The organism is Leucothrix pacifica, assembly GCF_003172875.1.
Taxonomy (GTDB): Bacteria; Pseudomonadota; Gammaproteobacteria; order Thiotrichales; family Thiotrichaceae; genus Leucothrix; species Leucothrix pacifica.
Genome location: NZ_QGKM01000013.1, coordinates 1 through 57,671 on the forward strand (window position 1 = coordinate 1; position 57,671 = coordinate 57,671).

Consider the following 57,671-nt stretch of genomic DNA (forward strand, 5'->3'; position numbering starts at 1 on the left):
AATTTATAGTTGGTTACTTACCACCAAAAGCGACTGTTCTGGTAAAAGCGACGCGCCCTCATCAATTGCTAAATTAGTGATCTTATCGATGGATGTATTGATTATGTCTTTCTTCATGTCCTTTGGGCTAACCCATGGGGTATCTCCTCCCCAATACTTGTTGTTCTTTTTACTCGGTGTTCCACCACTTACCCATATTCCAGCATCCCCTAAAGGTACAGAAATATGAAGATTGTCTCGGAAGTGATCATCTAATAAAGAAGAAATAAGTTTATCTGTTTCAAAAACGCACTTCTCCCTTTTTGTTATTAGTTCATTGATTCCCCAGAGAAGTTGAGAGATCTCAGCCTGTTTTTGCTTAGGCGGCAAAAGAAATTCATAACTTCTTAGATCCTTCCATTTAATTCGCCTCGTGATTGACCCAGATGCATTCGATACAACAAACTTCCAAAGCTTAGAACTGTTTAGAACTCCGATCAAAAAACCATCACACAATAAATCAGGATTCTCTTTTATGGTTAAAATATCACCAGAACAAATTCCTGAAAAGTGAGCTCGGGGTGCACGCTCTCTGAAATCACTAGCGTAGAGACTTCTACGAACCAAAAGATAATCATTCGACTCAAAAACTTTCATTGCAGAAGTTACTGAACTTGTCGACTCCCAACGCTTGACTCTAAAGTCCCACTGATCAATATTGCTATTTCCTACAAAACAATCATGATTACTGTCAGCTGGGTTACTTATTCTTTTGCTGTATTCGTGTGATACATCGCCCAGTTGAACTCTGATCCAGTCGCTTTTATCAATATTAAGTTCCATTAATTCCCCAGATCTCTAAAAAATGAATTCATTGTTGTTTTTAGAGAATCCCCTGACTTAACCCAGTGATTATAAACTTCTTCAAAACCGCCTTGCATAACCCCACCGTATTTATTGACATACAAGTTAATATTTAAAGATGATCTATTTTTAATAATTTCATCTAAATCAACAACTTTTGACAAACCATCTTTATCAGAATAGCTACTATATGCATCATAAATAGCGTTGACATGCTCGGGATCCAAGAAACTAATTGTTTTCTCTTTTGTTACCAAGTCATGAGCATTAATAAATAAAACCTTACCTTTTTGATCACTGATTTTGTTAGTCTTTGAAATCACCAGACATGATTCCATACCTGAGTTATAGAAAAGATTTCTACCTAAGCCAATTACTGCTTCTAAACGATCAGACTCAATAAATGATCTCCTCATTTGCTCTTCACTATTCCTATCAAGAAAGCCTTGTGGCCATAGACTTATAGCTCTGCCATTATTGTCATCTAAACTTTTTTGGATGTGTTGCTCAAAAGCATAATCCGCACAACCTTGCGGCGGTGTTCCCCAAAGATTTCTGCCATAAGGGTCACTTTCAAAACTGTTACGATCCCATGATTTAATCGAGTATGGCGGGTTAGCCAGTATGACGTTAAAGCGTTTCAACTCGTCATTTTCCAGCAAACCCGGATTCGCCAGCGTGTCACCTCGCACAATGTCGAACTCTTCAATACCGTGCATAAACATGTTCATGCGCGCGATGGCAGAGGTAATCAGGTTGATCTCTTGCCCGTAGAGTTTCAGCGTGCGGTATTCCTTACCTTCATCCTTTAAATGCAGCGCACAGTTCAGCAGTAAACCACCAGAACCACAGGTCGGGTCATACACTGACTCACCGGGTTGCGGGTTCATGATCATAGTCATCAGTTTGACCACGGTACGGTTGGTATAGAACTCAGCGGCCGTGTGACCACTGTCATCTGCAAACTCTTTTATCAGGTACTCATAAGCGTTACCCAGCTTGTCGTCTGGCACATTGCTGAGGTTGAGTTTGTGTTGTGAGTAATGCTCAACAAGGTTCGTTAGCATCTCATCGGACAGTCGCTCTTTATTGGTCCAACTCGCATCACCAAAAATACCGTGCAAGGTACCTGGGTTCGCCTGTTCGATAGCGCGCATGGCGTTTTGCAGTGCCATACCGACATTGACCGTGACTTCTCGTACATCTTTCCAGTGCGCACCTTCGGGTATCTGAAAGTGGTGATGCTCTGCAAATGCTGCGTATTCAAGATCGCCATCTGAGTCAGCCAGTGCTGCTTCAAACTCTTCTTCGTATACGTCAGAGATGCGCTTGAAGAACAGCAGCGGGAAGATGTACTGTTTGTAGTCTCCCGCGTCGATGGTGCCTCGGAGCGTGGTGGCTGCGCCCCAGAGGTATTTTTCTAGTTCGGCTTGGGTCATCATAAATTAGGAAAACGCTCTTTCACATAATTTGCGACTTCTTCAACCGATAAAGCCTGAGACGAATTACCGCTTCTAACATAGAAAGTACTCGACTTCACGCCATGCTTATTAGCAACCTCTAAGTACTTAGGAACTTTCCCACGTTTAACATCAATTTGACAGAACTCCACTCCCTCAATATTTGGGAAGCTAATAGTCATCTGTGATGTAGCAAAATCAGTTCCAAACCTATCATTCACTAGGTTTCTAATATGGATTTCATAATGATCTGTATTTCGATCAGCTTCTTTAAAAGTTTGGTAATCAAGATCAAGTCCTAATACATTCTTGTCATCATCAACCCCGATCATCAAAGTACCACCATAACGATTATTAAATGCAGCAATGGTCTTGATAATTATATCTTCTAGTTTTGTATTTTTTACATCCTGCTTTACATCCCAACGCAAGGTTGATTTGAACTCTAAAACCTCAGACTCTTCTGATGCTAGTTTATCCAAGACTGACTTTTGGCTTTGCTCTTTTGAGTCATACCCAAATAGCGCGAAATCAGTGGGTGTTTTTTCCTCTTTACCCATCGCGCGATAAATCAAGTTAACAAGCTCGATAGATCTAAGGTTTAAGAATTGAGTAAAGTTGTTCGTTCTGAAGGCCCCTGGATCAATTAGGTGTGAATCAAGAATCTGATCCATTTCAATATCTGTTAAACCAACCTGCTCATCTTTCTGAATTTTCTGTAGATATCCAGATGGAGCATCACCACCAATTTTTCGATTCGCCTTAAAAGAGATTGGAGTTTTATTGATTACAGAATCTGTAATTTTTTTAGAGACTCCTTTAGCAGCACACCATTTTTTAGGGAATAAGTGATGTATCTCAAGCCTTGCTTCCATAAGATCCAATTCTTGCACACCTGCTTTCCAATAGAAGTCTTTAGCGCCATTGCGTAAAGTAAGTATGTTTAAACCTTTATAAGCAGCACTGTTTCTCGTCCTAAGTGTTTCTAATCGACTAGGGTGAAATGATGCGTCAAATACAGTCCTAGGTGCTTTCGTCTCATCGTTGACCCAAATCAAGAAGTCTTCAATATCATTAGCAAACCTATTCTCTACAGCGCTTCCATAAAGCTCACCCATTACCCCACACCAAAACCATTGGCTTAGTCGGTCATATACTTTTGGTTGCAACCAACGCTCACCTAAGTGAGTCATGATAGCTGCTAAAGGCACTAGTTGAGTTCTATACGGGATGTCCTTACTTGAAAAGAAACACTCTTTTTGAAGAAACTTAGCAACCAATTTGAAACCTGACTCTAATTTCTCAGCCCATTTTTGGTAATCAGCAAGTTGGAGATTTAGCATTGCTTTTCTTTTACAGCTGATGCCGGGAAGCTGGTTATCTGCTTTCCCTAATTCTCGCGCCTTCTGATTTAAATCATAGGTATGTAACAGAGTGACTGCTTGAAGAAAGTCGGTGGTCTGTACCCCGCCTAAGATTTTCTCTTCCTTTAATCGTGCCAAACGACCAATGGAAGAATCACCATTGCCGTACCAATCTTCTCGAAGGTTATAGCCGTCAGCCGCAAAAGATGCCGTAATTAATTCAAAAGCGGTCAAAGAAACACCGCCTGTATTAACCTTCTCAAAGACTAAACAGACAGCTTCTTTAGTGGTCGTTTTATTTAGCGCAATGACAGGTATTTGGTAATCCCTGAATGGCTCCAGAACTGCCTTCTTAAATGCTTTGAATTCTTTGAATTTACCAAGTTCATAACAACGGTCTTGCCAATCGTCATAATCTAAAATTTGATTACACGGAAACTGTAGCTCGCTTACTTCTTTATCAATTGTAGAAATATCAAGCTCGACATTTCTTCCAAAGTTGGATGTGACTTTTTTCTCTTTTCCTACAGAATAGAAGGCTTCATCATAATCAGCACCTTCAAGAATTTTCTTGATATCAACGTAGTAATAGCGCTCTATTTTACTTTTTTTATTATCAAACGTATTCACAGGGCCTTCTAGACCTAGTACCTGTGTTAACGATGTAAGTCGCTGTTGCCCATCAAGAATCAATGTATCTGGCTCTTTTTCTGAATCAATTTTTACATTCTCTACAGGACGTACTTGAAATCGGATATCTCCGCCAGTAGCTAAAGTCATGATTGCACCGACAGGGAATGATCGAGCAATACTTACAAGCAAGGACCGCACATGTTCATCATCCCATACCCAGCCACGCTGAAAGTCTGGAAGTTGAAAGTTGCCTTTTTTGATATCATCAATTACTTCGCGTAAAGGTATCTTTGTACTATCGAATGTGCTCATTTAATAAACCCCTGTAAAACTTTCTTAAATTTTTCTTCAGCTTTCTGACTCGCTTGCCAAACCTCTTTCAAATCAGCCAGTGCTTCTTCAACACTCGGCAGGTTGTCTTCTATGATTTTTTCCACGTAGAGCGGTATGTTGAGGTTGAAGTCGTTTTCTTCTAGGTCTTCAAACGAAGCGACTTTGACGTAGTTTTCAACGTCTGCGTAGGCTTCATACCATTCGTGAATTTGCTTTACATGCCCTGACTCTAAGAAGTTCTGTGCTCTTCCTGTTCGTATTTGGTCTGAGGCATCTATGAATAAGACTTTTTGCTTTTTCGCAGGTGTTTTGTCTTTCTTAAACACCATTACGCAAGCAGCGAGTTGTGTGCCGTAAAACACGTTTGGCCCTAGACCAATAACCGCTTCTAGTAGATCTTGTTCGAGTAGTGCTTTACGAATTTTTCCTTCTGCGCCTTTTCTAAACAAAGCACCGTGGGGCAGTACAACTGTCATACGGCCATTCGCATTCATTGAACGAACCATGTGCTGCACCCATGCCATGTCACCGTTTCCTTTGGGGGGAATCCCTGCAATGTTGCGGCCAAAGGGGTCGTTAACCCACGCATCAGCACCCCAGTCTTTTAACGAGAATGGCGGATTAGCGATGACACAATCAAAGGTTTTAATACCGTCTGCTTCAAAAAATGCCGGGTTACGTAAGGTATCGCCACGAACAATTTCGAAATCTTCAATACCGTGCAAAAACATGTTCATTCTGGCTATGGAGCTAGAGGTTAGGTTTTTCTCTTGTCCAAACAGCTTGAGCGTTCTGTAGTCTTCGCTGTTTTCTTTTAGGTGATCAACACATTCAAGCAGCATACCGCCCGTACCACAGGCTGGGTCATAGATGGTTTCGCCTTCGTGTGGATCAAGCATTAGCCCAAGCAGATGTACAACCGAGCGCGGCGTGTAAAACTCCCCTGCCTTCTTGTTGGTAAGGTCAGCAAAATGTTTAATCAGGTACTCGTAGGCCTGCCCCAACATGTCCGGTTGAACGTTGTCGTTTCCTAAGGTGTATTGTGAGAAGTGTTCAACCAGATCAATCAGAAGTCGGTCAGATAATTTGTTTTTATTGCTCCATTGAGCATCACCAAAAATACCGTAGAGACTTTCCTGATTTGCTTGCTCGATCCCACGCAAGGCTTTTTCTATCGCAACTCCAACATTAGTCGTCGTCGACCTTACATCATTCCAATGGCAATCCTGCGGAATTTCGAAGCGATGCATCTCTGGTAAGCTGGCGTACTCTTCATCCCCGTCAGACTCATCGAGTGCCACTTGGTACTCTTCGTCATAAACATCTGAAATGCGTTTGAAGAATAACAGTGGGAAAATGTAGACCTTAAAATCTGAAGCATCAACCGGCCCTTTCAGTATCCAAGCCGCTTTCGATAAGTACTGCTCTAGCTGGGAAAGCGATATCTTTTTATCAATCATTTAGCCTGCTTTAAAGTTGCTCTATAAAGTGTTTGTACTTTAGCGGCATAGTTTAGCAGTACTTGCTCATTCATAGTACATTCAGACACAGGAAAATTAGCATGGACTGCCAACTGAGCAATTTCAATACACGCATTTATACACGCAATTGATTTTGGTATGGATTAATTTATGGGGAATAATTAGCACGTTATAGAGACTAACATGCTGAAATATATAAAATTACTGGTTATGCTTGATAACCAGTAATTTGGAATTGGCGGAGAGAGAGGGATTCGAACCCTCGATAAGCTATTAACCTATACACACTTTCCAGGCGTGCTCCTTAAGCCACTCGGACACCTCTCCGTACTAATCTCACAACATGCGCTGTGCGATTAAGGTGCGGCAGATTAACCCATTTCTAGGGCTTTGACAAGTCAATCTCATCGGGGCTTAGCTCACGCCATTTCCCCGGCTCTAAACTGGTATCCAGCTCAATATGCGCAATCGCTTCACGGTGTAAAGCAATCACTTCATTACCAACCGCTTCCAGCATACGCTTTACCTGATGATAGCGCCCTTCACTAATGCTCAGATTGATCAGGTCAGGCTCTAATACATCCACCATTGCAGGTTTGGTAGGCTTGGTCTCGCCTTCCAACAATATCCCCTCTTCCAGCGCCAGCTTAGCCTTCTCGGTCAGTGCCTCTGCCAGAGTGACCCGATAGCGCTTAAAGTGCTCATGCTTAGGCGAGGTTAAGCGGTGTGACCATTGACCATCGTCTGTGGCAATAATTAACCCTGTGGTATCCCGATCCAAACGTCCGGCAACGTGTAATTGATCGCGTCTCGGTACTAGCAAGTAGTCAAAGACAGTCAGGGAGTTTTTATCACGATTCGCACTCACGCAGTCCAGCGGCTTATTCAGCATGTAGTAGCGAGGCTTTGGCTCAGTAATGAGTGTACCAAGGTAGCGCACTTCATTGTCTTCTGTGACTTTTGAAGCACCCTTTGTGACAGGTTCGCCATCAACCAACACATCGCCTTGCTTGATGGCTTTTACCGCCTGAGAACGCGTCAGATTAGACGCGTTGCTCAGTAGTTTATCTAAGCGCATTCAGACTTAGATATCGTATGGATTACGCATGATCATGGTGTGATCACGGTCTGGACCAGTCGAAATAATATCTACCGGAGTCTCTAAGAGCTCACCCATACGCGCTAAGTATTTCTTAGCATTTTCCGGAAGCTCATCATATTCAGTCACACCGAAGGTGTTGCTCTGCCAACCCGGCAGTGTCTCGAATACTGGCTTACAACGCTCAAACGCGGCACTACCAGAAGGTGGTACATTGACTATTTCACCATCAAGCTCGTAAGCAGTACAGATGCTGATGCTTTCCAACTCATCCAATACATCCAGCTTCGTTACACATAGTCCGGTAATGCTGTTCAGGCGCATTGCGCTGCGTAGCGCGACTGCATCCAACCACCCACAACGACGTGCACGACCAGTTGTTGCACCAAATTCCTGACCTTTCTTAGCGATCTGCGCGCCAACATCATCAAATAATTCTGTTGGGAACGGGCCGGCACCAACGCGTGTTGTGTAGGCTTTAGTGATGCCCAGGATGTAGTCCAGATCACGCGGGCCAACACCACTACCTGTGCTTGCGCCACCAGCCGTTGTGTTTGAAGAAGTCACATAAGGGTAAGTACCGTGGTCAATATCCAGCAAAGAGCCTTGTGCCCCTTCGAACATGACATTATCACCACTCTCACGAAGCTCGTGCAGGCGTGTTGGAATGTCTGCCATCATTGGGCGTAGACGATCAACGTAAGCCAGTGTGTCTGCCAGTACAGTGTCATAGTCCAGTGTTTCTGCTTTGTACAGGTGTTCCAAAGCAAAGTTATGGTATTCCATGACTGTTTTTAGCTTTTCTGCGAAACGCTCAGTGTCCAGTAAGTCACCTAAGCGAATACCGCGACGTGCAGCCTTGTCTTCATACGCAGGGCCGATTCCACGACCTGTTGTACCAATTGCTTTAGAGCCTCGTGCCGCTTCACGTGCCGCGTCCAATGCTGCGTGGTATGGCAGAATTAACTGACAAGAAACTGACAACTGTAAACGCTCAGCAACCGGTACGCCTTCTGCTTCCAGCATATCAATTTCTTTAAGCAATGCTTCCGGAGACAACACAACGCCATTACCGATCATGCACTCTACGCCTTCACGTAAAATACCCGATGGAATCAAATGCAGTACTGTTTTCTCACCCTTGATGACCAAGGTATGACCGGCATTATGACCACCCTGAAAACGCACCACGCCGGTCGCTTTTTCGGTTAACAGATCAACGATCTTTCCCTTGCCTTCGTCACCCCATTGGGTTCCCAGCACTACTACAAACTTACCCATTACTTTTCTCTCTTGAACAAACTAAATGCTTAATTAACCTGCGCTGACAATGTGCCACTCGCCGGATTGCTGCTCCAGTACACGGTCACACCCTTGTGCTTCAGCCGATAACTGAGTCAATGGTACTAACTGTCGTACTACTATTTCACCTTGGGCGCGTAGTGTTTTCACTGTTTGCTCAAGTCCGGCATCATCTATCGCCGGAGCCAGGATGCCCTTAGTTTCAGAAACAACTGAGTCTTCACTAAGACTGATCAGTGTTCTTAAATTCGACGTAAAACCTGTCGCAGGGCGGGCATTACCAAAATATTCGCCGATGCCGTCATAACGACCACCGCGCGCTACTTCACGAGGGCTACCTGCTGCATAAGCCGAGTACACAATACCTGTGTGATAGGTGTAACCGCGCATTTCAGCCAAGTCGATGTTAATGGCAAGCTCCGGATAGTCTTTCTGTAGTCGTGTAATCAGTTGCTGCAAGTAGTCAATCGCAGCAAGTACGTTATCGCCTGCTTTGTTTAGTTGTTGTGTCGCCGTTTCTAAAATTTCGACGCCACCGTGCAGATTTGGCAGGCAACTGAGTAGCTCACTACTGGCTCCGTCAAAATCACTCTGCTTTATCCAGTGGCTGATCTCTGGCAATGATTTACGTGCCAGCATATCCAGATAAACCGCTTGCTCAGCATCCGTCAGTCCGATTTTTGCAATTAAACCGCGCAATACACCGACGTGACCAAGATCCAGCAAAACACTTCTGGCGCCTGCAACCGATAAGGTCTCGAGCATCAACTTAATGACTTCGTAATCGCTCTCTAAGCCTTCGTGCCCAAACAGCTCTGCGCCAATTTGAATCGGTGAGCGCGAACCACCGGCGACTTCGCTATGTGTACGCAGCACAGATCCCATGTAGCACAAGCGGTTTGGTTGGCCTTCAACCATCGACATGCGATGTGAATCAATCCGCGCAACCTGTGGCGTAATGTCAGCTCTGACGCCCATTAAGCGGCCATTAGTTTGGTCAGTAATTTTGAAGGTTTGCAGGTCAAGCTGAGAGCCCATGGCAATGCTTAACGATTCAAGGTATTCAACTAAGGGGGTCATGATGAAGCGGTAGCCCCATCCCCGATACAGGTTCAGCAGCTCGCGGCGCATCGTTTCAAGTGCGTCGGCTTCGGCGGGAAGTGACTCGTTAATTCCGTCCGGAAGTAACCAATATTTCATGTCAAACGATTCTCGTGTGGCATTAAATCAAAAAAAGAAGTATCAACCCCGCAACCATACTGCCTAAACCAAGGCTTCGTAAAGTCTTGTTCGGCATCTGTAGCATAGATTGATAAACTTCTTTTATTTTCGAAGGGGCTGCAAACGGAAGCAACCCTTCTATTATGAGTACCAACGCAAAGGCAGTCAGCAGATCATTCCAATTGATATTCACTGCTCACTGCCTATTTGGTATTTACTGCGATTTGTTCTTGAAGTAGCGGAAGAACTCAGAGTCGGGCTCCATCACCATCACATCGCCAGAGTTACCCATCGACTTGCGGTAAGCTTCCAGACTACGGTGGAATGAATAGAACTCAGCGTTCTTGTTGTAAGCTTCAGCATAAATCTCTGCCGCTTTAGCATCACCCTGACCTCGGATTTTCTCAGCAGCACTGTATGCATCTGCTTCAATAATTTCCGCGTCACGGTCTGCCGCTGCCTGAATACGCTCAGCTTCTTCCGCACCACGTGCACGAAGGTCTTGCGCTACACGCTCACGCTCTGAACGCATCCGCTTAAATACCGACTCACTGTTTTTCTCAGAGAAATCGATCTGACTGACACGAACATCAACGATACCAACACCTAGCTGATTAGCCGCTTCATTCGACTTAGTCTGAAGGCCTTGCATAATCTGATCACGCTCACCAGAAATCGCTTCCTGAATGGTACGCTTTGAGAATTCGTTACGCAGACCATCTTTCATGATGCTCTCCAAACGATTCTTTGCAACTCGTAAGTCACCACCGGTTGAACGGTAGAACTTACCCGGCTCAGAAATGCGCCACTTAACAAAGAAGTCAACCACAACATATTTCTTTTCATTTGTCAGGAATTGCTCAGGCTGAGCATCCATTGACAAAATCTGAGATGAGAACGTTTCGATATTGTTGATCAGCGGGATTTTAAAGTGCAAACCCGGACCAATGTTTTCTTCAACGATTTCACCGAAGCGGAATTTGATCGCTGTCTGGCGCTCATCAACCACATAGGCGCTGCTCATGACCACAACAAAAATAGCCATCAGTGCAATAATAATTGGATTTTTCATTATCGCCCCTCCCTCGTTGCATCACGGACACTGCTAACGCTGCTACTCGCTGTGCTTTTCGTCGTTGAATTATTCATCGTATCAAACGCTGACACGGCTGCAGCTACTGCGCCTTGATCAGCCGATGAAGCCCCCGTGCCTCCGGATAATTTATCTAAAGGCAGATACATCATGTTATTTCCTGAATCAGAGTCAATCAGCACTTTAGAACTACGCTGTAAAACTTCTTCCATCGTTTCCAGATATAGACGCTCGCGTGTAACTTCCGGCGCTTTGGCATAAGCTGTTGCCAACTGTTCGAATCGTGAGGCCTCACCTTGTGCCTTCGATGTTAAACGGCTGCGATAAGCGGTTGCGCTTTCAATGGTTCGTGCTGCCTTACCTCGGGCAACCGGTACCACTTTCTTAGCGTACGTTTCAGCTTGGTTTTTATAACGGTTCTGATCTTCTCGTGCCTGAATGGCATCATCAAATGCGTCTTTTACTTCGTCAGGCGCTTCTGCTTTAGTGACGTTGACCTTGATGACATCCACTCCGGATTCATAATCATCCAGAACCCGCTGCATAATCTGCAGGATCTCCGGAGCGATCTTTTCACGATCCGCACCGATGATTGAGTCCATCGTCTCACGACCCACCACTTCACGTACAGCACTTCGCATGACGTTATAAACGGTTGCAATTCGCTGATCCGGCTCAAAGTCCGGTAGCTCAACGTTGAACAGATAGTCTTCAGGATTCTTAATATTGTACTGAACGTTAACCGCAATAGAGATGATGTTCTCATCTTTAGTCAGCATGTGGGTCACGCTGCGTGCATCTTTAGCCGTACGACTGCGATCCACATCTACTTTTTCTAACGTTTCGATAGGATATGGAAGCTTCCAACGCAAACCTGGCATTGTGGTGCGCTGATACTTACCAAACCGAAGCTCTACGCCACGTTCGGCGGAGTCGACGGTGTAAAAACCGGTTGTCAACCAACCAAGAAATGCGACTGCTGCAATGCCGATCACAACATTTTTATTCAGGCTTGGGCCCTGACCGCTAGGTTGTTCGCCATTTCCGTTACCGCCTGACGAGCGGCCGCCGAACAGCTGCCCTAGCTTTTCATTCATCTTTTGAATAGCATCTTCAATGCCATCTGACGATGAACCGCGTGAGGGCTTATTATTGCTCCACGGATCTTTGTCTTTATTCCCACCTGGTTCATTCCAAGGCATGTATTACTCCATTGTATAAGTTGTGCAGACTCACGCCTGATTTTCCAACTATATGGGCTAAAATCAAAAAGTCAAAGCGGGGAATTGTATTACCCCGCCAGCGTTCAATCAATGGCTGATCACAATTACTTGAGACGTTGCCATTCCGGATGTTCACCCAGTAACGCTAAAGCGACTTGAAGTAAACTAATTCCCGGCTCCGTTCTGTGCCATGTTGAGGCACCTGAAGGATGCGGCAATGGTATCAAAGTACATTGCCCTCCGGCTATTTCCCGTTCAAATTTCAGACCAATTACGTCGGTTAGTTTGTTGACAGGTAAAAACTGAGAAATTGCCAGCTTACCGACCAGGATAATGAGCTTAGGTTGCTGCAATGCGAACTCTTTATCCATCCAACGCCGACAGTTTGTTATCTCATCTTTATTCGGCACCCGGTCACCCCCTTTTGGGTTCTTACCGGGAAAGCAGCGACAAACCGATGCGATGTAAACGGCTTCACGAAATCTTTCCTCATCAACACCTTGGCTCGCAAACCATTTGAAGAGCGTTTTACCCGCAGTCCAGCCAAAGGGGCGACCAATCACGCCCTCTTTATCACCCGGCGCTTGCCCGATCAGCATGATCGGTGACACCACGGTTGTGCCAGTGATGACCGGCCCTATCATTTGTGGACAGGCTTTACACTCCCGCAGCGCTTGCTGGTGCGTGTGGATATCAATATATGAGGTAGATTCATTTTTCACGCCAGCATTATAGAGTAATGCAACCCACAGACCATGATAAATGACAAAGTATTAACAAAAACTCCATTGGTCATCTAACTTCTTGCGCTTAAGCTGTTAGCAAAGGCCAGCGAGTACTCGGATGACATAGACTAATCACCACATCACTTAGAAAAACATTAGACTATGTTCTCTGAAAAACAGATTCATAATGATTCTCACAGGATTGGAGAATCAGGAATCCCAACTGATCACACTCAGACTTTTCAACGAATTAATATTGAATATTACTCGCTCTATCATAAGGTCAGAGGCAGGCCACTACTTGCGACTGTACATGAGGGCGTTTCCAGAAAGTTATTAAACTCCAGCTTAGGTCGTCAGCAGGCGGCTCAATGGCGGAAACAATACCAACTGTCGCTAACAAACCTTTCGAAACAACTCACTGCTGATCTGATTCAACAGAGTAAACAATTACCGGTCATCGGCTTACAAAAGCTTAGTGACGAACCAGCTACATTACTAAAGGCCCTGAGTAAAAACCCCGGTGACTATTTATGCCACTTCCAATTCGCCTGGCTACAAGCTAACTCGGGCAATCTAATGCTGGCCGAGCGTCACTACAATATTGCCGCCCTGCAAAGCCTGGAGGTTAACCCTGTATTTTCTTGCTTTGCGTTTCGCCACCTTTCAGATACGCGCTACCGAGCTGGCAAGTACATGCAGGCGTTGTTAGCCATCGAATCAGCACGTGAGTGCAACAAAGGCTTTAATGCGGAACTTCAGTTTGAATACATCCGTATGTTATCGGTTACTCAAAGAACCTCGCAGGCACTCAAGCAACTGCAACTGCTACTTAGCAAAGCACCACACTATGAAGTATTAATGCAGTACGAACCGGATCTCACCCATAACCCGTCACTACAACGCGTGTTGGTTCAGCTAAACCAGCAGCACCAGCAAAATGTGAGAAACAACTTATTATTAAAGTGGGAGAACGATCCGTTAAGATTGCTGGATCTGGATAAAGAACTCGGCAAGCCAAATAGTCTGGAGGCGTTACGCCACAAACAAGAACATACACTTGGGCAACTTCCCCATCTTCTGATTCAGGATGAGGCACAGGCGGGAACCCTTATTCAACAGCAAAGCCGACGCTTTGTAATGAACACTTTGGATATCCGTAAACAGAATTACATTCAGCAGATTGAGGAGCATCAGGGACGTGCCCGAAGTATTCATCACCTCGGCCAGTGGCTGGTTTACACAATGGTCATCACGTTAATGTCACTGGCGCTCAGTTACGGCATCAGCACCGTTGCCTCACTGTTTTCATATGACTGGCCCATTAACCGAACCGTACAAACTCTGGTGTTGATAATCGCCGGAGTTGTTGGTGTGTGCGGCATGCTACTACTGCACTTCTCACCCAGAAAGCTCAGTCGTCTGTTAAAGCAAAAGCAACAACTAGAACAACTGAGCGCTAAGATTGGTGTATCAGCGTGAGAGCTGCTTTACCCACATCGCCGTCGCGCCAGCAACCGCAACCGGCATTGCGAAGAAATTGACGACCGGGATTATTGTCATGAGTGTAGTTGCAGCACCAAAACCGAGTGCGTGGCTGCGGTTTTTACGAAGTACCACTAACTCTTCTTTAATAAACATTTCATGGTTACCCATCGGATAGTCAGCATACTGTAATGAATACATCCACGCTCCATAGATGATCCATGCAGCAGGAGCAATCAGATTAAGCCCCGGTATAACGGTTATTAATAACAAGACTGGCATCCATTTAAGCATATAAATCATTTTTTTGACTTCACTTCCTAATGCCTTACCTACATTAACAGCCATTGCTTTAAAACCGGATGATTCTGGTAATGGCAAACCATTAAGTTTCTTTTCAACGCGCTCAGCTAATAAAGAATTAAAGGGTGATGCTATAAAATTAGCGATAATACTAAACGTGTAATAAATGATTAATAAAACTAATATCGCAAAGAAAGGCAGGAGCACCCACTCAATCCAAGACAACCAGGAAGGTAACCAAGCCGTCAGACTATCCATTAAGCTCTGAAATTGCCCATAGGCAAGCCACACTGCAGCACTAAAAACGACAATATTGATCAGTAGCGGGATTAGCACGAAACCGCGTATACCTTTCTGCGTGATCAACGTAAAGCCTTGAAAAAAATAGGCTATTCCTTGCATGAAACCTTGAATCATTGACTATATGCTCTCTGGATTTATTGGTATGTCATCTAGGTGGGCATGATAACCCGAACACCAAAAAAAAACGACCTACCCGGTTACAGGAGGTCGCTCAGTATCTTTGATGCTTTGTACCAACATCTTCTTTCGATTGGGGATTATTTTTTGTTATTAAATTGGTTAAACCAAACCTTATTGATTTTGATGATTAGTGTGTATTTCAGGTTGGGCGGTTCAAAAAAAATTTAAAATTTTTCTTATCGCATTCTTATTCTTTTTTTTGTGAAAAATATAAACAATGAAATGAACTAAAGCTGAATAGCATTTCACTTAGTCGGCAGTGAAGCTAAGAACCGCTAATATAAAAACTTTACGGTCTGGCCTCACCCCCCTTTTATTAATTAATAAGAAATGGATTTATCTATGCATTTACACAACAGGCTCTTCGCCGAATTCTTTGGTACTCTATGGTTAGTTCTTGGTGGTGTTGGTAGTGCCAAGTTGGCAGCTGCGTTCCCGGACGTTGGAATTGGTTTAGTCGGTGTTTCACTGGCATTTGGTTTGACTGTTCTAACAATGGCATACGCCGTAGGTCACATTTCTGGCGGACACTTCAACCCTGCTATCTCTATCGGCCTGTGGTTCGGCGGTCGTTTTTCTTTCGGAGAATTAATTCCTTACATTATTGCTCAGGTAGCAGGTGCGTGTGCAGCAGCAGCGATTCTGGCCATTATTATCACCGGGCAAGATGGCGGTGAGATAGGGAATCTGGCCTCCAATGGTTACGGTGAAGCCTCTCCTGGTAAGTACAATCTTCTTGCCGTTATCGTTACTGAAGTTGTTATGACTGCTGCATTCCTGATGGTTATCATGGGAGCAACGGACACAGGTGACGCTAGTGTTGGTGGTACTATTAAAGGCCGTGCTCCAGCTGGTTTCGCACCAATTGCAATTGGTCTTTGCTTAACGCTGATCCACTTGATCTCCATTCCGGTATCAAATACATCAGTAAACCCAGCTCGTAGTACGGGTCCTGCATTGATCTCTATGGATGCAACAGCAATATCTCAGCTTTGGGTATTCTGGGCAGCGCCTATCGTTGGTGCGATTATCGGTGCTTTGGCATACCGCGCATTACTGGGTGCTCCGAAGGAAGACTAACAACGTCTTTACTTCAGACATAAAAAATGCCCGGCTTAGGTCGGGCATTTTTTATGGTGATACAATCAAAAAACCGTTACAACTTACGCCAACGTCTTCCTGATTTTGCCATCATTTCAACAGCAGCAGTCGGACCTTCACTATTACTGTCATACGTTTCAGGTTTAGTACCGGAGTCATCCCAGCTTGCCATGATAGGATCGATCCACTCCCAGGCAGCTTCTACCTCATCCCCTCTCATAAACAGGGTTTGATCGCCACGCACTACGTCCATCAGCAAGCGCTCATAGGCATCTGGCATTCTAAAGTCATCCCCGAGAGACTCGGCAAACGTCACATCCAACGGCGTTGAGTGTAAACGGAAACCACCTGGCCCCGGATCTTTAGTCATCAACTCCAGCTGCAAACCTTCATCAGGCTGTAAGCGAATACTCAAGACATTGGACTCGATAGGCGTAGTCAAGTTACCAAACACTGAGTGCGGTGGCTTCTTGAAGACAATCGCGATTTCAGTTGCCTGATTACGTAATTTTTTACCCGTACGCAAGTAGAACGGAACACCAGCCCAACGCCAGTTTTCGATTTCAGCTTTAATCGCAACATAACACTCTGTGTTGCTGTTTGGATTATTCACTTCTTCCACATAGGATGGCGAGTTCGGCCCTTCCAGATATTGTGCACGAACCGTGTTTTCTAAAGCCTCAAGCCCTTTCATCGGCTTAAGCGCTCTTAATACCTTGAGCTTCTCATCACGCACGGCATTACCATTAAAGGCGTGTGGTGGCTCCATCGCAATCAGACACAGCAGCTGCATTAAATGGTTTTGCACCATGTCACGCATCGCACCGGAGTGATCATAATAACCACCACGGCTACCAACCCCTAAGGATTCTGCTGCAGTAATTTGTACGTGATCAATAGATTGTGCGTTCCAGATCGGCTCAAACAAGGCATTTGAGAAGCGCAATGCCATCAGGTTTTGCACGGTCTCTTTACCTAAGTAGTGATCGATACGGTAAGTACAATCTTCATTGAATACTTCACCAATATCTTTATTTAGCTTCTGGGCACTTTTCAGGTCATGTCCTAGAGGCTTTTCAACGACCAGTCGTGCTTTACCATCTGATAAGCCAGCCGTTGCCAAACCATGAGCGATCACACCAAATAATGATGGACTAACCGCAAGATAGTACACGCGTATCCAGTCTGGCTTTTCGCCCAGCAGGTCAACTAACTCTGTCCAGCCTGACGGATCTGTTACGTCATTTGGGATATAGTGAATGCGGGCCAGAAACGTTTTGACTAAATCAGCATCCAGCTCTTCGGCCGGAATATGCTGTTTAAGCGCATTATCTGCTAATTCACGGTATTTTTTGGTAGTGTGTTTACTGAGAGATAGGCCGATGATACGAGCATCTTCAGGGATCTGAGCAACAGCATGACGACGAAACAAGGCTGGTAGCAATTTTCGCATCGCTAGATCGCCAGTTGCTCCAAAGATCACAAGGTCAAACGGGTTTACAGGAATTACAACGCTAGTCATGAGGACGTCCTAATGATTTGAGGCGGGTAAATAAAGCACATGATTATATCACCCCCGATAGTAGCATCACAGTACTCAGTTAACCCAAAAGTAATACGCAAAAGGATGATAGTAGTGGGTATACCAAGGACAGTGACATGACATCAACAATGGCGTTTATCTACGCTGCGGTGCAACTGCTTGGGCTTATTACAGCCGTATTTGCATTACTCGCTACCCGTACATCACAAGGCACAATTGCATGGGTCGTCACTCTGATTGCTTTTCCGTGGCTGGGTGTACCGGCATACCTTATTTTTGGTCGTACCCGATTTAATGGTTATATTTCAGCAAGAGCTGAAGATGAGAAAGATTTCCGCGATAAATTAGGTATCGCATGGCATGACATCAGTCCATATTTATCGCCACAACCTCAGGAACATCACAATCTCAAAGCATTTGAAACGCTTGCCAAACTTCCTTTCACGCAAGCCAACCATGCAACCTTACTGATTAATGGTCACGATACTTTCGAGGACATATTCACCGGACTACAAAACGCTGACGAATACATCCTTATTCAATTTTATATTATTCGTGATGATGAGCTAGGCATGAAGCTGCAACAGCATTTGATCGATGCTGTACATCGAGGGGTTAGGGTCTACCTCTTGTATGATGAAATCGGTAGCTATTCGCTGAGTGATAATTACCTTGATGATTTGGCTGAAGCCGGAGTTTTGGTGTACTCGTTCCACTCCTCCCGGACCATTCACAATCGTTATCAACTTAACTTCCGAAATCACCGTAAAATCGTGGTTGTGGATGGCCAGATCGCGTGGCTGGGTGGGCACAATGTCGGCAATGAATACCTCGGTAAAGATCCGGACTTCCCATTTTGGCGCGACACTCATATAAAATTGGAAGGCCCTGCAGCACTGGCTGCTCAACTGTCATTTATTGAAGATTGGCACTGGGTAACTGAAGACACACCAACACTGAAATGGACACCCAAGATACCGGAAGACCCGAGAAAAAGAATCCTTATATTACCTTCCGGCCCTTCTGATCCGTTTGAAACAGCCAGTCTAATGATGCAGCATGCGATGCATATCGCACAGAAACGCATATGGATTGCCAGCCCTTATTTCGTGCCTGATGAAGGTGTGCTACAGGCGTTACGCTTAGCTGCTATCCGGGGCGTTGATGTGCGGATTCTGATCCCGGAAAAAGCTGATAATTGGTTGATCTATCTCTCCGCGTTCTCCTTTGTCGCTGGTATCTTACGCGCCGGTGTAAAGGTAATGCGTTACCAGAAGGGCTTCTTGCATCAAAAGGTCTTTCTGGTGGATGACTACTTATCGGCAGTTGGTACGGCTAATATGGACAACCGATCTTTTCGCCTTAACTTTGAAATCACCGCACTCGTTGACGATGAACAATTCGCGAAACAGATAGAAGACATGTTACTGGATGATTTCAGTCATTCTAATGATATGTTTATTGATGAAATCGATGCCAAACCGCTCTGGTTTAAAATCCTGAGTCGGGCAGCCTATCTATCAGCTCCCATTCAATAACGAACAATACAGCCTGACCATTATTAGTAGCTAACCTCACGCGTGATGGATTCATTTAATTTACAAAAAGCCACCTATCCTTCTTAAGCTTATTCTCCAACGGCTAATTTGATCTGATCCAACTGTTTTAGTGTGACATCATAGCCAATCTGTATCACCTCTTCTGCGCGATAAAACTCCATCAAACTAATATGCGCAAGTCGTGGCGACAGCAACACTTCCGGAGGGTCACCAGCCATTCGGCTTCTGGTAATACGATCCTGCATGATATTGATCGACCCTGAAATTGTGTCAAAGAAGCCCGGCACTTCTGGCTCGGCGGAGTCTTGCTGATCAGGAAATATACTGGATGAATAATCGAGGATTGTACTTTTTAAACTGCCAAACAGATCCGTTGAAGCTGACTCCTCATCATCTTCCTGACGGGCTTTTTTGGATAATTGCTTCGGATTAACTTTTGATTGCACGGGTTGCGTATGGATACGACCATGCTTACCCACAATATCGCCATTCAAATCCACTGCGATCACAACGTCCGCCCCTAATGACCGACACATTGATACCGGCACCGGATTAACCAGACCACCATCAACTAACCATTTATCCTCAAACTTCACCGGAGGGAATAAACCGGGTAAAGACATTGATGACCAGATTGCCGTCAGATAATCACCTTTGGTAAACCAGACTTCGCGACCGCTATGAAGATCAGTTGCGACGGCGCCAAAAGCTTTATCCAGAGACTGGATATTGGTGCCCTCAATACTGATGTGCTTTAAAAAACCATCGGTTAATCGCTGCTTATTAATGAGTCCGGAGCGAAAGCTCAACTCCGCATACTTGGCCATCTCCATGCGTGTCAGTGTTCTGATCCAGCCTTCAAAACTGTCCAGACTAGAAGCAGCATAGGCGGCACCAACGACTGCTCCAACAGAACATCCACACACTATATCAGGCTCGATACCGTACTTTTCGAGTGCACGAATCACACCGATGTGTGCCCAACCACGCGAAGCCCCACTACCCAATGCAAGCCCAATTTTAAGTGCCATAAGCGAATTCTCTAGAGTGTTGAAGGTATTAACAGAGTGCTTAATCTAGCATAATAATGAGTGATTCTCATGGATTCAACTCCGTCATGATGCGACTATACGCACCCAATAATCACTGCAACTCTGACGGCCTACCTGACTATTATGTTTCATATGTTATTGCACTTTGTGCTACCGCTAATCATTGCTTTGGCTTTTTTCCGGACTCGCTGGAAAACGGCTTATCTCATCATGATGGCAACGATGCTGGTAGATATCGACCACCTGTTGGCAACGCCTATTTATGATCCACTTCGCTGCAGTATTGGCTTTCATCCGCTGCACCGCTTGGTGCCGATCGGGATTTATATCGTGCTTAGCCTGATACCCAAGACCCGTTTGGTAGGACTTGGCTTGGTGATTCATATGGCGCTGGATAGTGTTGACTGCAAGGTGAATACCGGGGAGTGGATTCATCAATTAGCTATCTGAATACGGCCCTAATAAGAGACAATAAAAAAGCACGGCAACCTGAGCTGACGTGCTTTCTTGAATCTCAATAGCTTTTCAACAATCGAGACATGTTGCAGCGTTACGTTTCGTTATGTTTCTGCCACCACATTAGCCGGTTCATCTTTCTTCGCGACGAAGTTGATCTTATCTTTGAGGAACCAAAGTAGTATCAATGACGGGATAACCATTATAGCGGTGATAATAAAGAATAGTCCCCAGTCTCCGTCTAAACCATCCACTAACGCGCCTGAAGAAGAGGCTAACAAGGTTCGCCCTAAGGTACCAATGGAGGCTAACAGGGCGTACTGTGTGGCTGTATAGGTTCGGTCTACCAACCTCGAAATAAAGGCCACGAAGGCCACCGTTGCAAAGGCAGCAGCGATATCATCCATCACAACGGCCAGCGCAAACAACGCTTCCGATTTACCACTCCATGCCAATACACTGAACATAATATTCGTTGCAGCCATCGCCACACCCGCCCAGAACAATGCCTTTAGCGAGCCCGCTTTCATGGCGAACCAACCACCAACCAGCGTGAAGACAACGGTAGTAATCCAACCCAATGTCTTTGAGTAAATAGCGATTTGTGATTTAGTGAAGCCAAGCTCTTTATAGAAGACGACAGACATCTTACCCATGAACGCTTCACCGATTTTGAACAGGAAGATAAAGGATAAGATCGCAATACCAATAGACAGTCCGTTCTTGCGGAAGAAGCTCGTCATCGGGCTAAGCACGGTACTGACAAACCAGCTAGCAACAGAAGGCAAACTCACTGCACCTGAACTTAAGCGCTGCTGATCTTCCAATTGACGCTGCTGACGCTCAACCGATGATGCTTCAGGGATCATCAGCAAGGCGATATTAAACAGCACAATCAGTCCACACAGGAAGATAAAGGCCATTTGCCAGTAATTATCAAAGCCTTGAGCCTGGAAATAATCAGCGGCAAACAAGGCAATCATTCCACCTAGTTTATAACCACTCCACCAACCAGCAACCGCGACTGCCGCACCGGCCGCCATTGAGGCCGACTCATGTTCATCAATCTGCTCGATTCGCAGTGCATCAATGGTGATGTCTTGCGTGGCTGAGGAGATCGCAATAATCAAACCGATGAAGATAACCATTTTTAGATTATCAACCGGATTGACTACACTCCAGATTATCAGCGACAGCAGAATCAACAACTGCATACTCAGAATCCAGGACTTTCGGTGCCCGATCAGATTCGTTAACACAGGAATTCTAATGCGATCAACTAGTGGCGCCCACATCCAGTTCACGGCATACACACCAAAAATCAAACCTGCCCAACCAATTGTACTTCGGCTTAGTCCATCTTCCTTCAACCAAAGTGTTAAGGCAGTACCAATCAATACCCAAGGAAAACCACTGATGATTCCGAGCATTAATATTCGGAGCATTCTCCGGTCGAAGTACAATGAAAAGTCGCGCTTCCCCTCGCTAGCTGCATTACTCATGTTTTAGGTATCTCATAGTTATAGTCAATTGTCAGCGGAGCATGATCCGAGAATCGCTCGTCGCGATACACTGCGGTCGCTTCCACCGTACCTTTCAAACTGGGTGATAAAATATGGTAGTCGATACGCCAGCCAGTGTTGTTAGCCCAAGCCTGCCCCCGGTTCGACCACCAGGTGTATTCGTGTTCTTCTTGTTCAAGCTCGCGAAATGCATCAACAAAGCCTTCTTCGTAAAATAAGGTGTCAAGCCATGCGCGCTCTTCTGGTAAGAAGCCTGAATTCTTTTTGTTGCCCTTCCAGTTTTTAATATCTTCATTCTTATGAGCGATATTCCAGTCACCACAAATGACGAAATCCCGACCTTCATCCCGTAGTGCTTGCATCTTTGGCAAAAAGAAATCCATCCCACGGTATTTTACTTCCTGACGCTCCTCTTTGGCAGAGCCTGACGGCATGTATAAACTCATGACGCTGAGCTTACCAAAGCGCGCCTCGAGATAACGCCCTTCACTATCCAGCTCTTCAAACCCCATTCCAACAATCACTTCATCAGGCTCGTGTTTGCAGTAGAGCGCAACACCACTGTAGCCTTTCTTTTCAGCATCATTGTAATAGCAGTGATAGCCTTCGGGATGAAATACGGGATCGCTTAATTGATCGATTTGAGCTTTGGTTTCCTGAATGCAAACCACATCAGCTTCTTGTTTAGCCAGCCAGTCAAAAAAGCCTTTTTTTGCGGCGGCACGTATGCCATTTGTATTAACTGTAATAATTCTCATGGTGTAATACTATACTTAAAATGCCCAATTACCTCTACTAATTAGCATTTTGCCAATTAATAAGGTTAGAATGTAAAAAATCAAAATTATCGCCAAAGAGGCTATCACCTTAATTATGGAACTTGCCGTCTTAATCGCCGCCGCTGTCGGTATCCTGCTCTTCGCTATTAGCTATCTGAAATTTGCTTATGAAGGCTTCCGATACCACCTTATTACCGGAGTCCTTGCACTGATACCAGTCATCAATCTGGTTGCATTACCGACACTCTGGGATCGAACCAATCGTATGCTGATGGTGGGTCTGGTCGGCCTGGTTATCGCTATTGGTGCCTGGTTTTTAGGTGCAGGAAAGACGTTTCATGCTTATTGGGGTAATCGTCAGGCTCAGCAAGTCGCTGCTCCGGTTGTTACTAACACAGGCACACCCATTGCTACCGCGCCAGTTGCCGGCTCTTCAGCAGTGCCAGCAGTAACCACCAGTGTAGCTGACAGAAAAGTAAGTTTATTACCCAGCAAAGCGCTGTACCGCTTAGATTTTGAATCAGCCTCTGCCGACCAAATTAAAACATTCACTGGACGTATTGTTAAAATCACTTCAGCAGACCACACCGTCACTGACGGACGGATTCAGTCGGTCACACCAAGCAGCGTCTTTATTGAGCAGTCAGGTGATGGACAGATTGCTTACGAGATGATGCTGAGCAATATCAAATCAATCGAAGTGATGGTGAAAAGAGCAGCCAGATAAATGAGTCTATCAATCGACTGTCATGTTTATCGCAGTAAGGCGAAACAAGGCATGTACATATACCTCTCAGAAAAAGATAACTTTGATGCGATCCCTAAGGATCTTCAAAAGCGCCTAGGTAAGCTTGAGTACTCCTTCGAGTTCACCCTGACTGAAGATCGAAAGCTGGTTCGTTATGACACTAAACAAGTTATTAAGCAGATTCAGGACAGCGGCTTCTTTTTGCAAATGCCACCGCCTGAATCAAACTTTCTGGATTTAGATTTCAGGAACTCAGATGGTTTTTAAGCTATCGATTAATTGCTGCATTTCTTCGTTCGTACCAATTGAAATCCGCAAATAATCCGAGATTCTTGCCACTTTGAAGTAACGCACCAGAATCCCCTTCTCTCTCAGTGCCAGATAGATAGCTTCGGCCGATTGTCCTTGCGGTGGTTTGGCAAAGATAAAGTTAGCTTTAGAGGGCAAGACGTCGAAACCTAATGCTTCCAACGCTTTAGTACTTGATTCCCGCGTAGCAATGATCTGATTGCAGCAGGACTCAAAGTATTCACGATCCTGCATCGCATAGCTTGCACCCAACTGCTCTACCCGACCCAAGGGGTAAGAGTTGAATGAATTCTTCACTCGCTCAAGCCCTTCAATCAGCTCAGCATTTCCAATAGCAAAACCAACCCGTATTCCCGCCAAAGACCGTGACTTTGAAAGTGTTTGCACAACCAACAAATTAGGATAACGATCAATTAAACTGACCGCTGTGTCGCCACCAAAGTCAACGTAAGCCTCATCGACCAACACTACTGAGGTAGGATTGCTTTGCAAAATTTGTTCAACCGCATCTAAAGGCAGCACCATTCCCGTCGGTGCATTGGGATTAGGGAAGATAATCGCGCCATTGTCTTGCTGATAGCCCCTTGGGTCTATCTCAAATGAGTCATTAAGAGGGACCTGGATTGAATCAATGCCAAACAGCTTGCAATAGACCGGATAGAAACTGTAACTGATATCAGGATACAAAAGAGGCTTATCTTGCTTAAGTAATGCTACAAAGGCATGAGCTAAAACCTCATCAGAACCGTTACCCACAAACACACAAGCTTTGTCGATATCATAAAAATCAGCTATTGATTGCTTCAGCTGGTCTGCATTTGGGTCCGGATATAAACGAAGTGATCCGCTAACGGCCTGCTGCATCGCTTCCAATGCTTTGGGAGAAGCAGGATAGGGGTTTTCGTTGGTGTTTAGTTTTATAAACTGCTGATTCTTGGGCTGTTCGCCAGGCACGTAAGGGTCTAACTCCTGTACGCGCTGGCTCCAAAACTGACTCATACGACTCTCCACATTAAGGATTGAGCCGTACTTACTTGCTAGGCACGGCATTCCCAAACTAATAATTTGTGCCCTGCTCTCAAGGTAGACTTTGAGGTTAGGTGATTCATGCGTTTTATCGCATTAATATGCACACCTGTTTTGTTCATGACATGCGCCAGATTCTCATGTTGGCGCAGCTGATAATATCTACGCCAGATTCTGCCACCACGACCACTTCGCTTCAAGCCTGTTAGTGAGCGTAAATGCGTTGGCACCGCTTCAACACAACGACGCTCATTTAGCGGGCGTGCCTGTTGACTTGCTCGCAACTGCTTTGCGCGTTGCTGTTGCCAGATTCTATGGTAATCAGCACGTGTTTTTTGAAGCGCTCCACCGGGTTTCTCATTGAAGTGACTGGTATCTTTGGTATGCAAGGTCTTATAGACCCCCATTACTCTTTTCACGTACTCACGCGTCTCTTTATAAGGAGGAATTCCACCATAACGGTCGACTTTACCCTCACCTGCATTATAACCCGCCAAGGCAAAGCGAACATTTCCCTTATAACGATCCAGCAACCAACGCAGATATTCCGCACCGGCCCGAATATTCTGGTGACTACTGTAGCTGTTCTTCACACCGAAACGTCGTGCTGTGGCTGGCATTAACTGCATCAAACCACGTGCGCCCTTGTGAGAGCGGGCACGAACTTTGAAACAACTCTCCGCGGTGATCACAGACTTGATCAGATTCTCATTAACACCATGAAGGCGACTTGCCTCGGTGATTGATTGCTGATAACGCTTGGAGCGGTTCTGCAATTCCTGATACCCATACTTGTAACAGGGCCGATAAGAGCGACGTTTTTTAGACATTACCGTACGGTACGTCTTGCTGCTGACCTTGGTTGCTTTTTTGCTCTTTTTAGCAGGTTTTGTGAATACACTCAGATCCAGACCCTCAAGGTCTTTAAGGTCAATCACATCACTACCCTCAGCAGAGCGATTAGCAACTAACTTAACCTTGGAATCAGTTTTTACTGATGGAGCCTTGAGCACTCCTTGTGATGCAGCGCCGCCTTGATTAAGCAGAGAAACAACTTTTAGCAAGTCTTTCTCTATATTACCAACGAGATTATCTGATCTCTCAGCTGTATACCCTGTATTTAAAACCCCGATTACAGGCAGCAAGATCATTGCCCGAAGCAAGCTATGCTTATTTATCACCATATGATGGCTTCTCTTTAACTCTAAATTCTGGAAATGGGTCAGTCCATTTAGCTGAACCAACAGACCGTCAAACTAGCATAGGAGTGTGATGCCCATGACTAACGATCCGAATCAACGGTACAAAATCACTCAATGAACTGTATAGACCACCACATAAACGAAAGAAGTGATGTTGTGACAGCCATAATGAATTGAATGATTGAAGTGTGCCCGTTTTCCCCCTACTGGCTCATTTCGAGCGTGAATTTTCTTTATATAACAGCAATAAAGCTGTGAGTCGTAACATAATACACGAAGTGATCTTTGTCAAAATCCAGAACATTAAATCGGCACACGTATTGGTTCGTCTGGTTGAGACCGATAAGTCAAAGCACTTTCACCTGCTACCTAATAAGCCTACTGCGCATTAGCATAAAAATCCCCTATACTAGGATCTCGACAATCTCTCAAAGGTTAGGCAGATACATGCAACACGATGTCTTGATTATTGGTAGTGGCGCAGCAGGACTGAGCCTGGCACTAAGTTTACCATCAGAAACCAAAGTTGCGATTCTTAGTAAAGAGACCCTAACCGAGGGCAGCACTTATTATGCTCAGGGGGGGATATCTGCCGTTGTCGATGCCTCTGACTCCGTCGATTCCCATGTTTCAGATACACTCATCGCCGGTGCAGGTTTATGCGATGAAAAAGTTGTTGAGCATGTCGTTAGCAATGGTGGCGAAGCCATTCAGTGGCTTTTAGATAATGGCGTACCTTTTACCCGAAACAGCGGTACACCAGACTCAACGCTGGCTAAAGACCTACACCTTACACGAGAAGGCGGACATTCAAATCGTCGGGTCGCCCACGCAGATGATGCCAGCGGTAAAGCAATAGAAACCACCCTGCTCTCGCAAGTTCAAAATCAGGATAATATCGAATTATTCGAACATCACATTGCCATCGACCTAATAACCACTCGCCGCTTGGGCAAGACACGTGAAAACCGCTGTCTCGGTGCCTACGTACTGAATCGCAAAAAGAAAAAAGTGCATACCTTCTCTGCTCGCTTTACGGTGCTAGCAACCGGCGGAGCAAGCAAAGTTTATCTTTATACCAGTAACCCTGATGGCGCAAGTGGTGATGGTATCGCTATGGCTTGGCGTGCAGGTTGTCGCATTGCCAATATGGAGTTTATGCAATTCCACCCGACTTGCCTCTACCACCCTCATGCAAAATCGAATCTAATTACTGAAGCTGTGCGCGGTGAAGGTGGCCGCTTACTATTACCCGATGGCACGCGCTTCATGCAAAACTATGATGAGCGTGGTGAGCTTGCTCCACGTGATATCGTTGCGCGTACTATAGATCACGAGATGAAACGCCTGGGTATCGACTCAGTATTTTTAGATATCAGTCATAAACCTAAGGACTTTATCCTTAAACACTTCCCGAACGTGTATGGCACGTGTGAAAGTTTTGGTTACGACATGAGCAAAGAGCCGGTACCAGTTGTCCCGGCCGCCCATTACACCTGCGGTGGTGTTATGGTGGACAATGATGGTCATACAGACGTTCACAGATTATATGCCATTGGTGAAACCAGCTTCACAGGCTTACATGGTGCTAATCGCCTCGCCAGCAACTCGTTACTAGAATGCATTGTTTATGGTAAGTCCTGTGCTGAAGACATCATTCGGGATTTGGAGAATTTTCATCCTGAAGTTGATATTCCAAAGTGGGACGATAGTCGCGTGACGGACTCAGACGAACGTGTTGTTATTAACCACAACTGGGATGAAGTACGCCGATTTATGTGGGACTACGTGGGTATTGTTCGCACCTCAAAACGACTGGCTCGTGCCCGCAACCGCATTGAGTTGCTCCTCAAAGAAATTGATGAGTACTACGTCAACTTTCATATTACCGCGGACCTGATCGAACTGCGTAACCTCGCAGAGGTTGCTCGCTTAATTATTCGCTCGGCACAAAGTCGCCAGGAAAGCCGTGGCTTACATTACACGCTGGACTTTCCCGATAGCAATCCTGAACTTGAGCAGATTAACAGCATTCTGGACCCTATCCGCCGTTCTTTTTAGAGGCACCAAGATACTTTGTCAGGGCTGGACGATTCAGCGTATACTACGCCCCTATTTTTTTGCCAGACATACACGGAATACCTATGAATCTCTCCAGCCTTACTGCACTTTCACCGGTTGACGGACGTTATGGTCGTCAAACTGCAGATCTTCGCCCTTACTTCAGTGAATACGGCTTAATCAGACATCGTGTATTGGTTGAGGTTCGCTGGTTACAAGCACTGTCCGCTCATGCACAAATCGCCGAAGTACCAGCGTTTTCCGCTGAGGCAACAGATTTACTTAACGCCATTGTGGCTGACTTCAGTGAATCAGATGCTGAGCGTGTTAAAGAGATTGAGCGCACCACCAACCATGACGTGAAGGCAGTCGAGTATTTCTTAAAAGAAAAAATTGCTGACAACGCTGAGATTAATGCTGTCAGTGAATTCATTCACTTCGCCTGCACATCTGAAGACATCAATAACCTCTCTTATGGATTGATGCTCAAAGGCGGCCGCGACGAGGTATTACTACCGAAACTAAAAGAAGTCACTGCTGCGATTACCAAGTTAGCGCACCACTATGCAGACAAGTCCTTGCTAAGCCGCACCCACGGACAAGCAGCTTCACCTAGTACCATTGGTAAAGAAATGGCGAATGTTGTTCAACGCCTGCGTCGTCAAATAGATCAGGTAGAGTCTGTTGAAATTCTGGGTAAGATCAACGGTGCAGTGGGTAACTACAACGCTCACTACTGCGCATACCCAGAGATTGATTGGCCTGCTTTTGCAAAAGATTTTGTTGAATCACTGGGCTTGCAGTGGAACCCGTACACGACGCAAATTGAGCCACATGACTACATCGCTGAATTATTCGATGCAAACAGCCGCTACAACACTGTGATGATTGACTTTTGCCGCGACCTTTGGAGTTACATCTCTCTGGGACACTTTAAGCAGAAAGTGATTGCCGGTGAAGTCGGCTCATCCACAATGCCTCACAAAGTTAACCCTATCGATTTTGAAAATGCGGAAGGAAATCTGGGTATAGCCAATGCCCTGATGACGCATTTAGCACAGAAACTTCCGGTATCACGCTTGCAGCGTGACCTGACTGATTCAACGGTACTGCGAGCACTGGGGCTTGGCATGGGTCACGGCATGATTGCTTATCAATCAGCGCTGAAAGGGATCAACAAACTTGAACTAAACGAAGAAAGCATTGCTGCCGAACTTGATGCAAACTGGGAAGTATTGGGTGAAGCGGTACAGACTGTAATGCGTCGACATGGCATCGAGAAGCCTTACGAAAAACTCAAAGAATTGACTCGTGGCCGTCGCATCAATGCTGCAGACATGGCCGAGTTTATTAATAAGCTTGAGCTACCTGAAGAAGTGAAGGCGCAACTGCTAACACTGACACCGGCTAACTACATCGGTAATGCGACTGCACAAGCAGAACAAATTTAGGAACCACTATGTCACAGGCTTTGTTTGGTGAACTATCCACCCAAGACTTTCTGAACAAACATTGGCAACAAAAGCCATTACTGGTCAGACATGCATTCGAGCTTCCGGAACTGAGCTTTGATGCCGGAGAGCTAGCCGGACTTGCCTGTGACACAGAAGCCCCCGCGCGGATCGTAATAGAGCATGGTGAAAAGCCATGGCAACTTAAACAAGGCCCCTTTCAGGAAACCGATTTCACATCACTTCCTGCGACCCATTGGTCACTACTTATCAATGATATCGAGACCTACTTTCCAGAGCTGAATGTATTTATCGAACCGTTTCGGTTTATTCCGGATTGGCGCATTGATGACTTAATGATTAGTTATGCTGCTGATCAAGGCTCAGTTGGTCCTCATGTTGATGATTATGATGTATTTCTTATTCAGCTGGACGGTATACGTCGCTGGTCAATTGACGAAAACCCTGAGTTTGATAGCACTGCGTTAGAAGGACCAGAGCTAAAGATTCTGAAAAATCCAGCCACCACTCAGAGCTGGGAGCTACATCCCGGCGATATGTTATATCTGCCACCGAACATGCCGCATCACGGGGTTGCCCAAGGAGAATGCATGACTCTATCAGTGGGGTTTCGCGCACCATCCAGTGGTGAGCTGGTGCAAGCATGGCTTGATGACATCGGTGACACCGCAGCCTTTAAAGTACGCTTCAGTGATCAACAAAGAGAACTGCAAAACAACCCCGGTGAGATTACACAGCACGACCTGAAGCGACTGCGCGAAATACTAATCGAAGGCATTGAAAAATCTTCTGGTGGGCTCGATATTTGGTTAGGCAAATACCTAACTGAAAATAAACGGCCTGATCCAAACATACTAGAAGCAATGAGCGAGCAGTTTGCCGAAGCATTCGAAGAAGGCGAAAGCTATCAACGATTCCCCGGCACCAGAGCTGCATACACACTGAACAAAAATCAAATTCAGCTGTTCGTCGGAGGATTAGAGTATTCACTAGACGAAAAGCACATCAGAGCAGTAGAGTATCTGTGTCGGGAGCTTGAATATGAAGCCTCGGCAATAGCCACGTTCTGTCACGATACAGAGATTCGTGAGCTAATTAATACACTAATAAATAATAATAACATAGTATTAATGGAGCACTCCCCATGCGATTACTCAAAGGAGCCCTATTCCTAGGCGTTAGCCTATTCTGTAGTCTTGCCACTAGCACGACCGCCAGTGCCTATAGCATACAACAGCTGGTTGCAGCTGCAGATGAAAGAACTCGTCACCCTGTCGTCTACGACGGCAGTTATAAGAAAATCGGCTTTCCGTGGGGTGATTTATCGAATAATATCGGGGTTTGTAGTGACGTTATCATCCGCGCCTATCGCCGGCTTGGGATTGATTTACAGCACTTAGTCAATCATGACATGTCATTAAACTTTTACGCCTATCCTAGCTATAAGCATTGGCGGCTGACTCAACCAGACCCAAATATTGATCATAGACGCGTCCTGAATCTGCAAGTATTTTTCTCAAGAGCAGGACAAAACTTACCTATTACCCATCGCGCTCAAGATTATAAACCTGGTGATATTGTCACCTGGGATATTAGACCCGGAATGCCACACATTGGTATAGTTTCAGACAAACTTTCTGCTGACGGCATCACTCCATTAATCATTCATAACATCGGAAATGGCCCTGAGTACGAAAATACTTTGTTCTCAATGAGAATAACAGGCCATTTTAGATATTTACCAAGAACTAGTTGATGCTATTTATCTTAACAATAATTAAGGTAACCCCTAATACATTCAGCTTATATTCAGAATAAAAAACAGATAATCACGCTCAAGAGATGAACACGCTCTTAATGGCGCGTGTTTATCTATTACTCAGGATTTTCGATTACCAATAATCAAAAGATCGTATCCTAGCTAAACCGTGTGAAGGGCTTCGCACAAAGCTAAGTTAAACAACCACAAACATATACCCGCTCAGAAAATTCGGCTTCTGCCGATACTTTGACCACAATATGTAATGGGAAGCAACGCGATTTATTAGCCTTATTCTTAAGGTTAATCCTGAAGTATTTTTATTTATTGGGGAAAATTAATGGCCACTACTACAACTGCCATTGTAAAACTACGCACAGTATTCGCTGCAGCAACTTTGCTGACATCTTTAGGTGCAAACGCAGCAACAGGGATCATTCACGATAAGCTTGGAAGAGCTGAAGCTGGTAGAGCGGTGAGTTCCTTGCAGGTCGTAGATTTTGTAAAAACTAAGTACGCACACAAGGGGCGCGGTGTAGGTATGCACAAGTTCCCTCAACCCAACTTCCCTGACTGCTACATAGTCAGACTAATGGATCATGTAGGCAAAATTACAATCTTAAAAATTAATTGCCAGTAGCATCTGATCCAAATCGTTTTTTATACATTACACTAGCTTTACTCTCGCTTTGTAACTATATTAGGGAACTGCACTAAGCAAACGACTATACAATCAATAAATTTACAATATCAGGGGTGGCAATGAGAGCACTAATAGTCGAAGACAATACAGAAATCCGTGAAGATCTCACCCGAATACTTAAGAAAGCAGGTTTTGTTGTTGATGCAGCAGCCGATGGCTCTCAGGGTCTATACTATGCGCTTGAGTATCCGATCGATATCGCGATCATTGACTTAGGCTTGCCCGAAGTTAGTGGCATGGATATAATAAAAAATATCCGAACCAAGAATCTCGACTACCCCGTTTTAATTCTTACTGCCCGTAATCGCTGGCAGGACAGAGTTGAAGGCCTTGAAGCTGGTGCGGATGATTACTTAGACAAACCCTGCCATCACGAAGAACTTCTCGCAAGACTGCGTGCACTTCTGCGTAGAACAGGCCGCTGGGCGCAGACTGAGTTTGCTTGTGGCCCGATTCGCCTGAATACATCAGAGCAACGCGTATACCTGAATGACGAAGAAGTGTCTCTGACAGCATATGAGTACAAAGTTCTTCAGCACTTAATGCTCCATGCAGGTGAAGTAATCTCTAAAACAGACTTAACGGAAAGTATGTATGATGATGATTCCGACCGCGATAGTAACGTAATCGAGGTATTCATTCGTCGTTTGAGAATGAAGCTTGATAAAGACAACACCTTGGGTCCCATTGAGACATTACGTGGAAGGGGTTACCGATTCACTCTCCCAAGGAACAACCAATAATGTAGGGATTCATGGAAGAAACCGGATTTACGCCAGCTGGAAGCATAAAGAAACCAATAATTTCCAACGTAATAAACTCTCTCAGATGGCGTCAGATGGTTTCATCACTTGTCATCGTGGCTACAGGTATAGCCGGCACCGGTGCAGTCTATTACTATTACAAATACGAATCCCTGTTTCTCGCAGAGAGCAAACAGATGGAGCAGGATGCTTACAAGATTATTGGCTCGATAGAACTCGAAGCCGAAAGTAAGCTCTTTGTATTAGGTAATTATGTCGACGAGGACAACTTTACCGAACATCTAAGAGCCCGTGGCTTCTCTGACACACTCAATGAGACAGGCATTACTTACTATGCCTATATACAAGAGCTAAAAGAACCCAAAGGCATCTACTGGTCACACCTTCACCCGAACGAAGAACCTAAAACTAACGAATCACCCTACAGCACCTGGAAGAAGCGGGATTTCCTTCTTTTCAACATCAAACCACTTGTTGATGACACACCATACGCAGGAATTCTGGAAGCCAGTACTGCAGCCGGAAGAAACCCTGGCAGTCGCTCCAAACTAAAAGGCGCAAGATTTATTGTATACGCCAGGCGAATTGCTTTTGAAGACGACGCTTTCCAACTGGTACTCGCTAAATCAACCGAAAAGCTAGAAAGTGACCAAGATGAACTGGTAAAAAGTATTCAGGCATTGGTATTGGTCACTACCCTGCTGGTGCTTCTTGCCCAGCTTGCCGGAAGCTATATTGTACTCTCTCCGATTCGCCGTATTGAAGACGAAATTAAACTGATCGAAGCGGGTGAAAAAGACTTTATTGAACATGAATACCCTAGCGAACTTAACCCGGTTAAGAGTGCAATTAATACACTCATTAATGCAGAGAAAGGCCAAAAGAAGCGTTATCGTGACGCCTTAGACAATCTTGCTCATGCATTAAAAACACCGCTAGCTGCGCTTCAAAGCTCCTCTGAGCGCTCCGGTGAGAATGAATCAATCAACCAAACATATGTTGATGAACACATACAGCGCATGAACGATATTGTTGCCTATCAACTGCGCAGAGCCGTTGTTAGCGACCACAACGCAATCGTCAAACTAGAAAGTCTGCGCCCTATCGTATTCCGTCTTCGGGATTCATTACTCAAAGTCTATTTCGATAAACAGTTCACGCTTGATATCAACATTGACGAGTACGCAAGATGTCGCGTTGATTATGACGACTTAATGGAAGTATTCGGTAACTTACTCAACAATGCATGTCGCTTTTGTGAATCAAAAATTGCCGTAACTGCTACGCAAGATGTCGATTTTCTAATTGTTGATATCGATGACGACGGCATGGGATTCCCGGACAACAACCCTTCCCAATTACTGAAACGTGGCATGAGAGCTGACAGCAAAACAGACGGCCAAGGCATTGGTTTAGCGGTTAGTGCCGAGATTGTGGAAAACGCAGGCGGAAAAATATCACTACTAATGTCACCGTTCGTTGGAGCCCGCGTCAGACTTCATTTACCGGTCTGATCGGCCACAAGCTATACACCGGAACATTTAATGAGGAAGTGACTCGACCCAAAGTCACTCATTTTCAAAGCAGTACTGTCATTACAGACCACGACATTCGGTGACCAAAGCCAACCCAATATGTAACACATGATGTTTAGCGGCAGTTTAGCCTAACTGTATAAGTTATCATCTGGATACACATCTACTTGATCAGAGGGCAAGGAATCTCACGGATTACACTGCATCCAAATCACAACGTAATAACAGAATGATGATAGAGGGCATCGAGTGGATTTTTCCATCGCTTCGAAAAAAGCTCAGATGGTGTCCCCACGGGGATTCGAACCCCGATTACCGCCGTGAAAGGGCGATGTCCTAACCGTTAGACGATGGGGACTAAATTGTAGCAAACTTCAAACTGTTGACATGGTGTCCCCACGGGGATTCGAACCCCGATTACCGCCGTGAAAGGGCGATGTCCTAACCGTTAGACGATGGGGACGTATGTCAATTATATTCGCATGGCGTCCCCACGGGGACTCGAACCCCGGTTACCGCCGTGAAAGGGCGGTGTCCTAGGCCACTAGACGATGGGGACAGCGAATCTAATTTTAAGCAGAGAATTGAGTACTAAATGGTGTCCCCACGGGGATTCGAACCCCGATTACCGCCGTGAAAGGGCGATGTCCTAACCGTTAGACGATGGGGACACTGAAATAGTAGCGTTACAACGAATCGTTGAACTTTTCTCTTTTATCGGGCGTACTCATTAATGTTGCAGTAAAACCTGCGAAGCCGATCACAAAACCAACCGGTACTAACATCAAAAATAACTTTGCCCATTCATCAATGTCTTGAAACATAAGTCCGAATCCGGCAACTAAGCCAATCAGAGTCAGAATCAAACCAAGGATAAATAAAAAACGGCCTATTTTTACAGCCATATAATTCTATTAACCTGTATTTCAGCAGTATATTGGTGGAGCTAAGCGGGATCGAACCGCTGACCTCTGCAATGCCATTGCAGCGCTCTCCCAGCTGAGCTATAGCCCCAACTACCGAAGAAGCGCGAATTCTGAGGCATCATTACTAATCTGTCAAGCCGATTATTAAAAAAATAACGTTTTGTTCAGTTAGATAAATCTCGGCTTAACTCCAGCTGTATACAATACAATAGCTTAGCACTTTTCACCACTAATCAGAAAGCAAAAGACAGCAGCGACATTGTTGTTATACTCAGGTCTGAATAACAATAACTAAGGGCCACAAAGATTGGATATTCGGTAGTTTCTCTTCCCGAGAAGTGACAGCTACCCCCGACTTTATGTACCCGACTTGCTTGGTAAATAATAATGAGAATAAACATAAAGCCACTCGGTAAAGTGGGCGCCCTTGGCTTGGCGTGCCTATTACTTCTACCGTTTTCCCCCAGTATGGCTGGTTACAATAACTCTTTATCTCCAATGGGAATAAATACTAACGAGGTAATGGACGATGATGCCAGCGCTCCATTCGTCGATGTATTCCGTGGAAGTACCCCTTTTGAAGAAGCACGTCCCTGGCTAACTAAAGGCAATATTGCCTATGATAAAAACGGATGGCCCATTCGTCTGAACGGCGGTCAAGTCGGTGCTCGTTTCATCAATAAACTACCTGCCGGCACTATTCCGGATGGTAAGTACATCGTGCTCTATGATGGAGAGGGTAAACTTCAATACGGCAATGATGCCAAGCTTATCTCCAAGACCAAGGGACGCGAGGTGATCTCGATTATTGCAGGTAGTGATCGCGAGATTCGTGCCACCCTGCTCATTATGGAAACCAACGTTAAAAACCCTATCAGAAACATCCGTATCCTGATGCCGGGCGGTATTTGTAGCAACAATCCATACAAGCGAGTTTTCAGTCAAAGTTCATGCCGCGGCTCGCAGTACCTGTCTTTTGAGAAGCATTACTCGCGCATCATCTTCAATCCAGACTACCTGAATTACATGAAGGACTTCAAAGTGCTTCGTTTTATGAACATGGCGGGTATCACGCGTAACCCTATAAAGGAGTGGCACAAGCGTCCCTTGATGACCCAGTCTACATGGGGTGGTAAGCCGACAGTTCGTGGAGCACCTCTGGAAATCATGGTCGAATTGGCGAATCAGAGTAATGCAGACGCTTGGTTCTCATTACCTCATGCGGCTAATGATCATTACCTACGCCAGTACGCTCAGTACTTACGCAAACACCTGAAACCTGGCCTTAAAGCGTATATTGAGTATACCAATGAGGCCTGGAACACGATTTTTGACCAAGCTCATTACATGAAGGATATGGGCCTGAAGCTTGGACTGGATACTGACCGCGACAAAGCGGGCTATAAGTACTATTCGATGCGCTCAGTTCAGGTATTCCGCATCTTTGAACAAGAGTTCGGTGGCACACAACGCCTGGTGCGTGTAATGGGTAGCTGGACGGGTTATACCAAGCTTAGCAAAATGTTGTTGAGTTACCGTGATGCTTACAAATACACCGATGCTTTAGCAATTGGTCCATACTTTTACGGCAGTCACAGTGCGTTGAAGAAAGTAAGATCAGTCAGTGATGTCTTCAAGATGATTTATGATAAGTCACTACCCTACTCCATTCCGGGTGTAGAAAAATTAGTGCGCTCTCATGCCGATGTTGCTAAGAGCTATGGTGTCAGCCTGATTGCTTATGAAGGTGGCCAGCATCTGGTGGACTGGAAAAACAGAGATATCAAACAGGCTCCAACCAAGTACTACATCGCAGCTAATCGTGACTGGCGCATGGCTAAAGCCTATAAAGACTTCTTAGATAGCTGGAAACGTGCCGGCGGTGAGTTATTCGTTAGTTTCTCAGCACCACGAACCTATCAATGGTTTGGCAGCTGGGGAACCCGTGAGTATCTGACACAATCTGACAGAAACGCGCCGAAACACCGCGCGATTCTAAGTTTCATTAAAAACAACCGCTGCTGGTGGCGAAACTGTAGTAATGCTCAAATTGCTCGTTTGCCTAAGCCTGCGAGAAACCCAGATCGTGGTGTCTATGAGACGGTTATCTCTAAGACAAACATTAAGTACAAACCACCAGCGAAGAAGCCTACACCTGCCCCTGTTAAGCAAGCAGCAAAGCCGGCACCAAAGGTTGTACCTAAGCAGGCTCAACGAGCGCCAGTGGTTATCCCACAAAGAACCGCGCCACAACCTGTGCGTCGTCCTGCACCGGTCGTTGCTCAAAAGCCAGTGCAACGTGCAGCACCTCCAAAGCCAGTACAGAGACCTGTTGTTCAGCGTCCTGTCGCGCCACGAGTTGCTCCTGCACCTGTCAGCGCTCCGGTTCAAAGAGTCGTTCAGGCACCACCTGCACCAGTGGTTATTCCTCCAAGACCTCGTGTTGTAAATCAGCATGACGGAATAATCAGACAGCGCAGACACGGACGTGACTGGCACATCCAGCCGACTAACCAGCTACGTAATATTGTTGGCGGTAGTATTGCTAACGGACAAGATCTGGCGGCAATTTGGCAAACCAGTTGGGATAACCGTCATCTGCATATCCGTGTAGATACAACGGATGACCGCTTTGTGAAAGACTCAGCGACTCCCTGGAGTGATGACTCAATCGAAGTGTTTGTAGATGCTGACGGCTCCCGCGGCACACGATTTGACGGTCGTAATGACTTTCACTTCATCTTCCGCTGGCGTGATCATCAAGTCAACCTGAGCCAAAGCTCACCTCGCCGGGCAAACCTGGGTGTAATTCAGTCCATGACACGAAACAGTAAAGGTTATACGCTGGAGGCATCAATTCCTTGGAGCACTCTGGGTGTTCACCCACAACAAGGTGCGATTATCGGCCTTGAAGTTCAGGTGAATGACGATGACACAGGTCGTGGCAGGGACGGAAAGTTAGCGTGGTTCTCCCGTGATGACAACGCATGGAGAAATCCACAGAACTTTGCTCGCATGTTACTTGCAAACTAAGCCCGACAATAGGCACTCAGCTTTAGACGCTGAGTGCCTATCATTCATTGAATTCTGGGGCTAGCTCAAAGATAATCGACACATCCTACCTACGACGGTTATCCCTTTGAGAAAGCTCACCAAACTACTCTTGATGCTTGCGGTTTTAGCAGGTCTGACACTCATAGCTTACTTGGTTTATACCAAAGTCTTGCGTCCCGACAGAATACCCCATCAGCCCCCCTCTCCCGAGTCGTTACAAAATCTGCTACCACAAAAAAAACACACCCGTCATTTATTAGGCACTAACACCAATGAACTCAGAGAGGACAACGCCAGTATTCCTTTCATCGACCTGTTTAAATCATCCATACCTTTTGCAAATACACACCCATGGTTGAGTAGCAAGGATGTTGAATATGACAACGATGGCTGGCCACTTGAGCTTAATGGTGGGGTTGCAGGTACCAAATTTTTAAATCGACTACCAAAGGGTACTGTGCCTGACGGCGCTCAATACACCGTGCTATATCAAGGCAAAGGGACAATCAATTATGGCAATGACGCTCGCCTGATCAGTCGTCACAACGGTAAAGACATTATCCGTGTGAGTGCTGGAGCGGATAATATATTAAACGCATCTCTTATCGTACAGAGCATGGAACCAAGCGACCCTATTCGCAATATTAGGGTGCTGCTACCGGGGGGCATTTGTCAAAACAATCAGTTTAGACGCGTTGATAATGCCTCTCAGTGTAAGAATAGTCAGTTTCTTTCATTTGAGAAATACCATTCCAACATTGTCTTTAACCCAGACTACCTGAACTTCATGAAAGACTTCCGGCTAATTCGGTTTATGAATATGTCAGGCATGACCCGCAATGCTATCGAGTCTTGGTCAGACCGTAATCGTCTATCCAAAGCAACCTGGGCGGGCAAGGAAGGACAACGCGGTGCTCCCGTCGAGGTGATGGTGGCACTGGCAAACCGTCTCAATGCCGATGCTTGGTTTGCTATGCCGTACAAAGCCAGCGATGAATATGTGACCCGCTTTGCAGAGTATGTCGCGCAACATCTAGACCCATCACTCAAAGCCTATATCGAATATACCAATGAGGCCTGGAATAATATTTTCCCCCACCGACGATATGCAATCGACAATGGTATTGCACTTGGCCTGGATAAACACCCTGAGACCGCGGGTATTAAGTTTTATGCCAAACGAAGCACAGACATCTTCAAACTTTGGGAAAATGCCTTCAACGGCCGCTCAAGGCTGGTTCGGGTGATTTCCGGATGGTCAGCCAACCATAAATTAAGTAGCCAACTTCTGTCTTACAATCAAACACATCAACATACGGATGCATTGGCCATTGCCCCCTACTTTTACACTGATTTAGATAGCTTGCGTGCAGCTAAAAGCACTGAGGATATTTTCGATGCTGTGCTGGATAAGGGCTCGCGGTATGGTCTGCCTGCCAGCATTCGACAGATGCAACAGCAGGCAAAACTAGCGAAGGCGTTTGGCGTTGAGCTAATTGCCTATGAAGGCGGACAACATCTGGTCGATTGGGAAACCAGGACTGTAGATCAACACCCGAATCCACTTCTCTATTCCGCGAATCGTTCACCTAAAATGGGAGCCCTGTACACTGAGTACTTAGAAGCATGGAAACATGCAGGCGGTAAAACGTTTGTTCATTTCAGTGCGCCGAGGATTTATAGCTGGTACGGCAGCTGGGGAGCGAAAGAACATATCCGACAAGAACGCAGTGAAGCCCCGAAATACGATGCTTTACTGCGCTATCTTGAACAATATGAAAATTAATTTTTACTTGGTGGACGTGGAATGACTAGCGCTACTCTCCGGACAACTGCTCTGTGAGAGCAGCTAAAACAGGAGACGTATCCGGCCTTACACCTCGCCAAATCCAAAAGGATTCAGCAGCTTGCTCTACCAACATCCCCAAACCGTTGTGCACAGACCCTGCACCATTTTCTGAACACCATATTTCAAAGACAGTCTTTTGTGACGCATACATCATGTCATAGGCGTGACAGTTATCAGCCAAAACAGCTTTGCATAGTGGCGGCAAATCACCAGTCAGGCTAGATGCGGTTCCATTAATAATTAAATCGAATTCACCGGCATCGGCCAATGTATTGTAACCACTAACACTGATATTTGAATAGTGCTTAAATAACTCAAGCAGATCCTGTGCCTTCTGCACTGTACGGTTAACAATATGAATTTGGGACACGTTCTGCTCAAGCAATGGCTGAAGAACACCCCGAACAGCCCCACCTGCGCCCAAAATTAATACACGTTTACCAGACAAGTTCATACCCTGATTTTTAGTTAAATCGGACACTAAACCAACACCATCCGTATTGTCACCCCGAATGGTTCCGTCCGGATTGAAACTTAGTGTATTCACTGCACCGGCCAATCTGGCATGTTCTGATAACTCATCAGCCAAAGACCATGCGTCTTGTTTAAACGGAACAGTAACGTTCAGGCCCTTCGCCCCTTTTTTAATAAATGAGCGCACTGTAGTGTTGAAAGCATCCAGGGCTGAATCCATCAAAGCGTAATTAATGTCTTCATTTAATTGCTGCGCAAACTCTGCGTGAATCCACGGCGATTTGCTATGAGAGATTGGATGACCGATGACCGCATATTGATCTGACATATCTAGCCCTCTTGTTTCAACCAACGTGCAACATCCATGGAGAAATAGGTCAAAATGCCATCCGCACCTGCCCGCTTCATACCAAGCAATGCTTCAAGCACACATGCCTTTTCATCAAGCCAGCCATTTTGCGCAGCAGCTTTAAGCATCGCGTACTCGCCACTGACCTGATAAACATAGGTAGGGGCTTTAAACTCATCTTTAACACGGCGTACGATATCAAGATATGGCATACCTGGTTTCACCATGACCATATCAGCACCTTCCTGGAGATCCAATCCGACTTCATAAAGCGCTTCATCTGAATTAGCCGGATCCATTTGATAGCTGTATTTATTACCACTACCAATATTACCGGAAGAGCCAACAGCATCGCGAAACGGGCCATAGAAACTTGAAGCATATTTAGCCGCATATGCCATGATTCGGGTATTGGAGTGACCTTCGATCTCAAGCGCATCCCGTATATAACCAATGCGACCATCCATCATATCTGACGGTGCAACCACATCAGCGCCTGCTTCAGCATGAGACAAAGCTTGCTTGACTAATACACTGACTGTTTCATCATTCAGAATATAGCCGTCATCACCCATTAAGCCATCCTGACCATGTGAGGTATATGGATCTAAGGCAACGTCCGTGATGATACCAAGCTCCGGTACAGCCGCTTTTAGTTCACGCACCGCTCTTTGGACTAAACCGTCAGGGTTATATGCTTCTTCTGCATCCTCTGATTTCCCATCAGCTTCAACAACCGGAAATAATGCCATGGCAGGAATACCGAGTGAAAAAGCTTCCTCAGCTTGCTTGACCAATAAATCAATACTAAGGCGCTCCACATCTGGCATTGATGGAATCGCTTGGCGCTGGTTTTCACCCTCAAGGACAAAAACGGGAAATATCAAATCATTAGTTGTGAGTACATTCTCTCTCATCAAGCGACGAGAAAACTCATCTTTACGCATTCTGCGCATACGGGAGAACGGGAAATTTCCGGGGACAACTGGCATCATTTTCACCTAAAGCGAGATAAATTTAGGTTATCGATTAAGCCACAGGCAGAAAATGATGTCACCCGAATTTTAGTCTGCTAACTATTGTTAGCCGGAAGCACCTCTGGCGTTGGTGATGAAGACACTTGCTTATACAAAGCCTTGTACTTATCCCCCATCGCATCGAAAGAAAAGTTCTGCTTTACGTATAAACGTGCGCCGGCGCCTAATTGCTCACGAAGCTCCGGGGACTCGATTAAACGCTCAGTAAAGCGGGTCAGCTCTTCTTCATCGTCACCCACAAAGCCACACTGTTCGTGCTGAACCACCTCATCATTACCCGGAATATTACTGACAACTGCGGGGACTCCGGCAGCCTGCGCTTCCAGTAATGCCAGTGAAAGGCCTTCATATAAAGAGGTTTGTAGGAAAATATCTAAACCTGACACCACCTCAAGCGCACTGTCCCGATCAAGGAAGCCTGTTATAGTGACGCCTGCATCTCTCAAAGGCTGCTCATCATCTGTTTCGCCAGCACCAACCCAGATAAATTCAACATTGTCGTAATTTTTACTGATATTGTTAGCAATTGAGGCAAATACCCATGGTGCTTTCTGGTTTGAAATACGTCCCAATACACCAATCCGGACTTTCTCGTTACGCTTAGCATAGTCTTTTATCATGACCTGTTTGAGGTCAATCCCGTTACTGATACAAGCAAGTCGTTTGGCATTACCTTTGGTTATCTCATCTAAAATAATATCGTATTCACGCTTTGAACAAGCAATGATAGTTCCACCCATCCAATAGGCAACCAATTCCAAATACTTATAGATTGCACGCTTAACCGGCTGCTTGATCAACGGATAATGAATAGCATGGGAGGTATACAGGGTTCGTTTGTTTTGTCCAAGTAAGAAACCAGCCGCACGCGCTAACACGCCACTTTTTGATGAATGCCCGTGAATCACATCCGGCTTTATACGTTTAATTTCCTTGGTAATTCTAAACAGTGCTTTTATATCGGTTAATGGGTTGATTGCTCTACCCATTTGCACATGTATCAACTCCACTCTGGGATCAAAAAGACTTCTCCAATTCTCAGGCGTCTCTTCACGGAGTGAGTGAATAACCGTGACCTCATAACCACTTTCAACGAGGTTATTAGCCATATCAATCACCCAAATGAACACGCCGTGCGACATGGGCTCGATTACATGTACAACTTTCATTTTATTTTTTCCTTACCTCTACATGAGGCACTTTTATTGGGTGAGCTTAATTTTGATTGTGATTTCACCCGTTTAAATGTTTTATATAGATTAAACACACTCAAACGATAACGACTTGGTGTCCATACCAGCCGGTACATCGGGGACGCCTCAGCAGCGTACTGTTGCTTCTTGTAAGACTCAACATTGTCATCAAACATAAAGTCAAAACGCTTGTCTTTCTCAACCGCCGCACCAATTTCATTGCACACCAGATAGAACAATGGCATATAACGATTAGCATCTTTTTGATAAAAAGCACTTTGGTAATAATGCACCTGTCCTTTATCCTCAAAAGCATAATAACTACTCATCGGCTGACCATTTAGTGACAACGTTCGAATATATGCTTTACCTTTTGGCAACAATTTACGTAATATTTCCCGATGAAAGCGAATAAAGTTTTCAGATTCGAAGATTAAAAAATCCGCACGACCAGACCAGCGGTCACAATGCATATCTTTGAGAATATTTATTGCCGACTCGATCGAGTCTATCTCAACGGTATCAACTTCAAGTAAGCCGTCCTTGCTAAACAGACGGTCTTTTTTACGATAATCTTTTTGCCATCTTCTCGCTAACGTACTTAGATATGCTTGCTGATTTTCACAGGGAGGAACCTGATAACGATAACCATAGGGATATAATTGCTGATTGACGCGACTTGACTCGCCTTTGAAGCATCTGAAAATGAGTGAGTCTTCCAGCAGGAAATCAAACTCAGCAAAATCCCAGCGTTTTTGATGTACTGAGACAGCGGACTCCACCGCCTTAATCACTGCATCCTCGTAACCATCACGGATGAGCAAGTCAACAAACGGAGTAGCAATGCTATCTTCCAGAGGCTCACCTGAGGCAATAAAACGAAGGGTTTTACCTAATATATAAGTATGTGGATATTTCTTCTCAATTTGAAAAGGCGCTATCCCGACAAGCTGATCTGCGTCATAAAAACAGAAGATGAATAAATCGCGCGAGTCGCACTCACTGAACGTAGACCACCACGTATACAGCCAATCCCAACAATTAAAAATCGTTGCTCGCTCTGAACTGTCATAGAGCTCACCCCATGATTGTTCCAATGCGTTGAACTCTCTGGGACAGCTCACTAAACGCGTGTTTAAACTAACATTAATCCCCATCAAAAGAGCCTTTTAGTTTTAACCCGCAACGCGTCAGAAGCTGCGATGTGTTCATTAAAATTGAGGGTATGCAATGCCGTCAATTTATCATCCCAATCAGGATAAGACTGATAAACCAACGTTTCCTCATACCGCTCGGTATTAAGCTCAATCACTTTATTCACATTGATACCTGCACCATATTCACCGGCACAATCTTGCGAAACCCTGTACAGCTGCTGATCTTTTATAAAGAAATTACCACCAGGCCTTGCTCGAGCGGCTCTGTTTATCACAGGACTCTGGCTGTGCTCTTGCCAGTCAGTACTAAGCGGTGAATCAGCGTAAAAAATATGCAACGCTTGGCAACCTGACAAACCAGGCTCTGGTACTACCGTTGCAAACAGCCACCAATGCCCATCGTGCTCGATTAATGTCGAATCGTAGGCGTGTATGTTGCTCATCAAGGTTTGGTGATGTCCCCATTGGTAAGGAAACGCTGTACAGCGATAAACATCTATGGTGCCGTGATCACCTGACTCAGGAATCATGTAATAGGATGATTCATATTCGAAAACATTTGGATATGAGAGGTGGTGATCTTCCTGAAGAATGATGACAGGGTCACTATGTGTGCCATCAGAAAATACCTCCATGCAACTTAGGTGACCACGCTCTGTTGCAAAAGGCAGCTCTTCAAAAAACACATAATTCTTATTATCTTGTGAAATCACAAAGGGATCAGCCCAGAAGCAATCATCGGGCGGACTCAACTCCTGATAGCCTGAAAAGTCTAATACTTCATTATCACCAGAAGCACCGTAATTGAAATGCTTAATTAGCAGAACCCATTGTTCTGTGTGTTGATATTTTTGTTGAAACTTTTGTTTTATATGACCGCTTAATCGCAAGATAGCTTTGCTTGTATCAGTCACCGAAAGATGTCTGCGATCAGAATTCACTGGTCGACCAATTAGACTAGCCCCATTTTTTTGAGAGCAGTTATCGAGAATGCTCAACGTTTCAGCTGATGCATCGTCGACTTGCTTCAAGAACCGAATCGCTTGCTGCCACAAATAAGCTAGCCAAAACCAATATTGATACAGATTACGTGTCAGCGAGCCACTATTCAGACTATGAGAGGCCTCTGCAATGACTCCGTCACCACCACTCTTGGACTCAGCTAATACCGACAAACACACCTCAGTTTGCCCTTGAATATATTCATGAACAGCTAATCGCTGCGACCGCAACTCACCACCTTTGGAAAATAAAGGTGTTAATACACACAAGGCAGCCATGTCGATACACTCAGACGCTGCTGAAACTTCAGAAAGATTAATCAATATATCGACATTAATATCGACACTTGAAATGGTGTCAAAGAAATGGATATCGCCAGTCAGCGTCGCTATATCTACCAGATCAAACGCACTGACTTCACAACTAAAGACCTTTCCGTCAAGGCGATGTAATAATGAGATAGACTTATCAGATGTGATCTGCGGCAGGCCGAGGATAATTATTTTCCGCACATCAACCAATCCCCATTCAATCAATGACTGAATAAGCTGATACTGCCAGCGCCAAACTGTGGTTGAACCAACAATCAGACCTGCTGAAAATCCATGAGGAAAGTGAGCCATAAGGTAGTCAGACTAGTTATTTTTTGTTATGCAACTTGCTATGGCACAATTGTACGTCTAGGCACAATCCTGAGCAGTTTTTTCCTGACCAAAGGAAGCACCTGACAGTACGAGCAGTCTATTCTGAGATTTCTGAATTGCATGAGGAATAAACACTGAAACCCCTCTTCCTTCTATTTGCTGAACGAACCTGGACAAAAACATATTGCCGTCAGGTTTTTCTTTCAAAACATCCAGCCACTCTGAGTCTAAGAATACAACCTCAGGCTGTATACGCCGGTATAAAAACAACGGTGTGGTATCCACTGAAAAGTTATTTAATGCAATTTTACAACCACTTCTCCTGAGCACATCGATCACTTTTTGAGTCTGCGGAATTCTATTCATAGAAATTTGGGCATCAACCAGTAACATCAACTGGATGCTCTTACTCTTGAGCAGTTGTAACATTTTAAACAACCACATCACCGACTCTGTATCAGTGATCATGCCCACACTCAAATTAACCAGATACACCCGCTCATTACTGCTTTCATGCAGTAACTCATCACAGACCATTCGATACAACAACTGATCCCAGAATTGTCCGTATATCTTAGGATTTGAGGACACTTCAGGCATTTTTCCTAACAGCGTATTTATCTTTTTGAATTCATCCGGCATGACGTCCAGATCGAGCAGCACATAATTTAAAGCGCCTTGCCCGCTGACATAGAGCTCTTTTTGACGTAACTGAACCAACTCATCATGCTGCAAAGCATCCAGCATCACATCAACATTGGTTTCCTTATACTTTTGATCACCGGACTTACTAAGTACACGATCGAATGGGTTTACCTGTATCGTGTCTGATTGCTCCATTGGCATATCCCAGACGTTCAATGACTTCGCCACAGGGATCATTTCCGGCTTAGAATCTTGTGGTAATTCTTCTACCCACATTTGGTAGCAACGCTGGTCCCGAATCACAACGGGTGACACATAAACCTTTGCATAAAACGGAGCGCCCGTAACACGCTTTAAGGTCAGCGTTAGCTCTGTTTTATACTCTGGTGATTGTCTGACTTCAGATAAGTAACTCGCGAAGATCTTATGCTCTTCATCATCGATCAACTTAAGTAGCGGAAAACGCTTAAACTCTTTTACAGAATCAGCTTTAAACATCACTAAAAACGGAATGTTCGCATGAAGAATTTTACCTTGGTGCAAGTAGGCAATCGCCACGCTACTACTATTGACCAACCTTGATGCGCGTCGCTCCGATAAAAAGAGCAGTGATTTACACCGGCGAAAATCGATCTTAAGACGCGTGTACTGCATAACGAACTGCAATGCCAGATAAAATTCGGCATGACTTCTGTCAAAAATAATTTTGCAGCTTTGCAGGTCGATCAACTCATCAGCTTGAAGCAGTGAGACCGGAGGCTCGATTAGCTCCACGACAATGCAATCAGGATTGTTTTTTTTCAGGACAGGATAAAGACTATCCAAACTGGCTTCAGGTTTTCGCTTAATGAAGATGGTATCGACTGAGCTTTTCAGAAGCACAGACTTGAACTCAGATGCACTGAGAGGCTGCTCATTAATACGCACAGTGTTGTCTACCCGCTTACAATCACTGATTAAGGCTGCGTGTTGCGGCACAGAAAGGCCGACGATCAGAATGTGTAGGGGAGACTTTTGCATACCCTACAAACTAATAGCATCAGAAATAGCCCGCAGCTTCCGGACGGACTATCGAATCAAGTTAGGTGATGAACTGTCATTCCTGACAGCTAACACAGCGGTTATTTAGATAAAGTCCCACACACCGCTAAAGTCACTCTCTTCCTCAACTTCTTCCGCAGCATCAAGTACCACATAATCACAGTATGAGAAGCTTCCAAGGCATTCATCTATCGTTGTGATTTGAAACTGCTTTTCAGCATTATTGACTTCAATGACTAATATATCTTCCACTGAGAACATATGACCCGGGAGCACTAAGCTTGGCTTTTCTCTGACACCTTCGACCTTTGGCAATTTCAGTCCCGCTATCGGGAACCGTTGCGGCGCTTCACGATTGGTGATTTCTTTGACTAAAATACTGACCGCACGGGGTGATAAAATTTCAGCGCCAAAACACAAGCCACGATCCCGATAAAAGTCCATCCAACGGATGACAGCGACTTGCCAGTTTTCTGACTCATCCGATGGGTCTCGAATAGCAAGAATTTCACCAACGCGTGCCGATGACGGACCCACAATTTTCTGTCGTAAGCCATATCCACGTGAACTACTGTTATCGATATGCCAAGGCTGAATTTCTGCATCACTATCATCAAATGACGCTTCAACATTCATTTCAACCCAAGGACTAGAAGGGCCATCCCCAAACGCGAGTTGCTCATAAAGATCGTCTTCAGACTCTGCCGTATCTTCATCCTCGTCCTGATTAGTGCCACTCGCTGCCACAACTGAAACGACATCATTCAAGCGGAACACCAGACTCGCTACTTCTTCACGCTCAAAACGTTTATTTTTTCGGCTGCTCGCACTGGTCAGAGCCTTGAGTAATCGCTTGGCTAAACCACGGTTCAGCATCGGTTGATCCTGATGCAAACCAAAACTGGCATCTGCAGTGATATTGATGAAATCTTTGAGCACCGTTTCGATGTTACTAACATCAAAAATACGACTAGTCGGTGAGTTCAACACCTCACTCACGGGCATGAGTGCGGCAGGCTCATCACTATTTAACAAAGCAATATGTGCGTAATCACCAGTGATATGATCTACATCATCCAGTATGGACACACTAGCGACCATCGTGGCAAAGAAACGCTCAAGACGATCGATCTCGCCTTGCCTCAGACTGTTTGGCGCGCCAAGCGCAACAAGATTAAATAACTTATAAAAAGCTTCAATCGTGAATGAGTCATATTGACTGTCACCCGATGCTTTGGGAACAACCTTGTCTTCTATTTTGTTTTCACAGGCCAATAAATACAGGTGATGTACGTCATGCCAGACATTACGTTTACCTTTAACGTAAACACCATAAGTGTTCACCAAAGTACGTCCCATATAACTAATCGCACGACCAATCGCAATCGTTAAACGCTTATGATTGATGCTGCCGCGGGTGAGCATATCTAATGCTGCGAGCTGATAAGACCCTGCCAACTCAAGTTGCAATGCCTGCTTAAGATCGAAGACCTTTTGACTACGATCTGGCAGTGGGAAGGAGCGCGTCGAGAAGTGACGATCAAGATTCTCAAGCGCAATATTCACGTAAGACAACAACACTTCGGTGATATCGATACGAGTCGCAGGTGCCAATGGGTGTTGATTAATCGCAACCAGACTTTGGTACAACACACGCGTTACTTCGCCCATATTGGTCAGTGGTAAATCCTGAACCCAGTCTTTAGCTTGAGAAACCGTCGTTAATAAGGCCGCTTCTGCTTTCTTTTTTTCCGGACTAGAAAGCTGACTCATAGTCACCTCCGTGAATTTTTTATTATTTATTGGTTCAACTATACCACTGAGCCGATGACAATCGACGACCGTTCGACGGAAAGCCAACAGAATTTTACAGACTGTAAAGACTTAAAAAGCATAGGTTTGGTAGCGTTTTCCGGTTATTATATCGCGATTGATTTTTCAGGAGTTATACCAATGGCTAGTTACAATACCAGCGAATTCAAGAGTGGGCTTAAATTCATGCTGGACGGGGATCCTTATAACATTGTTGAGAATGAATTCGTGAAACCTGGAAAAGGTCAGGCATTCAACCGTGTTAAAATCCGCAACCTGAAAACTGGCCGTGTCGTCGACAAAACCTTTAAGTCGGGCGAAAAAGTCGAGGCTGCTGATGTAATGGAAGTGAATGCTGAATACCTTTATACCGATGGTGAATTCTGGCATTTCATGCAACCAACATCATTTGAGCAGTATCAGGCATCAGACACCGCGATTGCGGATGTGAAGAACTGGCTAAAAGAACAAGAGAGCTACATCGTGACTTTATGGAATGGTGAGCCTCTGTCAATTACTCCGCCAAACTTTATTGAGCTGCAAATTACCGAATGTGCTCCGGGCGTTCAGGGTAATACCGCGCAAGGTGCAACTAAGCCCGCTACCGTACAAACGGGTGCTCAAATCAAAGTACCTCTGTTTGTCGAAGAAGGCGAAATGGTGAAAATTGATACCCGCACAGGTGAGTACCTGTCACGCGCTAAAGAATCCTAAACCTTATGCAATGGCAGCCTCAAGCCGATCAAAACTCCCGAATTGCACGTGCCACTATGCTACGAACGATTCGGGAGTTTTTTTATCAGCGTAATGTGCTGGAGGTTGAAACACCTGCCCTATCACAAGCTGCCAATACAGATCCTTTTATCGACTCATTCGAGGTCGTGATCAGTCGACTGAAGCGTTATCTTCACACATCGCCGGAATACGCAATGAAACGCTTGCTAGCGGCGGGCAGTGGCGATATTTATCAGATCTGTAAAGTTTGGCGAAATGAGCCTTTATCAACTCATCATAATGCTGAGTTCAGCATGTTGGAGTATTATCGGGTTGGCTTTGACCTTGCAGATTTGATGAATGAGGTTGAACAGCTGTTTCGGGAAATACTACCGGATCTAAAATCTGACAGTAAATATCAGACTTATGAGTCCTTATTCCTTGATAATTTGGGCTTTAACCCCCATACCATAGCGAGTGAAGCGCTACAACGTTGCGTTGTGGAGCGGGTACCATCGTTTCAGGGGGAATTAGACCGTCAGGCGTCGCTGGATCTGCTATTAACACATTGTATAGAACCAGATTTTGATAATGATCGTATTACCTTCGTTTATGACTATCCTGCTTCACAAAGTGCTTTAGCAAAAACCGAAGCAATTTCTGACAGGTCATCAACACAGATTGCCAAGCGATTTGAAGTGTACATAGGGTCATTAGAGCTGGCGAATGGCTATCAGGAATTAACAGATGCATCAGCGAATCAAGCAGTTTTGGAAAAAGAACTAGAGGCGCGAAAAGCATTGGGAATCACAGCTGTACCGGAGGACCGGCGTTTTCTGGCTGCGATGGAGGCGGACATGCCTGAATGTTCCGGAGTCGCTATTGGGCTGGATCGTTTATTAATGCGAGCGACAGGGGCGTCTACTCTGGCTGAAGTACTGAACTTTAGTTGGGAAAATGCATAAAAACCCTGGCAAAGAATATGGCATACTATGCCGCAAATTAACTCACTTGCCGGACGCGAGTGTTAACACATTTAGTACGACATTTTAATTGGAGAACAGTATGAACTTTTTCATTTCAGACGCGATGGCAGAAGGCGCAGCAGCACCTCAGGGTGGTGGGCTACAGCTAATCATCATGATGGCTATCTTTTTCGGTATCATGTATTTCATGATCATCCGCCCACAGCAGAAACGTGCCAAAGAACATAAAGCGCTGATTGAGTCTTTGAGCAAAGGCGATGAAGTAGTTACTGGCGGCGGCATCATCGGTAAAGTCACCAACCTTGGTGATAACTTTATCGAAATGAGTGTATCAGACACAACGACGATCAAAGTACAACGTCAGGCAATCGCAACAGTGATGCCTAAAGGCACCATGAAAGGCCTGTAATTTCTATTAATGATCGACACAGCCCTGAATATGTTCAGGGCTTTTGCATATTCGGATTATAACAATGAATCAAAATCCAACCTGGAAGTACCTGCTACTAGTCGCGGTTTGCGTGATTGGTATGGTGTATGCCCTTCCGAATCTCTACCCTTCTAATCCTGCACTTCAAATCTCGCTAACCAATACGGATCAGCGCTTTGTCGGTACAGAAATTGAGACCATTACCAAGTCACTGAATGATGCCGGTATTGATATCAAGAAGGTAGAAAACAAAGACAACAAGCTAATGGTGCACTTCGCCGACACTGACGCACAATTCGCGGCAGTCGATCCGGTAAAAGCATCCTTGGGAGACCAATACGCAGTTGCCTTAAACCTCGCACCGACCACACCGTCTTGGTTAAGTGGTGCAGGTGCTAAGCCAATGTACCTTGGTTTGGATCTTCGTGGTGGTGTGCATTTCCTGATGGAAGTGGACATGGAAGCCGCCCTGAACAAAGGGGTGGAGCGCTACAAAGAGGAGATCAGAGGCTATCTGGTTGATGAAAAGCTCAAATACCTTGGTGTTATCCGCGAAGCTGATGATTCCCTGACGATTAAGTTTAAGGATCAGGCGGCCTTGGATGCAGCCTCTAAAAAGCTGACTCGTCAGTACCAAAACCAGTTAAGCATCGAGCAGGTAGACGCAACTAAAGGCGCTTCGTTGAGAGCGGCTATTACTGAAGACAACCTCAGCAATATCAAAAAGCTGGCGCTACAGCAAAATATCACCACACTGCGTAATCGTGTAAATGAAATTGGTGTCGCTGAGCCTATCATTCAGCAACAAGGTCTTGAGCGGATCGTTGTTCAGTTACCGGGTGTACAGGACCCTTCAGAAGCAAAGAAGATTCTGGGTGCAACGGCAACACTCGAATTCCGCATGGTAGATGAAGAAAACAATGCCTTCGATGCGCAAGCGAATAAGCGTACACCGATCGGTTCTGTGCTGTATGAAGAGCGTGGTGGTTCGCCGATTTTGCTGAAACGTCAGGTGATGCTGACGGGTGACTTTATTACCGATGCATCGGCCACATTTGATCAAAACAACCAACCTGCAGTTAGTATCACACTAGACGGTAAAGGCGCTCGCATGTTTGAACGTGCTACCGGTGCTAACGTGCAGAAGCTAATGGGCGTTGTGTTCATCGAGAGCAAGACTGACGTAAGTCGTGATGCTGACGGTAATATCGTCAAGAAGACTGTGAACAAGCAGGAAGTAATCAATGTTGCACGTATTCAGGAGCAACTGAGTTCAAACTTCCAAATCACTGGTCTGGATTCACCAAAAGAAGCACATGACCTTGCACTACTACTGCGTGCAGGTGCTCTGGCAGCTCCAGTCTACATCGTTGAAGAGCGTACCGTTGGCCCAAGCTTAGGTGCTGATAACATCGAAGCAGGTTTCAACTCCGTTATCTATGGCTTGATCGCAGTACTGATCTTTATGCTGATTTACTACCGTGTCTTCGGAATCGTGGCAAATCTAGCACTGAGTCTCAATCTGATTCTGATCGTTGCGGTACTTTCACTGCTACAGGCAACACTGACACTACCGGGTATTGCAGGTATCGTATTGACCGTTGGTATGGCGGTGGATGCTAATGTACTGATCTATGAGCGAATCAAAGAAGAGATACGCGCAGGAATGAGTCCACAAAATGCGATCCACTCAGGTTATGAGAAAGCATTTTCAACCATCACCGATGCAAACATCACTACGTTTATCGCAGCGATTGTGTTGTACGGCATGGGAACTGGCCCCATCAAGGGCTTCGCGATTACCTTGGCGATCGGAATATTGTCATCCATGTTCACCGCAATCTTCGGTACACGTGTGATTGTCAATATGATCTACGGCAACCGTCGTGTCGAAAAACTCAATATAGGATAAGCGGACCATGTTTCTAACAAAACATATTAACTTCATGGCCAAGCGAAAGATCGCGATGATCTTCTCCGCCATTTTGATCCTGATTTCTGTTGGGTCACTGGTGACACGTGGATTGAACTTAGGTGTCGACTTTACGGGTGGTACAGTTATTCAGGTAGGTTACCCGGAAAACGCTAACATCACTCAGATTCGTGAAACACTGACGACAGCTGGTTACGACGCTGCAGTGCAGCCATTTGGTACGGCGCAAGATGTACTGATTCGCCTGCCGGATCAACCAAATGCTGATCGAAGTAAAGTCAGTAACGATGTTATCAAAGCACTGCAGGCTGAATCCTCTGATGTCGTGATGAAGCGTGTCGACTTCGTTGGTCCGCAGATTGGTGACGAGCTACGGGATCAGGGTGGTATTGCCATGCTGTTGGCACTGGGTGGTATTTTGATCTACATCGCTTTGCGATTTGAGTTCCGCTTCTCAGTGGGGTCGATCATTGCTTTGCTACATGACGTGGTGTTGACAATTGGATTCTTCTCGGTAACAGGTATTGAGTTCGATCTGACCATACTAGCCGCCATACTGGCGATCATCGGTTACTCACTCAACGATACCATCGTGGTGTTTGACCGAATACGGGAGAACTTCCTCAAGCTACGAAAAGCAGAAACCGATGAATCGATTGATACCTCTATTAATGAGACCTTGTCACGTACCTTAGTGACCTCGTTTACTACATTACTTGTATTGGTATCGTTGTTCTTCTTTGGTGGAGAAATCATTCATGGTTTCTCAATCGCAATGATCGTGGGTATCGTGATCGGTACTTATTCTTCTATCTATGTAGCAAGTAGCTCTTTGCTGATGATGGGTGTAACGCGTGAGACATTGCTACCACCTGCTAAAGATGAGGAAGCTGATGAAGAGTTGGATGCAATTCCATAACTTTTCAGCCTAGCTCAAACTTAGTAGAGGCGCCCTATTTCGGGCGCCTTTTTTATGGCATCGACAAGCATACGAGCGTTATGATGAGGTATTGACCCACTCAGCACATGACACAGGCATCACTATGAACACCCTGCACTTTTCAGAAATCATCCACGCTTTTCCCAATATCACTCTGGCTGACCCTGAAAAAAACTTGCAGATAACCGGAAGTGAAAGTCTCCCTGCCTGGTACGCTGTGAGTGATTTAGCAGTTGATAGCATTGCTGCTGCGGGCCTGTTGTTAAACCAAGGAATGACTCAAGATACGAATAAGGTCACTGTCGATAGACGCTTAGCATCGATATGGTTTAACCACTCAATTCGGGAAGTTGGCTGGCAATTACCAGATCCTTGGGACTCCATTGCGGGTAACTACCGCACTAGCGATGGCTGGGTCAGACTGCACACCAATGCTAAAGCACACAAGGCCGCTGCGTTATCAGTGTTGGACTGTACTGATGATCGGAACTCAGTCACTGAAGCAGCCCGCAAATGGTCTTCTGAGGCTTTAGCCGATGCCGTGGTAGAAGCCGGAGGATGTTCAGCCACAATGTATACACCCGAGGAATGGATGAGTCACCCTCAGGGTAAGGCGGTATCGCTCGAACCATTAATACATTGGGAATTATTGGACATATGCAAACCTGATTCCTGTTCACTCAACCCATCTCGCCCACTCGAAGGAATCAAAATACTGGATCTGACGCGAATTCTGGCAGGCCCGGTTGCCACAAGATTTCTGGCTGGATATGGGGCAAATGTTTTAAGAATAGACCCACCAGAATGGGACGAGCCAGCCGCAGCACCTGAAGTCACGCTAGGCAAACGTTGCGCAGCTTTGGACTTAAACAAACAACAGGATCGGCAGCAATTTGAAACATTACTCACTCAAGCTGATGTATTGGTCCATGGCTATCGCCCTGACGCACTGAATAATCTCGGTTATGATTCCGAGTCTCTGCGCAGCATCAATCCCAAATTAATTGATGTTTCGTTGTGCGCCTATGGTTGGACCGGGCTATGGGCAAAACGCCGTGGCTTTGACAGTGTCGTCCAAATGAGTTGTGGTATAGCAGCTTATGGCATGAAACAAGCGGGTGCTGAACAACCCGTTTCATTACCCGTACAAGCGCTGGATCATGGGACTGGCTACTTGATGGCAGCGTCGGTTATTCATGCTCTGAACCGACGCCGGACTCATGGAGAAATCTATTCTGCCCGCCTTTCATTGGCCAGAACAGCCTGCTTATTAATGTCTCACCCAAGCAAACCTGACGATAATCATTTTGCCGCGGAAACAGAACATGATGTGAGTGATGTGATTGAAGCTACCAGCTGGGGAAACGCTCACCGAGTTAAGTTCCCATTGCAGATCCAGGGAGCAGATGCCTTTTGGCCATATCCTGCCGGGCCGTTAAAGACGGCTTCACCGACGTGGGGTGTGAAGCAGTGACAAACTCAACACCCATTCGTCCTTATAAAATCGGCCTTCCCCAATGGCATCATGACAAGTGGTATGCACCGGATCATCGCAAAGACGATTCACTATCGGCCTACTCTAAACATTTTTCTTCTGTTGAGGGTAACAACACGTTTTATGGACTTCCGAGTGAGCTGACGATCAAGCAATGGGCGCTACAGACACCGGATGATTATCAGTTCTGCTTCAAGTTTCCTCGCTCCATTAGCCACAGTGGACAACTGTTAGCTTGTGAGTATCTGGCCAAGGAGTTTCTTGAGCGAATCGCACCACTAGAGCACCGTATTGGAATAGTGTGGCTGCAGCTCAGTCAGGAATTTTCACCGGCCCAACTGAGCTCGCTCAGTACCTTTCTGGCCAGATTACCCAAACACCTAAAATACGGCGTTGAAGTGAGAAACAAGCATTTCTTTAATAAGGGGCAAGATGAAAAAACCCTGAACCAAATATTGATACAGCATCAGGCTAATCGAGTTATTTTTGATACCCGATGTTTATTTGCAAATTATGCCGATGACCCTGACACTATCGCTGCCTTTAATGATAAGCCGAAAGTCCCCACTCATGTGATCGCTACCGCAGACAACCCTCTGGTACGCTTTATGGGGCCACATGATCCGGCACTGTCTTATCAGGCATTGCTGCCATGGGTGAATAAAACGCTGCAATGGGTTGATGAAGGCAAAACACCATATTTATTCTTTCATACGCCGGGCAATGAACATGCACCGGAATTAGCACGATGGTTCTCAGAGCAGATTCATCAGCAACGTCCTGAGATTCCAGCCATCACGCTTTGGAATAGGCAACCTAAGCAAACTGAACTTTGGTGAAATAAACAGGAGATAGCAAAACACGCTATCCCCTGTATGCCCGATTATCACGCCGCTTGTGGCAATATTGCCAACTCTTCAGTGACGGTGACGCTGTGTTTCTGATACGCCGATAACATCTTGGTGTGATACTTATATCGCTTATAAGCAGGCCCATTGTAGCGATACGCAAATCCTGCGAAATTTTTAAGTGACAGACTGATTTGACCCGGTTTAAGGCGCAGCCACTTTGCCAAGTTATTGACTTCGATATAACGAATAAAGGCGTCTAACTGCTCTGATTCATTCTTCTTCATACGCTGCATAAATACCTCCGCACTGTCATAGCCCAGTGCTTTCCAGTGGTAGCCCATAATCTGGAACAGCCCCCATGAAGCCGACTCCAAAGCAGCAGTGGCATGAATAGCGCTCGCTCTTTCAAGACGGGCAACCTCACTAACACCACCCTCATATCCACCACTCTTTGTCTGCAGGATATCTTCATTTCCAATCGTAACAAGCGCTGGATCGA

At 45.4% G+C, this 57,671-nt stretch carries 49 protein-coding genes and 6 tRNA genes (1 of these 55 running past the window's edge); 22 read left to right on the forward strand and 33 right to left on the reverse strand.

Annotated elements, in window-relative coordinates; genetic code table 11:
• Positions 1-3: 3 nt before the first annotated feature.
• The 12 genes from DKW60_RS06195 to DKW60_RS06250 form a co-directional block, all read right to left on the reverse strand.
• Positions 4-822 (reverse strand): restriction endonuclease subunit S, encoded by an 819-nt coding sequence (locus tag DKW60_RS06195; RefSeq protein WP_109836795.1) that lies wholly within the window; start codon positions 820-822, stop codon positions 4-6.
• The gene (locus DKW60_RS06200; protein WP_109836796.1) at positions 822-2,285 is read right to left on the reverse strand and encodes a type I restriction-modification system subunit M; all 1,464 of its coding nucleotides are present in this window, start codon (positions 2,283-2,285) and stop codon (positions 822-824) included. Before DKW60_RS06200 ends, DKW60_RS06195 begins: the two co-directional genes overlap by 1 nt.
• A complete protein-coding gene (locus DKW60_RS06205; protein WP_109836797.1) occupies positions 2,282-4,612 on the reverse strand; it encodes a GmrSD restriction endonuclease domain-containing protein in 2,331 nt (776 codons plus the stop codon). Before DKW60_RS06205 ends, DKW60_RS06200 begins: the two co-directional genes overlap by 4 nt.
• A complete protein-coding gene (locus DKW60_RS06210; RefSeq protein WP_109836798.1) occupies positions 4,609-6,093 on the reverse strand; it encodes a type I restriction-modification system subunit M in 1,485 nt (494 codons plus the stop codon). The genes DKW60_RS06205 and DKW60_RS06210 overlap by 4 nt, the downstream gene beginning before the upstream one ends.
• A 257-nt stretch (positions 6,094-6,350) precedes the next feature.
• Positions 6,351-6,441 (reverse strand) — tRNA-Ser (locus DKW60_RS06215).
• Positions 6,442-6,496: 55 nt separating this feature from the next.
• Positions 6,497-7,192 (reverse strand): pseudouridine synthase, encoded by a 696-nt coding sequence (locus DKW60_RS06220; RefSeq protein WP_109836799.1) that lies wholly within the window; start codon positions 7,190-7,192, stop codon positions 6,497-6,499.
• Positions 7,193-7,198: 6 nt separating this feature from the next.
• Positions 7,199-8,494: an adenylosuccinate synthase gene (locus tag DKW60_RS06225; protein ID WP_109836800.1), complete on the reverse strand. Its 1,296-nt coding sequence runs from the start codon at positions 8,492-8,494 to the stop codon at positions 7,199-7,201.
• Between the two features lie 33 nt (positions 8,495-8,527).
• Positions 8,528-9,715, reverse strand: coding sequence for an ATP phosphoribosyltransferase regulatory subunit (locus DKW60_RS06230; RefSeq protein WP_109836801.1), 1,188 nt, complete (start codon positions 9,713-9,715; stop codon positions 8,528-8,530).
• 22 nt (positions 9,716-9,737) lie between these two features.
• Positions 9,738-9,929 (reverse strand): DUF2065 domain-containing protein, encoded by a 192-nt coding sequence (locus DKW60_RS06235; protein WP_109836802.1) that lies wholly within the window; start codon positions 9,927-9,929, stop codon positions 9,738-9,740.
• Between the two features lie 21 nt (positions 9,930-9,950).
• A complete protein-coding gene (hflC, locus tag DKW60_RS06240) occupies positions 9,951-10,808 on the reverse strand; it encodes a protease modulator HflC (protein ID WP_181389600.1) in 858 nt (285 codons plus the stop codon).
• Positions 10,808-12,031 (reverse strand): FtsH protease activity modulator HflK, encoded by a 1,224-nt coding sequence (hflK, locus tag DKW60_RS06245; RefSeq protein WP_109836804.1) that lies wholly within the window; start codon positions 12,029-12,031, stop codon positions 10,808-10,810. Before hflK ends, hflC begins: the two co-directional genes overlap by 1 nt.
• A 125-nt stretch (positions 12,032-12,156) precedes the next feature.
• Positions 12,157-12,774, reverse strand: a complete 618-nt coding sequence (locus tag DKW60_RS06250; RefSeq protein WP_245929603.1) for a uracil-DNA glycosylase family protein — start codon at positions 12,772-12,774, stop codon at positions 12,157-12,159.
• Between the two features lie 165 nt (positions 12,775-12,939).
• Between DKW60_RS06250 and DKW60_RS06255 the strand changes: the two genes are divergently transcribed.
• Positions 12,940-14,259 (forward strand): tetratricopeptide repeat protein, encoded by a 1,320-nt coding sequence (locus tag DKW60_RS06255; RefSeq protein WP_109836805.1) that lies wholly within the window; start codon positions 12,940-12,942, stop codon positions 14,257-14,259.
• On the opposite strand, the gene cysZ is transcribed toward DKW60_RS06255, so the two are convergent.
• Positions 14,251-14,982, reverse strand: a complete 732-nt coding sequence (gene cysZ / locus DKW60_RS06260; protein WP_109836806.1) for a sulfate transporter CysZ — start codon at positions 14,980-14,982, stop codon at positions 14,251-14,253. The two genes, DKW60_RS06255 and cysZ, sit on opposite strands and share 9 nt — an antisense overlap.
• Before the next feature lie 408 nt (positions 14,983-15,390).
• On the opposite strand from cysZ, the gene aqpZ reads away from it, so the two are divergent.
• Positions 15,391-16,128, forward strand: coding sequence for an aquaporin Z (gene aqpZ / locus DKW60_RS06265; RefSeq protein ID WP_109836807.1), 738 nt, complete (start codon positions 15,391-15,393; stop codon positions 16,126-16,128).
• A gap of 76 nt (positions 16,129-16,204) precedes the next feature.
• Here the strand turns inward: aqpZ and zwf are convergent, their stop codons facing one another.
• A complete protein-coding gene (gene zwf, locus DKW60_RS06270) occupies positions 16,205-17,671 on the reverse strand; it encodes a glucose-6-phosphate dehydrogenase (protein WP_109836808.1) in 1,467 nt (488 codons plus the stop codon).
• 137 nt (positions 17,672-17,808) lie between these two features.
• On the opposite strand from zwf, the gene cls reads away from it, so the two are divergent.
• Complete coding sequence (gene cls / locus DKW60_RS06275; protein ID WP_109836809.1) at positions 17,809-19,230, forward strand: cardiolipin synthase; 1,422 nt, start codon at positions 17,809-17,811, stop codon at positions 19,228-19,230.
• 89 nt (positions 19,231-19,319) lie between these two features.
• Here cls and DKW60_RS06280 read toward each other — a convergent pair whose 3' ends face one another.
• Positions 19,320-20,282, reverse strand: coding sequence for a patatin-like phospholipase family protein (locus tag DKW60_RS06280; protein ID WP_109836810.1), 963 nt, complete (start codon positions 20,280-20,282; stop codon positions 19,320-19,322).
• Positions 20,283-20,426: 144 nt separating this feature from the next.
• On the opposite strand from DKW60_RS06280, the gene DKW60_RS06285 reads away from it, so the two are divergent.
• Entirely contained in the window at positions 20,427-20,753 is a 327-nt protein-coding gene (locus DKW60_RS06285; protein WP_109836811.1) for a DUF6122 family protein, read from the forward strand.
• Between the two features lie 110 nt (positions 20,754-20,863).
• Here the strand turns inward: DKW60_RS06285 and DKW60_RS06290 are convergent, their stop codons facing one another.
• Positions 20,864-22,261 carry an AmpG family muropeptide MFS transporter gene (locus DKW60_RS06290; protein WP_109836812.1) on the reverse strand — a complete coding sequence of 466 codons (1,398 nt, stop codon included), beginning with the start codon at positions 22,259-22,261 and terminating at the stop codon, positions 20,864-20,866.
• Positions 22,258-23,040: an exodeoxyribonuclease III gene (locus DKW60_RS06295; protein WP_109836813.1), complete on the reverse strand. Its 783-nt coding sequence runs from the start codon at positions 23,038-23,040 to the stop codon at positions 22,258-22,260. Before DKW60_RS06295 ends, DKW60_RS06290 begins: the two co-directional genes overlap by 4 nt.
• 115 nt (positions 23,041-23,155) lie before the next feature.
• Between DKW60_RS06295 and DKW60_RS06300 the strand changes: the two genes are divergently transcribed.
• Together DKW60_RS06300 and DKW60_RS06305 are read left to right on the forward strand one after the other, a co-directional pair.
• Entirely contained in the window at positions 23,156-23,788 is a 633-nt protein-coding gene (locus tag DKW60_RS06300; RefSeq protein ID WP_109836814.1) for a hypothetical protein, read from the forward strand.
• Entirely contained in the window at positions 23,789-24,076 is a 288-nt protein-coding gene (locus DKW60_RS06305) for a YcgL domain-containing protein (RefSeq protein WP_109836815.1), read from the forward strand.
• Here DKW60_RS06305 and hisC read toward each other — a convergent pair.
• Complete coding sequence (gene hisC, locus DKW60_RS06310; RefSeq protein ID WP_109836816.1) at positions 24,062-25,117, reverse strand: histidinol-phosphate transaminase; 1,056 nt, start codon at positions 25,115-25,117, stop codon at positions 24,062-24,064. The two genes, DKW60_RS06305 and hisC, sit on opposite strands and share 15 nt — an antisense overlap.
• Before the next feature lie 38 nt (positions 25,118-25,155).
• The gene (locus tag DKW60_RS06315; RefSeq protein WP_219988654.1) at positions 25,156-26,328 is read right to left on the reverse strand and encodes a lytic transglycosylase domain-containing protein; all 1,173 of its coding nucleotides are present in this window, start codon (positions 26,326-26,328) and stop codon (positions 25,156-25,158) included.
• Positions 26,329-26,793: 465 nt separating this feature from the next.
• On the opposite strand from DKW60_RS06315, the gene nadB reads away from it, so the two are divergent.
• From nadB to DKW60_RS06350, 7 genes are all read left to right on the forward strand, one after another.
• Positions 26,794-28,407 carry an L-aspartate oxidase gene (nadB, locus tag DKW60_RS06320; RefSeq protein ID WP_109836817.1) on the forward strand — a complete coding sequence of 538 codons (1,614 nt, stop codon included), beginning with the start codon at positions 26,794-26,796 and terminating at the stop codon, positions 28,405-28,407.
• Between the two features lie 83 nt (positions 28,408-28,490).
• Entirely contained in the window at positions 28,491-29,858 is a 1,368-nt protein-coding gene (gene purB, locus DKW60_RS06325; RefSeq protein ID WP_109836818.1) for an adenylosuccinate lyase, read from the forward strand.
• Positions 29,859-29,866: 8 nt separating this feature from the next.
• On the forward strand, positions 29,867-31,054 hold the full coding sequence (locus DKW60_RS06330; RefSeq protein WP_109836819.1) for a cupin domain-containing protein: 1,188 nt from the start codon (positions 29,867-29,869) through the stop codon (positions 31,052-31,054).
• Positions 31,024-31,635 (forward strand): DUF1287 domain-containing protein, encoded by a 612-nt coding sequence (locus tag DKW60_RS06335; RefSeq protein ID WP_109836820.1) that lies wholly within the window; start codon positions 31,024-31,026, stop codon positions 31,633-31,635. The genes DKW60_RS06330 and DKW60_RS06335 overlap by 31 nt, the downstream gene beginning before the upstream one ends.
• A 343-nt stretch (positions 31,636-31,978) precedes the next feature.
• Positions 31,979-32,278 carry a hypothetical protein gene (locus DKW60_RS06340; RefSeq protein ID WP_109836821.1) on the forward strand — a complete coding sequence of 100 codons (300 nt, stop codon included), beginning with the start codon at positions 31,979-31,981 and terminating at the stop codon, positions 32,276-32,278.
• Positions 32,279-32,400: 122 nt separating this feature from the next.
• The gene (locus tag DKW60_RS06345) at positions 32,401-33,084 is read left to right on the forward strand and encodes a response regulator transcription factor (RefSeq protein ID WP_109836822.1); all 684 of its coding nucleotides are present in this window, start codon (positions 32,401-32,403) and stop codon (positions 33,082-33,084) included.
• Between the two features lie 95 nt (positions 33,085-33,179).
• A complete protein-coding gene (locus DKW60_RS06350; RefSeq protein ID WP_181389601.1) occupies positions 33,180-34,619 on the forward strand; it encodes an ATP-binding protein in 1,440 nt (479 codons plus the stop codon).
• Positions 34,620-34,923: 304 nt separating this feature from the next.
• Here the strand turns inward: DKW60_RS06350 and DKW60_RS06355 are convergent.
• The 6 genes from DKW60_RS06355 to DKW60_RS06380 form a co-directional block, all read right to left on the reverse strand.
• A tRNA-Glu gene (locus DKW60_RS06355) sits at positions 34,924-34,998 on the reverse strand.
• 30 nt (positions 34,999-35,028) lie between these two features.
• A tRNA-Glu gene (locus tag DKW60_RS06360) sits at positions 35,029-35,103 on the reverse strand.
• Between the two features lie 20 nt (positions 35,104-35,123).
• Positions 35,124-35,199 (reverse strand) — tRNA-Glu (locus DKW60_RS06365).
• 37 nt (positions 35,200-35,236) lie between these two features.
• A tRNA-Glu gene (locus DKW60_RS06370) sits at positions 35,237-35,311 on the reverse strand.
• A gap of 15 nt (positions 35,312-35,326) precedes the next feature.
• Positions 35,327-35,545: a hypothetical protein gene (locus DKW60_RS06375; RefSeq protein WP_109836824.1), complete on the reverse strand. Its 219-nt coding sequence runs from the start codon at positions 35,543-35,545 to the stop codon at positions 35,327-35,329.
• 33 nt (positions 35,546-35,578) lie between these two features.
• Positions 35,579-35,654 (reverse strand) — tRNA-Ala (locus DKW60_RS06380).
• A gap of 299 nt (positions 35,655-35,953) precedes the next feature.
• On the opposite strand from DKW60_RS06380, the gene DKW60_RS23620 reads away from it, so the two are divergent.
• Both DKW60_RS23620 and DKW60_RS06390 read left to right on the forward strand, forming a co-directional pair.
• Complete coding sequence (locus DKW60_RS23620; RefSeq protein ID WP_181389602.1) at positions 35,954-38,599, forward strand: sugar-binding protein; 2,646 nt, start codon at positions 35,954-35,956, stop codon at positions 38,597-38,599.
• A gap of 106 nt (positions 38,600-38,705) precedes the next feature.
• A complete protein-coding gene (locus tag DKW60_RS06390; protein ID WP_146203439.1) occupies positions 38,706-40,406 on the forward strand; it encodes a hypothetical protein in 1,701 nt (566 codons plus the stop codon).
• A gap of 31 nt (positions 40,407-40,437) precedes the next feature.
• Here DKW60_RS06390 and aroE read toward each other — a convergent pair whose 3' ends face one another.
• The 7 genes from aroE to DKW60_RS06425 form a co-directional block, all read right to left on the reverse strand.
• A complete protein-coding gene (gene aroE / locus DKW60_RS06395; protein WP_109836826.1) occupies positions 40,438-41,271 on the reverse strand; it encodes a shikimate dehydrogenase in 834 nt (277 codons plus the stop codon).
• A 2-nt stretch (positions 41,272-41,273) separates the two neighbouring features.
• Positions 41,274-42,287, reverse strand: a complete 1,014-nt coding sequence (gene hemB, locus DKW60_RS06400; RefSeq protein WP_425451304.1) for a porphobilinogen synthase — start codon at positions 42,285-42,287, stop codon at positions 41,274-41,276.
• A 77-nt stretch (positions 42,288-42,364) separates the two neighbouring features.
• A complete protein-coding gene (locus DKW60_RS06405) occupies positions 42,365-43,498 on the reverse strand; it encodes a glycosyltransferase (protein ID WP_109836828.1) in 1,134 nt (377 codons plus the stop codon).
• Positions 43,495-44,679, reverse strand: coding sequence for a GNAT family N-acetyltransferase (locus DKW60_RS06410; protein WP_109836829.1), 1,185 nt, complete (start codon positions 44,677-44,679; stop codon positions 43,495-43,497). Before DKW60_RS06410 ends, DKW60_RS06405 begins: the two co-directional genes overlap by 4 nt.
• Complete coding sequence (locus tag DKW60_RS06415; RefSeq protein ID WP_109836830.1) at positions 44,679-46,304, reverse strand: glucosamine inositolphosphorylceramide transferase family protein; 1,626 nt, start codon at positions 46,302-46,304, stop codon at positions 44,679-44,681. The genes DKW60_RS06410 and DKW60_RS06415 overlap by 1 nt, the downstream gene beginning before the upstream one ends.
• Positions 46,305-46,361: 57 nt before the next feature.
• On the reverse strand, positions 46,362-47,990 hold the full coding sequence (locus DKW60_RS06420) for an EAL domain-containing protein (protein WP_109836831.1): 1,629 nt from the start codon (positions 47,988-47,990) through the stop codon (positions 46,362-46,364).
• A 105-nt stretch (positions 47,991-48,095) separates the two neighbouring features.
• Positions 48,096-49,784, reverse strand: a complete 1,689-nt coding sequence (locus tag DKW60_RS06425) for a hypothetical protein (RefSeq protein WP_109836832.1) — start codon at positions 49,782-49,784, stop codon at positions 48,096-48,098.
• A 180-nt stretch (positions 49,785-49,964) separates the two neighbouring features.
• On the opposite strand from DKW60_RS06425, the gene efp reads away from it, so the two are divergent.
• The 7 genes from efp (at position 49,965) to DKW60_RS06460 (ending at position 57,160) form a co-directional block, all read left to right on the forward strand.
• Positions 49,965-50,537 carry an elongation factor P gene (gene efp / locus DKW60_RS06430; protein ID WP_109836833.1) on the forward strand — a complete coding sequence of 191 codons (573 nt, stop codon included), beginning with the start codon at positions 49,965-49,967 and terminating at the stop codon, positions 50,535-50,537.
• A gap of 5 nt (positions 50,538-50,542) precedes the next feature.
• Positions 50,543-51,502: an EF-P lysine aminoacylase EpmA gene (gene epmA, locus DKW60_RS06435; protein ID WP_109836834.1), complete on the forward strand. Its 960-nt coding sequence runs from the start codon at positions 50,543-50,545 to the stop codon at positions 51,500-51,502.
• Between the two features lie 100 nt (positions 51,503-51,602).
• On the forward strand, positions 51,603-51,932 hold the full coding sequence (gene yajC / locus DKW60_RS06440) for a preprotein translocase subunit YajC (protein WP_109836835.1): 330 nt from the start codon (positions 51,603-51,605) through the stop codon (positions 51,930-51,932).
• A 64-nt stretch (positions 51,933-51,996) separates the two neighbouring features.
• Complete coding sequence (gene secD / locus DKW60_RS06445) at positions 51,997-53,865, forward strand: protein translocase subunit SecD (RefSeq protein ID WP_109836836.1); 1,869 nt, start codon at positions 51,997-51,999, stop codon at positions 53,863-53,865.
• Positions 53,866-53,872: 7 nt separating this feature from the next.
• Positions 53,873-54,805, forward strand: a complete 933-nt coding sequence (gene secF / locus DKW60_RS06450; RefSeq protein WP_109836837.1) for a protein translocase subunit SecF — start codon at positions 53,873-53,875, stop codon at positions 54,803-54,805.
• A gap of 124 nt (positions 54,806-54,929) precedes the next feature.
• Positions 54,930-56,300 (forward strand): CoA transferase, encoded by a 1,371-nt coding sequence (locus tag DKW60_RS06455; RefSeq protein ID WP_109836838.1) that lies wholly within the window; start codon positions 54,930-54,932, stop codon positions 56,298-56,300.
• Entirely contained in the window at positions 56,297-57,160 is an 864-nt protein-coding gene (locus tag DKW60_RS06460) for a DUF72 domain-containing protein (RefSeq protein WP_181389603.1), read from the forward strand. Before DKW60_RS06455 ends, DKW60_RS06460 begins: the two co-directional genes overlap by 4 nt.
• Before the next feature lie 47 nt (positions 57,161-57,207).
• On the opposite strand, the gene DKW60_RS06465 is transcribed toward DKW60_RS06460, so the two are convergent.
• Positions 57,208-57,671, reverse strand: the 3' portion of a protein-coding gene (locus tag DKW60_RS06465; RefSeq protein ID WP_109836839.1) for an N-acetylmuramidase domain-containing protein. The gene runs 409 nt beyond the window's last position; only the last 464 of its 873 coding nucleotides appear in the window; the start codon falls outside the window, past its right edge — the gene reads right to left on this strand; the stop codon is at positions 57,208-57,210.

Bases quoted from the DNA above. Each gene is read 5' to 3' on its own strand.
- DKW60_RS06340 (WP_109836821.1), top strand. From the start codon at position 31,979: ATGGCCACTACTACAACTGCCATTGTAAAACTACGCACAGTATTCGCT.
- DKW60_RS06205 (WP_109836797.1), bottom strand. From the start codon at position 4,612: ATGAGCACATTCGATAGTACAAAGATACCTTTACGCGAAGTAATTGAT.
- aqpZ (WP_109836807.1), top strand. From the start codon at position 15,391: ATGCATTTACACAACAGGCTCTTCGCCGAATTCTTTGGTACTCTATGG.
- DKW60_RS06225 (WP_109836800.1), bottom strand. From the start codon at position 8,494: ATGGGTAAGTTTGTAGTAGTGCTGGGAACCCAATGGGGTGACGAAGGC.
- DKW60_RS23620 (WP_181389602.1), top strand. From the start codon at position 35,954: ATGAGAATAAACATAAAGCCACTCGGTAAAGTGGGCGCCCTTGGCTTG.
- DKW60_RS06350 (WP_181389601.1), top strand. From the start codon at position 33,180: ATGGTTTCATCACTTGTCATCGTGGCTACAGGTATAGCCGGCACCGGT.
- DKW60_RS06295 (WP_109836813.1), bottom strand. From the start codon at position 23,040: ATGAGAATTATTACAGTTAATACAAATGGCATACGTGCCGCCGCAAAA.
- DKW60_RS06210 (WP_109836798.1), bottom strand. From the start codon at position 6,093: ATGATTGATAAAAAGATATCGCTTTCCCAGCTAGAGCAGTACTTATCG.
- hemB (WP_425451304.1), bottom strand. From the start codon at position 42,287: ATGATGCCAGTTGTCCCCGGAAATTTCCCGTTCTCCCGTATGCGCAGA.
- efp (WP_109836833.1), top strand. From the start codon at position 49,965: ATGGCTAGTTACAATACCAGCGAATTCAAGAGTGGGCTTAAATTCATG.
- hisC (WP_109836816.1), bottom strand. From the start codon at position 25,117: ATGAGTCAGTTTTGGAGCCAGCGCGTACAGGAGTTAGACCCTTACGTG.
- DKW60_RS06425 (WP_109836832.1), bottom strand. From the start codon at position 49,784: ATGAGTCAGCTTTCTAGTCCGGAAAAAAAGAAAGCAGAAGCGGCCTTA.
- DKW60_RS06200 (WP_109836796.1), bottom strand. From the start codon at position 2,285: ATGATGACCCAAGCCGAACTAGAAAAATACCTCTGGGGCGCAGCCACC.
- cls (WP_109836809.1), top strand. From the start codon at position 17,809: ATGACATCAACAATGGCGTTTATCTACGCTGCGGTGCAACTGCTTGGG.
- zwf (WP_109836808.1), bottom strand. From the start codon at position 17,671: ATGACTAGCGTTGTAATTCCTGTAAACCCGTTTGACCTTGTGATCTTT.
- DKW60_RS06315 (WP_219988654.1), bottom strand. From the start codon at position 26,328: ATGGTGATAAATAAGCATAGCTTGCTTCGGGCAATGATCTTGCTGCCT.
- DKW60_RS06330 (WP_109836819.1), top strand. From the start codon at position 29,867: ATGTCACAGGCTTTGTTTGGTGAACTATCCACCCAAGACTTTCTGAAC.
- cysZ (WP_109836806.1), bottom strand. From the start codon at position 14,982: ATGATTCAAGGTTTCATGCAAGGAATAGCCTATTTTTTTCAAGGCTTT.
- purB (WP_109836818.1), top strand. From the start codon at position 28,491: ATGAATCTCTCCAGCCTTACTGCACTTTCACCGGTTGACGGACGTTAT.
- DKW60_RS06455 (WP_109836838.1), top strand. From the start codon at position 54,930: ATGAACACCCTGCACTTTTCAGAAATCATCCACGCTTTTCCCAATATC.
- hflC (WP_181389600.1), bottom strand. From the start codon at position 10,808: ATGAAAAATCCAATTATTATTGCACTGATGGCTATTTTTGTTGTGGTC.
- epmA (WP_109836834.1), top strand. From the start codon at position 50,543: ATGCAATGGCAGCCTCAAGCCGATCAAAACTCCCGAATTGCACGTGCC.
- nadB (WP_109836817.1), top strand. From the start codon at position 26,794: ATGCAACACGATGTCTTGATTATTGGTAGTGGCGCAGCAGGACTGAGC.
- secF (WP_109836837.1), top strand. From the start codon at position 53,873: ATGTTTCTAACAAAACATATTAACTTCATGGCCAAGCGAAAGATCGCG.
- DKW60_RS06285 (WP_109836811.1), top strand. From the start codon at position 20,427: ATGTTTCATATGTTATTGCACTTTGTGCTACCGCTAATCATTGCTTTG.
- DKW60_RS06300 (WP_109836814.1), top strand. From the start codon at position 23,156: ATGGAACTTGCCGTCTTAATCGCCGCCGCTGTCGGTATCCTGCTCTTC.
- secD (WP_109836836.1), top strand. From the start codon at position 51,997: ATGAATCAAAATCCAACCTGGAAGTACCTGCTACTAGTCGCGGTTTGC.
- aroE (WP_109836826.1), bottom strand. From the start codon at position 41,271: ATGTCAGATCAATATGCGGTCATCGGTCATCCAATCTCTCATAGCAAA.
- DKW60_RS06280 (WP_109836810.1), bottom strand. From the start codon at position 20,282: ATGGCACTTAAAATTGGGCTTGCATTGGGTAGTGGGGCTTCGCGTGGT.
- DKW60_RS06290 (WP_109836812.1), bottom strand. From the start codon at position 22,261: ATGAGTAATGCAGCTAGCGAGGGGAAGCGCGACTTTTCATTGTACTTC.
- DKW60_RS06255 (WP_109836805.1), top strand. From the start codon at position 12,940: ATGTTCTCTGAAAAACAGATTCATAATGATTCTCACAGGATTGGAGAA.
- hflK (WP_109836804.1), bottom strand. From the start codon at position 12,031: ATGCCTTGGAATGAACCAGGTGGGAATAAAGACAAAGATCCGTGGAGC.
- yajC (WP_109836835.1), top strand. From the start codon at position 51,603: ATGAACTTTTTCATTTCAGACGCGATGGCAGAAGGCGCAGCAGCACCT.
- DKW60_RS06305 (WP_109836815.1), top strand. From the start codon at position 23,789: ATGAGTCTATCAATCGACTGTCATGTTTATCGCAGTAAGGCGAAACAA.
- DKW60_RS06335 (WP_109836820.1), top strand. From the start codon at position 31,024: ATGCGATTACTCAAAGGAGCCCTATTCCTAGGCGTTAGCCTATTCTGT.
- DKW60_RS06415 (WP_109836830.1), bottom strand. From the start codon at position 46,304: ATGGCTCACTTTCCTCATGGATTTTCAGCAGGTCTGATTGTTGGTTCA.
- DKW60_RS06345 (WP_109836822.1), top strand. From the start codon at position 32,401: ATGAGAGCACTAATAGTCGAAGACAATACAGAAATCCGTGAAGATCTC.
- DKW60_RS06375 (WP_109836824.1), bottom strand. From the start codon at position 35,545: ATGGCTGTAAAAATAGGCCGTTTTTTATTTATCCTTGGTTTGATTCTG.
- DKW60_RS06195 (WP_109836795.1), bottom strand. From the start codon at position 822: ATGGAACTTAATATTGATAAAAGCGACTGGATCAGAGTTCAACTGGGC.
- DKW60_RS06420 (WP_109836831.1), bottom strand. From the start codon at position 47,990: ATGCAAAAGTCTCCCCTACACATTCTGATCGTCGGCCTTTCTGTGCCG.
- DKW60_RS06230 (WP_109836801.1), bottom strand. From the start codon at position 9,715: ATGAAATATTGGTTACTTCCGGACGGAATTAACGAGTCACTTCCCGCC.
- DKW60_RS06410 (WP_109836829.1), bottom strand. From the start codon at position 44,679: ATGGGGATTAATGTTAGTTTAAACACGCGTTTAGTGAGCTGTCCCAGA.
- DKW60_RS06220 (WP_109836799.1), bottom strand. From the start codon at position 7,192: ATGCGCTTAGATAAACTACTGAGCAACGCGTCTAATCTGACGCGTTCT.
- DKW60_RS06405 (WP_109836828.1), bottom strand. From the start codon at position 43,498: ATGAAAGTTGTACATGTAATCGAGCCCATGTCGCACGGCGTGTTCATT.